Origin of the sequence: Sphingopyxis sp., from assembly GCF_035998905.1 — a bacterium.
Classification (GTDB): Bacteria; Pseudomonadota; Alphaproteobacteria; order Sphingomonadales; family Sphingomonadaceae; genus Sphingopyxis.
Map to the genome: position 1 here is coordinate 1 of NZ_DASYHG010000027.1, position 57,427 is coordinate 57,427.

General features: G+C 62.1%; 53 protein-coding genes and 3 tRNA genes (1 of these 56 cut by a window edge). 41 read left to right on the forward strand and 15 right to left on the reverse strand.

The features are described 5' to 3' along the window. Positions 1-148: 148 nt before the first annotated feature. The 15 genes from VGN62_RS16125 to VGN62_RS16195 all read left to right on the forward strand — a co-directional run bounded on the left by VGN62_RS16125 (position 149) and on the right by VGN62_RS16195 (position 16,661). The gene (locus tag VGN62_RS16125) at positions 149-874 is read left to right on the forward strand and encodes a Crp/Fnr family transcriptional regulator (protein WP_327455724.1); all 726 of its coding nucleotides are present in this window, start codon (positions 149-151) and stop codon (positions 872-874) included. 112 nt (positions 875-986) lie between these two features. After that, a complete protein-coding gene (locus tag VGN62_RS16130; protein ID WP_327455726.1) occupies positions 987-1,718 on the forward strand; it encodes a Crp/Fnr family transcriptional regulator in 732 nt (243 codons plus the stop codon). Between the two features lie 81 nt (positions 1,719-1,799). Further along, positions 1,800-3,476: a cytochrome-c oxidase, cbb3-type subunit I gene (gene ccoN / locus VGN62_RS16135; protein WP_414713292.1), complete on the forward strand. Its 1,677-nt coding sequence runs from the start codon at positions 1,800-1,802 to the stop codon at positions 3,474-3,476. 11 nt (positions 3,477-3,487) lie between these two features. Continuing rightward, a complete protein-coding gene (ccoO, locus tag VGN62_RS16140) occupies positions 3,488-4,240 on the forward strand; it encodes a cytochrome-c oxidase, cbb3-type subunit II (protein WP_327455728.1) in 753 nt (250 codons plus the stop codon). Then, positions 4,237-4,416 carry a cbb3-type cytochrome c oxidase subunit 3 gene (locus VGN62_RS16145; RefSeq protein WP_327455730.1) on the forward strand — a complete coding sequence of 60 codons (180 nt, stop codon included), beginning with the start codon at positions 4,237-4,239 and terminating at the stop codon, positions 4,414-4,416. Before ccoO ends, VGN62_RS16145 begins: the two co-directional genes overlap by 4 nt. Then, positions 4,406-5,317 (forward strand): cytochrome-c oxidase, cbb3-type subunit III, encoded by a 912-nt coding sequence (gene ccoP / locus VGN62_RS16150; RefSeq protein ID WP_327455732.1) that lies wholly within the window; start codon positions 4,406-4,408, stop codon positions 5,315-5,317. The genes VGN62_RS16145 and ccoP overlap by 11 nt, the downstream gene beginning before the upstream one ends. Then, on the forward strand, positions 5,304-6,920 hold the full coding sequence (gene ccoG, locus VGN62_RS16155) for a cytochrome c oxidase accessory protein CcoG (RefSeq protein WP_327455734.1): 1,617 nt from the start codon (positions 5,304-5,306) through the stop codon (positions 6,918-6,920). Before ccoP ends, ccoG begins: the two co-directional genes overlap by 14 nt. Then, on the forward strand, positions 6,910-7,359 hold the full coding sequence (locus VGN62_RS16160; protein ID WP_327455736.1) for a FixH family protein: 450 nt from the start codon (positions 6,910-6,912) through the stop codon (positions 7,357-7,359). The genes ccoG and VGN62_RS16160 overlap by 11 nt, the downstream gene beginning before the upstream one ends. After that, positions 7,359-9,506: a heavy metal translocating P-type ATPase gene (locus tag VGN62_RS16165; protein ID WP_327456093.1), complete on the forward strand. Its 2,148-nt coding sequence runs from the start codon at positions 7,359-7,361 to the stop codon at positions 9,504-9,506. Before VGN62_RS16160 ends, VGN62_RS16165 begins: the two co-directional genes overlap by 1 nt. Continuing rightward, positions 9,503-9,655: a cbb3-type cytochrome oxidase assembly protein CcoS gene (gene ccoS, locus VGN62_RS16170; protein ID WP_327455738.1), complete on the forward strand. Its 153-nt coding sequence runs from the start codon at positions 9,503-9,505 to the stop codon at positions 9,653-9,655. Before VGN62_RS16165 ends, ccoS begins: the two co-directional genes overlap by 4 nt. Positions 9,656-10,049: 394 nt before the next feature. Beyond that, positions 10,050-10,325, forward strand: coding sequence for a hypothetical protein (locus tag VGN62_RS16175; RefSeq protein ID WP_327455740.1), 276 nt, complete (start codon positions 10,050-10,052; stop codon positions 10,323-10,325). Positions 10,326-10,534: 209 nt separating this feature from the next. Further along, positions 10,535-10,879, forward strand: a complete 345-nt coding sequence (locus VGN62_RS16180; RefSeq protein ID WP_327455742.1) for a DUF6471 domain-containing protein — start codon at positions 10,535-10,537, stop codon at positions 10,877-10,879. A 1-nt stretch (position 10,880) separates the two neighbouring features. Continuing rightward, positions 10,881-14,585, forward strand: coding sequence for an Eco57I restriction-modification methylase domain-containing protein (locus VGN62_RS16185; protein WP_327455744.1), 3,705 nt, complete (start codon positions 10,881-10,883; stop codon positions 14,583-14,585). A 496-nt stretch (positions 14,586-15,081) separates the two neighbouring features. Next, positions 15,082-15,375 (forward strand): hypothetical protein, encoded by a 294-nt coding sequence (locus VGN62_RS16190; RefSeq protein ID WP_327455746.1) that lies wholly within the window; start codon positions 15,082-15,084, stop codon positions 15,373-15,375. Continuing rightward, positions 15,372-16,661, forward strand: a complete 1,290-nt coding sequence (locus VGN62_RS16195) for a type II toxin-antitoxin system HipA family toxin (RefSeq protein ID WP_327455748.1) — start codon at positions 15,372-15,374, stop codon at positions 16,659-16,661. The genes VGN62_RS16190 and VGN62_RS16195 overlap by 4 nt, the downstream gene beginning before the upstream one ends. A 213-nt stretch (positions 16,662-16,874) precedes the next feature. On the opposite strand, the gene VGN62_RS16200 is transcribed toward VGN62_RS16195, so the two are convergent. After that, on the reverse strand, positions 16,875-17,081 hold the full coding sequence (locus tag VGN62_RS16200) for a hypothetical protein (protein WP_327455750.1): 207 nt from the start codon (positions 17,079-17,081) through the stop codon (positions 16,875-16,877). Positions 17,082-17,377: 296 nt separating this feature from the next. Between VGN62_RS16200 and VGN62_RS16205 the strand changes: the two genes are divergently transcribed. Then, a complete protein-coding gene (locus tag VGN62_RS16205; protein ID WP_327455752.1) occupies positions 17,378-18,343 on the forward strand; it encodes a hypothetical protein in 966 nt (321 codons plus the stop codon). A gap of 1 nt (position 18,344) precedes the next feature. On the opposite strand, the gene VGN62_RS16210 is transcribed toward VGN62_RS16205, so the two are convergent. Then, entirely contained in the window at positions 18,345-19,493 is a 1,149-nt protein-coding gene (locus VGN62_RS16210; RefSeq protein ID WP_327455754.1) for a hypothetical protein, read from the reverse strand. 207 nt (positions 19,494-19,700) lie between these two features. Here VGN62_RS16210 and VGN62_RS16215 point away from each other — a divergent pair, with 207 nt between their 5' ends. The 5 genes from VGN62_RS16215 to VGN62_RS16235 all read left to right on the forward strand — a co-directional run bounded on the left by VGN62_RS16215 (position 19,701) and on the right by VGN62_RS16235 (position 25,980). Next, positions 19,701-19,958 (forward strand): hypothetical protein, encoded by a 258-nt coding sequence (locus tag VGN62_RS16215; protein WP_327455756.1) that lies wholly within the window; start codon positions 19,701-19,703, stop codon positions 19,956-19,958. 11 nt (positions 19,959-19,969) lie between these two features. Continuing rightward, entirely contained in the window at positions 19,970-20,788 is an 819-nt protein-coding gene (locus VGN62_RS16220) for a hypothetical protein (protein WP_327455759.1), read from the forward strand. A gap of 320 nt (positions 20,789-21,108) precedes the next feature. Continuing rightward, positions 21,109-23,106 carry a hypothetical protein gene (locus VGN62_RS16225; RefSeq protein ID WP_327455761.1) on the forward strand — a complete coding sequence of 666 codons (1,998 nt, stop codon included), beginning with the start codon at positions 21,109-21,111 and terminating at the stop codon, positions 23,104-23,106. A gap of 23 nt (positions 23,107-23,129) precedes the next feature. Further along, complete coding sequence (locus tag VGN62_RS16230; protein ID WP_327455763.1) at positions 23,130-24,167, forward strand: ATP-binding protein; 1,038 nt, start codon at positions 23,130-23,132, stop codon at positions 24,165-24,167. Positions 24,168-24,672: 505 nt separating this feature from the next. Then, complete coding sequence (locus VGN62_RS16235) at positions 24,673-25,980, forward strand: hypothetical protein (RefSeq protein WP_327455765.1); 1,308 nt, start codon at positions 24,673-24,675, stop codon at positions 25,978-25,980. A 98-nt stretch (positions 25,981-26,078) separates the two neighbouring features. Here VGN62_RS16235 and VGN62_RS16240 read toward each other — a convergent pair. Further along, a tRNA-Thr gene (locus VGN62_RS16240) sits at positions 26,079-26,153 on the reverse strand. Between the two features lie 116 nt (positions 26,154-26,269). Between VGN62_RS16240 and VGN62_RS16245 the strand changes: the two genes are divergently transcribed. Next, complete coding sequence (locus VGN62_RS16245; protein ID WP_327455767.1) at positions 26,270-26,398, forward strand: hypothetical protein; 129 nt, start codon at positions 26,270-26,272, stop codon at positions 26,396-26,398. On the opposite strand, the gene VGN62_RS16250 is transcribed toward VGN62_RS16245, so the two are convergent. Continuing rightward, complete coding sequence (locus tag VGN62_RS16250) at positions 26,388-26,702, reverse strand: DUF1905 domain-containing protein (RefSeq protein WP_327455769.1); 315 nt, start codon at positions 26,700-26,702, stop codon at positions 26,388-26,390. The two genes, VGN62_RS16245 and VGN62_RS16250, sit on opposite strands and share 11 nt — an antisense overlap. A gap of 3 nt (positions 26,703-26,705) precedes the next feature. Next, the gene (locus tag VGN62_RS16255) at positions 26,706-27,653 is read right to left on the reverse strand and encodes a peptidylprolyl isomerase (RefSeq protein WP_327455771.1); all 948 of its coding nucleotides are present in this window, start codon (positions 27,651-27,653) and stop codon (positions 26,706-26,708) included. A 74-nt stretch (positions 27,654-27,727) separates the two neighbouring features. Here VGN62_RS16255 and VGN62_RS16260 point away from each other — a divergent pair. The 6 genes from VGN62_RS16260 to VGN62_RS16285 all read left to right on the forward strand — a co-directional run bounded on the left by VGN62_RS16260 (position 27,728) and on the right by VGN62_RS16285 (position 32,969). Beyond that, positions 27,728-27,818 (forward strand) — tRNA-Ser (locus VGN62_RS16260). 139 nt (positions 27,819-27,957) lie between these two features. Next, entirely contained in the window at positions 27,958-28,899 is a 942-nt protein-coding gene (locus tag VGN62_RS16265; protein ID WP_327455773.1) for a hypothetical protein, read from the forward strand. Continuing rightward, positions 28,896-29,768, forward strand: coding sequence for a ThiF family adenylyltransferase (locus VGN62_RS16270; protein WP_327455775.1), 873 nt, complete (start codon positions 28,896-28,898; stop codon positions 29,766-29,768). Before VGN62_RS16265 ends, VGN62_RS16270 begins: the two co-directional genes overlap by 4 nt. Beyond that, positions 29,765-30,904 (forward strand): hypothetical protein, encoded by a 1,140-nt coding sequence (locus VGN62_RS16275; RefSeq protein ID WP_327455777.1) that lies wholly within the window; start codon positions 29,765-29,767, stop codon positions 30,902-30,904. The genes VGN62_RS16270 and VGN62_RS16275 overlap by 4 nt, the downstream gene beginning before the upstream one ends. Continuing rightward, on the forward strand, positions 30,901-31,995 hold the full coding sequence (locus VGN62_RS16280) for a GNAT family N-acetyltransferase (protein WP_327455779.1): 1,095 nt from the start codon (positions 30,901-30,903) through the stop codon (positions 31,993-31,995). Before VGN62_RS16275 ends, VGN62_RS16280 begins: the two co-directional genes overlap by 4 nt. Further along, positions 31,992-32,969, forward strand: coding sequence for a hypothetical protein (locus VGN62_RS16285; RefSeq protein ID WP_327455781.1), 978 nt, complete (start codon positions 31,992-31,994; stop codon positions 32,967-32,969). Before VGN62_RS16280 ends, VGN62_RS16285 begins: the two co-directional genes overlap by 4 nt. Here the strand turns inward: VGN62_RS16285 and VGN62_RS16290 are convergent. Continuing rightward, entirely contained in the window at positions 32,966-34,609 is a 1,644-nt protein-coding gene (locus VGN62_RS16290; RefSeq protein ID WP_327455783.1) for a cytochrome c, read from the reverse strand. The genes VGN62_RS16285 and VGN62_RS16290 overlap by 4 nt on opposite strands. A 257-nt stretch (positions 34,610-34,866) precedes the next feature. Here VGN62_RS16290 and VGN62_RS16295 point away from each other — a divergent pair, with 257 nt between their 5' ends. From VGN62_RS16295 to VGN62_RS16310, 4 genes are all read left to right on the forward strand, one after another. Beyond that, positions 34,867-35,661, forward strand: coding sequence for a hypothetical protein (locus VGN62_RS16295; protein ID WP_327455785.1), 795 nt, complete (start codon positions 34,867-34,869; stop codon positions 35,659-35,661). A 185-nt stretch (positions 35,662-35,846) separates the two neighbouring features. Next, positions 35,847-37,517 (forward strand): MFS transporter, encoded by a 1,671-nt coding sequence (locus VGN62_RS16300; protein ID WP_327455787.1) that lies wholly within the window; start codon positions 35,847-35,849, stop codon positions 37,515-37,517. Position 37,518: 1 nt separating this feature from the next. Continuing rightward, positions 37,519-38,646, forward strand: coding sequence for an HlyD family secretion protein (locus VGN62_RS16305; RefSeq protein WP_327455789.1), 1,128 nt, complete (start codon positions 37,519-37,521; stop codon positions 38,644-38,646). Then, positions 38,643-40,031, forward strand: a complete 1,389-nt coding sequence (locus VGN62_RS16310) for an efflux transporter outer membrane subunit (protein WP_327455791.1) — start codon at positions 38,643-38,645, stop codon at positions 40,029-40,031. The genes VGN62_RS16305 and VGN62_RS16310 overlap by 4 nt, the downstream gene beginning before the upstream one ends. A 91-nt stretch (positions 40,032-40,122) precedes the next feature. Here VGN62_RS16310 and VGN62_RS16315 read toward each other — a convergent pair. The 7 genes from VGN62_RS16315 to VGN62_RS16345 form a co-directional block, all read right to left on the reverse strand. Then, positions 40,123-40,199 (reverse strand) — tRNA-Arg (locus VGN62_RS16315). A gap of 44 nt (positions 40,200-40,243) precedes the next feature. After that, entirely contained in the window at positions 40,244-40,771 is a 528-nt protein-coding gene (locus VGN62_RS16320) for a DUF1254 domain-containing protein (protein WP_327455793.1), read from the reverse strand. Position 40,772: 1 nt separating this feature from the next. Continuing rightward, the gene (locus VGN62_RS16325; protein WP_327455795.1) at positions 40,773-41,348 is read right to left on the reverse strand and encodes a DUF1214 domain-containing protein; all 576 of its coding nucleotides are present in this window, start codon (positions 41,346-41,348) and stop codon (positions 40,773-40,775) included. A 15-nt stretch (positions 41,349-41,363) separates the two neighbouring features. Continuing rightward, positions 41,364-44,027 carry a pyruvate, phosphate dikinase gene (gene ppdK / locus VGN62_RS16330; RefSeq protein ID WP_327455797.1) on the reverse strand — a complete coding sequence of 888 codons (2,664 nt, stop codon included), beginning with the start codon at positions 44,025-44,027 and terminating at the stop codon, positions 41,364-41,366. A gap of 86 nt (positions 44,028-44,113) precedes the next feature. Further along, the gene (locus VGN62_RS16335; RefSeq protein WP_327455799.1) at positions 44,114-44,575 is read right to left on the reverse strand and encodes a hypothetical protein; all 462 of its coding nucleotides are present in this window, start codon (positions 44,573-44,575) and stop codon (positions 44,114-44,116) included. A gap of 15 nt (positions 44,576-44,590) precedes the next feature. Further along, the gene (gene glyS, locus VGN62_RS16340; protein WP_327455801.1) at positions 44,591-46,834 is read right to left on the reverse strand and encodes a glycine--tRNA ligase subunit beta; all 2,244 of its coding nucleotides are present in this window, start codon (positions 46,832-46,834) and stop codon (positions 44,591-44,593) included. After that, positions 46,831-47,712, reverse strand: coding sequence for a glycine--tRNA ligase subunit alpha (locus VGN62_RS16345; protein ID WP_327456095.1), 882 nt, complete (start codon positions 47,710-47,712; stop codon positions 46,831-46,833). Before VGN62_RS16345 ends, glyS begins: the two co-directional genes overlap by 4 nt. Before the next feature lie 275 nt (positions 47,713-47,987). Here VGN62_RS16345 and VGN62_RS16350 point away from each other — a divergent pair, with 275 nt between their 5' ends. From VGN62_RS16350 to VGN62_RS16390, 9 genes are all read left to right on the forward strand, one after another. After that, positions 47,988-48,314: a UrcA family protein gene (locus VGN62_RS16350; protein ID WP_327455803.1), complete on the forward strand. Its 327-nt coding sequence runs from the start codon at positions 47,988-47,990 to the stop codon at positions 48,312-48,314. 242 nt (positions 48,315-48,556) lie between these two features. Beyond that, positions 48,557-48,769, forward strand: a complete 213-nt coding sequence (locus tag VGN62_RS16355; RefSeq protein ID WP_327456097.1) for a helix-turn-helix transcriptional regulator — start codon at positions 48,557-48,559, stop codon at positions 48,767-48,769. Continuing rightward, a complete protein-coding gene (locus VGN62_RS16360; RefSeq protein ID WP_327455805.1) occupies positions 48,762-49,199 on the forward strand; it encodes a hypothetical protein in 438 nt (145 codons plus the stop codon). The genes VGN62_RS16355 and VGN62_RS16360 overlap by 8 nt, the downstream gene beginning before the upstream one ends. Before the next feature lie 54 nt (positions 49,200-49,253). Next, positions 49,254-50,204, forward strand: a complete 951-nt coding sequence (locus VGN62_RS16365; protein ID WP_327455807.1) for a TraB/GumN family protein — start codon at positions 49,254-49,256, stop codon at positions 50,202-50,204. 53 nt (positions 50,205-50,257) lie between these two features. Continuing rightward, positions 50,258-51,100: a TraB/GumN family protein gene (locus VGN62_RS16370; protein WP_327455809.1), complete on the forward strand. Its 843-nt coding sequence runs from the start codon at positions 50,258-50,260 to the stop codon at positions 51,098-51,100. A 110-nt stretch (positions 51,101-51,210) separates the two neighbouring features. Then, entirely contained in the window at positions 51,211-51,846 is a 636-nt protein-coding gene (locus VGN62_RS16375) for a 50S ribosomal protein L25/general stress protein Ctc (protein WP_327455811.1), read from the forward strand. Between the two features lie 66 nt (positions 51,847-51,912). Next, the gene (pth, locus tag VGN62_RS16380; protein WP_327455813.1) at positions 51,913-52,482 is read left to right on the forward strand and encodes an aminoacyl-tRNA hydrolase; all 570 of its coding nucleotides are present in this window, start codon (positions 51,913-51,915) and stop codon (positions 52,480-52,482) included. 62 nt (positions 52,483-52,544) lie between these two features. Further along, positions 52,545-53,537: an SDR family NAD(P)-dependent oxidoreductase gene (locus VGN62_RS16385; protein ID WP_327455815.1), complete on the forward strand. Its 993-nt coding sequence runs from the start codon at positions 52,545-52,547 to the stop codon at positions 53,535-53,537. A gap of 144 nt (positions 53,538-53,681) precedes the next feature. Then, a complete protein-coding gene (locus tag VGN62_RS16390) occupies positions 53,682-55,559 on the forward strand; it encodes a PhoX family protein (RefSeq protein ID WP_327455817.1) in 1,878 nt (625 codons plus the stop codon). Positions 55,560-55,601: 42 nt separating this feature from the next. Here VGN62_RS16390 and VGN62_RS16395 read toward each other — a convergent pair whose 3' ends face one another. Together VGN62_RS16395 and VGN62_RS16400 are read right to left on the reverse strand one after the other, a co-directional pair. Further along, entirely contained in the window at positions 55,602-56,753 is a 1,152-nt protein-coding gene (locus VGN62_RS16395; RefSeq protein WP_327455819.1) for a serine hydrolase domain-containing protein, read from the reverse strand. Between the two features lie 65 nt (positions 56,754-56,818). Then, positions 56,819-57,427, reverse strand: the 3' portion of a protein-coding gene (locus VGN62_RS16400) for a CAP domain-containing protein (RefSeq protein ID WP_327455821.1). 48 nt of this gene lie beyond the right edge of the window; the window shows 609 of its 657 coding nt (coding positions 49-657); its start codon lies off the right edge, out of view; its stop codon occupies positions 56,819-56,821.

The following is a 57,427-nucleotide window of genomic DNA, read 5'->3' on the forward strand; positions in this document are numbered from 1 at the left end:
GAGCAACTCCGGTCGACAAACAGGCTCCCGAGCCACTCCAGTGTAGGTGTCCAGTGCGCTCGCAAGGCTGTCGTCATCCATACAGCCCATCATCTGACGCGATCACCCCACGACGCAAGGTGGCCCGGAAACAGCGCTTACGTGGCGGATGGAAGCGTCCGCCCCTGAAGACGAGCCAAATTTCTGCCAAGCTTGCTCGGTTCGCAACAGAGCGATCTGCGCCGATCTCGCTGACGACGAGATTGCCCTGCTTAATAACATCGCTCGCCGCCGCCGCCTGGAGGCCGGCGAGTCGCTTCTGTGGGAAGGCGACGAAGCGGTTTTCGTAGCCAACGTGGTCTCCGGGGCCCTCAAACTCTCTACCCAGACGAGCGATGGTCGGGAACAAATTCTAGGCTTGGCCTATCCGTCCGATTTCCTCGGACGACCCTTTGGCACTACAACGCCTTACAACGTTGAAGCCCTTTGCGAGACTATAGTCTGCCTATTCAGACGGACGGATTTTGAACGCTTTGCGCTCACTCATCCACGGCTTGAGCATAAGCTCCTGGAGCGCACCTTGGGCGAACTGGACCGGACACGCCGCTGGATGCTCCTTCTCGGACGAATGAACGCCGAGGCACGGCTGGCCACTCTCCTGCTGGAAATAAGCGAACGCTCCGTTGCTGCAGGGGTCGGAAATTTGACTAAGACTGACGTCAACCAATTCGAGTTGCCGATGTCGCGCCAGCAAATCGCGGATCTCCTTGGCTTAACTATCGAAACGGTCAGCCGCCAATTGACCAAATTGCGCGAAGACGGGGTCATCGAAGTGCGTGGTCGGAGACGCGTCACAATCTGCAAACGCAAGGTGCTGGAAAAACTCGCTGCCTAGCTGGACGGGTCGATGCAGTGGCTATGGAGTTTATGCGGGCATCAAGTTCAAACGGAATCAATTTGACCTGAATCAATGACGCCGCCCGCAGCGACTGCAATCGGACGCGGCCATGATGTCGATGTCCCCACGCAACTCGCATGACGAGCCATTCCAACATTTCGCAAATGTGCTTTTGTCTTCCAAACTTTCCCCGCAATCGTTGAGCGTCCTGAAATCGTCTGGCCGCCAAATTCGCGTGGCGCGCGGAGAAATTGCGGAACTGGGTGCGATTGATCGAAGGACTGCCATATTCGTTTTGGAGGGTTCGGCGAAACTGGTCGGACACTTAGGGCCTGAACGCGAGCAGATTGTAGCTTTCGGTTTTAGCGGCGACTTGCTCTTGCTTTCCTCTTCCCCGCAGAATTCTCACGCGCTTTATGTCCTACAGGCTCTCAAAGAATGCTCGCTGCTGGCTTTTGCGGCAAACGATCTCATTGCAAGCTCGCTCGAAAGCCAGGGTGGGAGTAGTGCGATCTTCGAACAAATTTTTCTGGCGTTAGATCGCGCTCGTGACACCTCGGTTCTTCTCGGCCGAAAGACAGCGCAGGAAAAGCTGGCGAGCTTTCTCGTCTCTATGGCGGAAAGAATTGGCTTCGCTGACGGGAGCACCATTTATCTGGACCTACCCATGTCTCGTCGCGAGATCGGCGACTGTCTGGGGCTGACGATCGAGACGATCAGCCGCCAGATGACCGTTTTGCGCAATCAGGACATCATTAAGACGCAAGACAGGTCTAAAATCGCGATCCTCGATTTGCACCGATTGCGCGAATTTGCCGCATTAGTCGCCTGCGTTCCCTGAATAATCTGTCAAATTTGATCTGGGTCAATGCATAGCCCTCGCTAGCCGCATATGACCCTAAAAAGCCATTCGGAGTTACTGATGCAAGTGGAAGCGGCCCTTGGGCGGGCGGGTATTTGGTTCGGCGTCCTCTTAGTTTCGTTGGTCCTTGCGGCTACAGCGCGCGACACCGGCTTCGCAGCGCATGCGACAATCATCGCCATTGTCGCGTTCGTTCTCATGTGGATGTCAGTAGCACGAGTCGACCCGATGGGACGAGCGCGTGGTTTCTTCCGGATGCCCGAGGGCTTGTCCCGATATGACGACGACCCGATCAGATGGGGCGTGTTGGCCACAATGTTTTGGGCGATCGTGGGTATGCTGGCAGGTGTATTCATCGCCTCGCAGCTGGCATTTCCACAGCTTAACATCGAACCGTATTTCAATTTCGGTCGGGTGCGGCCACTTCACACCTCCGGCGTCATCTTCGCCTTTGGCGGCAACATTCTAATCGCAACAAGCTTCTATGTTGTCCAGCGCACTTGCCGGGCGCAGCTTGCATTCCCAACGCTGGCCCGGTTCGTCTTTTGGGGATATCAGCTTTTCATCGTCCTCGCCGCGTCGGGCTATTTGTTTGGGGTGACACAAAGCCGCGAATATGCCGAACCCGAGTGGTATGTCGATCTTTGGCTGACAATCGTCTGGGTCGCCTATCTGATCGTGTTCGTTGGAACGCTGGTGCGCAGAGCCGAGCCGCACATTTATGTCGCGAACTGGTTCTATCTCTCCTTCATCATTACGATTGCAATGCTTCACATCGTCAACAATTTGGCGGTGCCCGTCGCTTGGAATGGTTCGCTGTCCTTCTCAGCCTTTGCCGGAGTGCAGGATGCGCTGACCCAGTGGTGGTATGGCCACAACGCGGTCGCTTTCTTCCTGACCGTCCCGTTCCTGGCTATGATGTATTACTTCGTTCCGAAGCAGGCCGAGAGGCCGGTCTACAGCTACCGGCTTTCAATCATACATTTCTGGTCACTCATCTTTCTCTACATCTGGGCGGGCCCCCATCATCTTCATTACACAGCGTTACCCGATTGGGCGCAGACGCTGGGCATGGTGTTCTCCATAATCCTCTGGATGCCGAGTTGGGGCGGCATGATCAACGGGCTGATGACGCTCAATGGCGCGTGGGATAAGGTCCGAACCGATCCAATCATCCGCATGATGGTTATGGCTCTCGCTTTCTACGGCATGGCGACGTTCGAAGGACCGATGCTGAGCATCAAGGCTGTCAATTCGCTTTCGCATTATACAGACTGGACCGTGGGGCACGTTCATTCCGGCGCGCTCGGCTGGAACGGACTGATTAGTTTCGCCGCGGTCTATTTTCTCGTGCCCCGCCTGTGGAAGCGCGAGCGAATGTATTCGCTGCGGATGATAAACTGGCACTTCTGGCTCGCGACACTGGGGATTGTTTTCTACGCCTCCAGCATGTGGGTCGCCGGCATCACCCAAGGCCTGATGTGGCGCGAATATGGCGCGGACGGCTACCTCGTGAACAGCTTCGCTGAAACCGTCGCGGCGCTCCACGAACTTTATATCATACGCGCTGTGGGGGGCGTGATGTATCTCAGCGGTGCCTTCATCATGGGCTACAATGTATGGATGACCATCGCTGGCAGGCAGCGACTGGAAGTGCCAATGGGCGCGATGCCGCATTACGATGCCGACAAGGATCGCCCCATCACGCGACCTGCAACCGCCGAACCAGCCGAATAGGATAACTCGTCATGGGTCTCGCCTCCCAGCACAAAAAGCTGGAAAAGAATATCAACCTCCTCGCGATCGGATCGTTCATCGCAGTAGCGATAGGTGGCATCGTTGAGATCGCCCCGCTCTTCTGGATCGACAACACGCTCGAGGAAGTAAGCGGCATGCGTCCCTACACGCCACTCGAGCAGGCGGGCCGCAACATCTACGTTCGCGAGGGATGCTATGCCTGTCACAGTCAGATGATCCGGCCATTTCGGGACGAGGTGGAGCGCTATGGTCATTACAGCCTCGCCGCAGAAAGCATGTATGATCACCCGTTTCAGTGGGGATCCAAGCGCACCGGACCCGATTTGGCGCGCGTAGGCGGCCGCTATTCAGACGAATGGCATGTCCAGCACCTAAAGAACCCGCAAAGTGTGGTGCCGGAAAGTGTCATGCCCACATACTCGTTCCTAGGGTCCACGCCGCTCAAAACGGATAACGCGGCCGACATGCTCGTCGCCTTGCGCCGTGTCGGCGTCCCCTATTCGGATCGCGATCTCACCCAAGCGAAGGGTGACATGAACTTGCAAGCGGATCCTGAAAGCGGCGGCGATATCAAAGATTTCCAACAACGCTATCCCAAGGCTCAGGTTCGCGACTTTGACGGTGATCCCAGCAGCCTGACCGAGATGGATGCGCTCGTGGCCTATTTGCAGATGCTCGGCACGCTTGTCGATGTTGATAGCGCCGCAGCGCAGGAGCGGCTGGCGGAGGAAAAGGGTCGATGAGCCTTTACGATCATTTGCGGCATTTTGCAGACAGCTATGGTCTCTTGGCGCTTATGCTCCTCTTCTTCGGTCTATGCTTGTGGGTGTTTCGCCCCGGTGCCAAGCAGCACAACCAAGAAGCGGCCAGATCTATTTTCACAGACGACGAGTTCGACGGACGCGATAATGGTCAATAAACGCATCGACGAGCCGACTGGCACGGAAACCGTGGGCCACGAATGGGATGGCATCGAAGAGCTGGATACACCGATGCCGCGCTGGTGGCTCTGGTCACTCTATCTCACCATCGTGTGGGGCGTGATCTACGTCATCCTCTATCCTGCCTGGCCACTTGTCGACAAAGCTACCGAAGGATTGCTCGGCTGGACCAGTCGCGGCGAGCTTGCCAAGGAAATGAGTGTCGTTGACCAAGGTCGCGTCAAAATACGCGAAGAGTTAGCACGCATCCCGATCGAACGTCTTCCACAAAACAGCAAGTTATTTAAGCAAGCGGTAGCCGGCGGACGGTCTGCGTTTCAGGTTCATTGCTCGCAGTGTCACGGATCCGGGGCGGCGGGAAGTCAGACGTTGGGCTATCCCAATCTCAACGACGACGACTGGCTATGGGGTGGCGATCTCAAAGCAATCGAATATACTCTGGTCAATGGCATAAGGGCGCCCGGCGTCGCGGAAACCCGCAACAGCGTTATGCCCCCATTCGAAGGAGCCTTTGAACCCGCTCAGTTGGAAGCGGTGGTAAGTCACGTCCTTTCTTTGAGTGGGAAAGGAAGGCGTTCGGCGTCGGGTGCAAAAATCTATCAGGATAATTGTTCAGTCTGTCATGGAACGTCCGGAGAAGGAAACCGTGAACTCGGAGCGCCCAATCTGAAAGATGCCATATGGCTATATGGCAGTTCACGTGAACAGCTTCGCGACCAGATCCTGAAGCCAAAGATGGGCCGAATGCCACATTGGAGCGGCCGTCTCGATTCGGTTACCATCAAAATGCTGTCAGCCTATGTTTGGTCGCTTGGGGGCGGCGAGGAATTTGTTGAGGTTGCCGCAAATCCTGCGGTGACGGTCGATGCCGAACCGTGATCCCAGCCGCGCGTCGAGCGCACCGCCTCGTCGCGAGGACGACGATATCGATCCGTCGATCGTCGTTGAGGATGGCCGCGTTAAAACCAACGAGCCCGTATCCAGCGCGGTAGCCGAACCGGAAGCAACAACACTTCGTCACGAGCCGCACGAGCCGCCGCGCCAGCATCTGCCGACCAAGCTGTTCGAGAAGCGCACCAAGGTCCATAACAAGCGCGTCGATGGACCCTTCCGCCGCTTTAAATGGCTCGTGATGTTCGTGACGTTAGCTATCTATTATGGCACGCCATGGATCCGCTGGGACCGCGGACCCTATGCCCCCGATCAGGCAGTGTTGGTCGATCTTGCCAATCGTCGGTTCTACATGTTTGGCATCGAGATATGGCCGCACGAATTCTATTACGTGGCCGGCCTTCTCATCATGGCCGCGCTCGGGCTCTTTCTGGTTACCAGCGCTGTGGGCAGGGCATGGTGCGGATACGCTTGCCCGCAGACAGTATGGACCGATCTCTTCCAGCATGTGGACCGCTTTGTCGATGGCGACCGCAACGCTCGCATCAAGTTGGATGCCGCACCCCTGGGGCCTAGGAAAGTCGCTAAACGGGCGTTCAAATACGCAATATATCTCTTCATCGCGTTCTGGACCGGCGGGGCGTGGATCATGTATTTTGCAGATGCTCCCACGCTTGTGCGTGATTTTTGGGCTGGTGATGCGGCGCCCGCCGCCTACATCACGGTTGGGATTCTTACCCTCACCACCTTCACACTTGGGGGCTTCATGCGCGAACAGGTGTGCATATACATGTGCCCATGGCCGCGAATCCAGACCGCGATGATGGATGAGAAATCGCTGCTCGTCACTTATAAGGACTGGCGCGGAGAACCGCGAGGCAGCGTCAAGAAGTCAAAGAATAATCCCGAACCGTTAGGTGATTGCATCGACTGCTTGCAGTGCGTCGCCGTGTGTCCGACTGGAATCGACATTCGCGAAGGTCCACAAGTCGGTTGCATTACCTGCGCGCTGTGCATTGACGCCTGCGACAAGGTGATGGCTGAAGTTGGGCGACCGCGTGGTTTGATCGACTATGCGACGCTTGAGGATTGCAAGAAGGAGGCGAATGGGGAAGCTACGCGTCCGCCATGGAAAGCCCTACTACGACCGAGAACCATCGCTTATTTTCTGATCTGGGGAAGCATCGGCTTGGCTATGCTATTCGCTCTAGGAGTGCGGAGTCACGTCGGCCTTTCCGTTACACCCGACCGAAATCCGCCCTTCATTCTGATGAGCGATGGGTCGGTCCGCAATTCCTATACGCTCAAGCTCAGGAATATGGAGAGTCGACCGCGCGAAATGGAGATCGCGCTTCAAGGCCTGCCCGATGCGCTCATGTGGACCGATACGACTGGTCGCGATGCGGCCGCCCGAAAGCAAACCAAAATGGTGCCGGCGGACCAGGTGCTCGCGGTTCGCGCTTATGTCATCGCTCCCCCCGGGACGAAGACAAACGAGTTCATTTTCCGCCTGACGTCAAGCGACGAACAGCAGGAGAGCGTTGAAACAAAAGCGCGCTTCGATTCCCCGGGAGACGGTAATGAAGAATGAGTTCACCGGAAAACACATGGCAGTGATCATCGTGTCCGGGTCCGGGATCATTATCGCTGTAAACTTGTATATGGCTACGCTCGCGGTCCGAGGATTTGGCGGGGTGGTGGTAGAAAATTCTTATGTCGCTAGCCAAGAATTCAACGGGTGGCTTGAGGCGGCTCAACGTCAAGCCTCACTTGGTTGGACTGCTGAAATGTCGCGGAGCGATAACGGCCATCTTGTTGTTAAAACCGCGTCCATACCTGATGATTCAACACTTGTTGCGGTTGCTCGTCGGCCGCTCGGGAAGCCCGAAAACACTCGCTTAAGCTTCGTTAAATCGACGTCAGACAACCACGTCTCGCTGAAACCACTGGCCACCGGCCGATGGATTGTCCGGCTGACAATTACTGCGCCCGATGGTCGCACCTGGTCAAGTGAAGAGCAGATACAGTGATGACGCTGTCGGCCGTCGACGCAGTGGACTTCGCCGCAGTGGACCTCGCCGTCTTGGCCCATACCCGCCTAACCGTGCCGGGAATTCGGTGCGCCGGCTGCATTGCTAAAATCGAGCGGGGCCTGCGAAATGTGAAAGGCGTGGATGGGGCACGTGTAAATTTTTCCGCCAAACGCGTCACCGTGACGCACGATCGCGCGCTCGACGCAGAAGCCTTGATTGCGGCTCTCGAAAAATTGGGTTTCGAGGCTCAAACTTCCGAAAATAATTCGCACGATCAAAGCGATATCGAAAGCCGCATTTTACTGCGTTCGGTTGCCGTCGCGGGATTTGGCATGATGAACATCATGCTACTCTCGGTCAGCGTCTGGTCCGGAGCGGGCGGTGTCACCCGCGACCTGTTCCATTGGTTATCAGGGATGATTGCGATTCCGGTCGTCGCCTATGCGGGCCGACCATTTTTCGCTAGCGCCGTCTTGGCGTTGCGTCATCGCAGAACCAATATGGACGTCCCGATTTCGATCGGCGTCCTCCTCGCTACGGGGCTGAGCGTCTACGAGACCCTAACCGGCGGTGAGCATGCCTATTTCGATAGCGCAGTTATGCTTCTGTTCTTCTTGCTCGTCGGTCGCGCTCTCGATTCTGCCATGCGCGGCAGAACGCGGGCAGGCATTGGTTCACTGTTATCGCGAATGGGTAAATCAGCGCGCGTTGTCGCCGCAGACGGGACCACTTATTCGGTCCCGGCCAAAGATCTGGACGTAGGCATGGTGATGCTCGTCGCCGCTGGCGAAGCTCTTGCGGCCGATGGAGTCCTGGAAGATGGTCGGAGCACGATCGACAACTCAATGCTGACTGGCGAAAGCATTCCCCAAGCCATCTCCGCGGACGACTTAGTCTATGCCGGCGCAATCAATGTGAGCGATCCGATCCGAGTGCGCGTTACGGCTGCCTCGTCTGACACAGTAATTGCTGAAATCGCACAATTGATGGACGAGGCCGGACAGTCGCGCAGTCACTACGTGCGTATCGCCGACCGCGCTTCGCGGCTATACGCACCGGTAGTGCACACGCTGGCTCTGTCAGCCTTCGTCGGCTGGATGATCGCCGGCTTAGGATTACATCAGTCACTTGTCATTGCGATTGCCGTTCTCATAATCACCTGTCCCTGTGCCATGGGGCTGGCAGTCCCGGCAGCCCATGTGGTGGCATCAGGCGCTCTTGCGAAACGTGGCTTGCTCGTCAAGGACGGGAGTGCTCTCGAACGTCTCGCGGAGGTGGATATCGCATTGTTCGACAAGACAGGGACATTGACGCTTGGCCAGCCCGTCCCGGAGCTCGACCATCTTTCGAACGAGCAAAAATCCATTGCCTTGACACTGGCGCAGTCAAGCCGTCATCCGCTCAGCAGAGGGCTCGCCCGCGCTCTCGGAGCGGATGGCATCCTACCCGCGACCGTCTCCTCACTTTCCGAAAAAGGCGGAGAGGGAATTAGCGGAAGTTGGGTCGCGACCCGGGTCGCGCTGGAGCGAGCGGACGTTGTCGGCAGCGGACTCTCTACAACTCTCCGGATCGGCGAAGATAGGATCGCGATCCCATTTGCAGATCCAATGCGCCCCGATGCTATCGAAACTATTCACGCTCTTCAGGCCTGCGGCATCGATAGCCGCATTGTATCCGGTGATCGGGCGCTGAGCGTCAGCGCGGTGGCGAGTGAACTCGGCGTGGTGGGTCAAGGGGAGCTACGTCCCGATGCCAAGCTGGCGCTTTTGGATACTCTGAAGGCCCAAGGGCGCCGCCCGCTGATGATCGGCGACGGCATAAACGACGGCCCCGCATTGGCTGCTGCTCATGCCTCGATCTCTCCCAGCAGCGGGAGCGACATTAGTCAGCAAGCCGCCGACGCGGTTTTCATCGGCCGCGGGTTGATGCCGGTCGCCCTTGCGGTGATAATCGCACGCCGGACTATGCGCATCGTGCGACAGAACTTCGGTTTCGCTATCGCGTATAACGTGTTTGCAGTGCCACTCGCGATCGCCGGTTTGTTGACGCCGCTGATTGCCGCAATCGCAATGTCTCTCAGTTCGCTTGTGGTAGTTGGCAACTCGCTCAGACTGGCGCGAAACGAGCGAGCCCGTCCGTCATGAACGTGCTCGTTTACCTGATCCCGGTGGCTCTCGCATTCGGCGGCGCGGGTCTCGCAATGTTTTTCTGGGCCATGCGCAATGGTCAATTCGAAGATTTGGACGGAGCAGCGAACCGCATCCTGATTGATGACGAGGAACCAAAGGAATGAACCTTTCTGGACTGGCCGCGGTCGCGTTGATACCAGTCGCGATAGGCCCATTACCGCCAAGCGCCGCGACCATGCGAATTGTTATTTGCTCCGACTTGAGCAGCCGCACGATCGAAATTCCGATCCCGGGCGAGGAGCCCATCACACCCGATCCCTGTCCAGCGAAAGCTTGCCACGCGCCGTGCACCCGTAAGCAATTTGATCGATCGCAATGACCCGCTCGTCATTGTTCACCAAAGGGTTCGTCATGTGGCCCTATCACCTCGACCTCCTCGCAACGCCCCTTCCGCGTTACACCGGTTTTCCTACAGCCGCCCCCTTGGACCCCTATCGTGCGAAATCCCCTCGCCGCTTCAGCTCGGCTGTCTGAGACCAACCACCGAAAGGACGATTTATGCCCCTCTGGTTCTTCCCGTCCCTCATGGGAATACTCGCAACCTTGAGCTTGTTGGCGGCGATATGGCTGGTAATTCACTTGCGCGATGTCGCAAGTCTTTTCTCATCCGATACCTCAAGTGATATTGTTCGCGGCCCCGGTCGACGGCGAGCATCCCGCGCGCGGGTATGGTTTGTCCTCTTCATTTTCAACACTGGCTGGATCGCATCGCTATTGATCTGGATCTTCGTGATCGGGGGGTATGCGAACGCGGTTACCGACGCCGCAGGCTGATGTAACGCGGTCACCTCACGTAAGGTGAGCGAACAGGACGCGTGAGAGAAGAAGAAATGTAGTGCCACGATATATGATGCTCTGCGTCAGCAGATATGATGATGCGTGAACAGAGCCAAGTGATATTCATCATAAATAATGATGCGCCTCATTATCAGCGATGGCGCGGCGCTTTGCAATTTGAGAGGCCAAACCTATAACTGCCTCACATGACCGACGATCAATCCAAGTCCGCTAAGTCCCTCGTCAATGACAAGGCATGGGAAGAACTCGTAAAAAACATGCTGCGCGCTGAGATGATGCGCCGCGGCGTTTCCTATGCTGCGCTGGCCGACAGGCTCGCAGACTTGGGCATCATCGATAATGAGCTCAACCTTCGCAACAAGGTGAGTCGCGGTCGCTTCACCTCAGTGTTCCTGATGCAGTGCCTGAAGGCGCTCGAGGTTGAATGGATCTACATTCCCAAGACGCTCGAGGAAGCGAGCGGAAAGCCCGGAGCACAAGCTCGGGCGAGAAAGCGCCGCGGCTACACCGAAGAACCTGAGGCTCGCTGAGATGGCTGGCGGGAAGAAGGGCTTCGATCCGGCTGCACAACGCAAGGAACTGATTCGTCAGATCACGGACAATCAGCGAGTAGCGGCCGACAAGATGGCGGAAGCGCAAAGCTACGCACCAGCACGCGAACTGCTCACCGATGGGAGACTAGGACTCGGAGTCGGCGTCAATCAGGTCGTCGTCGATTCACCTGTTCCGTTCGGTCGTGAACGGCCCGACATACAGGTATGGCTTGAAGGTGTGCCAGCCAATCTACGGAACGAGAGCGAACACCTCTATACCATCTTGGAACTCAAGAGCGGAACCAAGGTCCAGGATTCTGGGCGCTCAATCGCCAAGGACGAACTGCAAACCTATTCCTATCGGAAGCTCAGGCATTTTTATCTTGCCGACAGTGTTGTCATCCAACGCTACGATCTTATCGACGAAACCCTCCCTGAACCCGATCAGAAGCTCTGGACGGAATTGGAGAATCAAGAGGTCTTCGAGACGTTCTTTGCTCCACTTACGGCCGACAGGCGCACGCTGCGAGCCCAACTCGCGAGCTTTACGGAACGCAAGCTGCCGCCCGGCAGAAAGATTGAAAACGCCAAAGATCGCAAGCGGTTCGTCGACGCTATCGTGACCACGGCCCGCATCCTCTCGGCATCGGTCGACTCTCTTGTCACCGCGAAACTTGTGCCCGACCTCGAACTTGCGAGCGCCACGATCACCAAGTTATCCGAAACCTATGGAACGGCAGAATTCGATTTCAGTGGCGGCGACCCGATTATCTTTGCGGACGAGCCAGATGTCGACGATCTCGATGAGCATGCCCGGTTTAACGTCGCTTACACCGAGCTGCTCGGTGATATTGAAGAGCGCCTCTATGCGCTTCGGGCGGAGGTCCAAGATCTTCCCGCCTATGCGCTGCGATCCGGCCTCAAGCCAGAGCACGCCTCATTCCTCAAAACGAAGGGCGGGAAAAAGGAGGTTCGCGACGTCGCCATCAGCGCGCGCGCCAGCTACGTCCAAGAAACCGCGACGCTGCTGTTTTCACGGCTGCTGATGATCCGTTTTTCGGAAGATCATAGCCTGCTGCCGAGGATTCTGTCGAACGGGGGCCTTACGTCATATGCAACCTTCGCGCAGCATTCCTCGGGCACCTTCCAATCACTCGTGAGCACTGCCTACAGGAAAGCCCGTCCGATCTACCGTCATCTGTTTGAGCCCAAGCCGTTGGACTGGCTTCTCGAAAGCGACGACCCCAATCTTTCGGAAGCCCTGCTCCATGCAATGTGGATTATGGCTGGATGGGACTTCACTACCGTTCGGGGCGACCTCCTCTCTGGTATCTATGATCGAAACCTCGATCGAGCACAAAGACAAGCGCTAGGCGAGGTTTACACCCGCCCCGAGCTCGCGGCGTATATGCTGAATGCCTGCGGCTATGATGGATCTCAGACGGTCCTCGATCCTGCCTGTGGGTCAGGCACCTTCCTTGTAGAAGCCTTCGAGACTGCACGCAGAAGGAAGGACGCAGCGGGTGTCGATTTCAACGAGGACGACATCGTGGAGACGTTGTCGAAGCTGCATGGGATGGACGTCAATGGTTTCTCCGCCACTCTCGCTCAGATCCAGTTACTCTGGCACGTGCTATCGATTGGAAGCTCCGACCGCGTCTCGCTGATGCGCCGAGCCATATCGGCTCTGTCAGTTGAAGGTGGCCACAGCAGCCTGGAGACCTGGGGCGCCTCTATGCAGGAGAACGATCTGTTTGCAGGCGTAGCTGGCCGCGTCAGCGAAGAGATTAAGGCGGCGAGGAAGGCCACGGACAGGAGATTGCGCACTGCGGACCGACGATTCCGAGATATGTCCGTCAGAAAACATGGGTTTGAGATAGTCGCAGGTAATCCACCGTTCGTTCGGGTGCAGCGCGTCCGATTGAGTGAAGCGCAGAAAACCGAATACGCGACGGTTAGGACCAAGCAGAGCGATCTTTCGGTCCTATTTGCCTACCGCGCGTTGAAATGGTGGATCGCTCCGGGTGGGAAGTTGGGTTTCTACCTGCCCCTAGCGATATCCGAGGCGGCATATGCAGAGCCGCTCCGTCGCATGGTCGACGAGAACAAAATCATCGAGATTGTTGACCTGGAAGAAATCGGCGACGTCGCATTCCATGGTGCAAACATCGTCACGATGGGACTGGTGGCCGAAAAGACGCCCCCGAGCGATACCGACCTGATTCGTATGACGCGAGTAACACCCGAATGCCTAAACAGAGACACCGGACTGATCGAGATGGACAAGGCCATGTCAGAAATGGTGCCACGCTCCACGATCGATCTGGCTCGTTATCTCCCGGGAACGATCGTATCTCCGGCAGCCTCTGACGGAGAAGATTTGGAAGATGAAGATGGTGACGCGGAGGAGGCCGAAGAATCCGGCGGAGGGATCTCCGATAGCGCATGGCTGACCAAAATACGCGTCGGTGACGTTCCCGTCCTCGAAACGATTGCAAGCAATCGGCGCCTTGACGACATCATTCTCATCGGGTGGAAGAAGCTTGGGAAAGGTGGCGCGCAGTTCGCGGCCGAGCCACCGTCCAATGGCCAGGCGATCGGTTGGAAGCCTGCAAGGGTCATGGGATACGGTGTCAAGATCGGTGGCACTCTCGATCCGTCCGCGCCGGGCTTGCCGGTCTATAAAGCGAAGCATCTTCCGCCCGATGGAACCATCGATGGCGATCCCATGGGCAAATGGAATGGGGATGCTTCACTCGTGGATACAGTCCGCTTTTATGCTTGGGACGGGATTGGCGAACAGGCAAATACCTATGTGATTAGGAACATCGCGACGCAGCCCGTCTTCGCGCCCCATCCGCCCGACGTCTATTTCACCAACACCGTCTACTGCTACAGGCTGGCCGAGCCGTTTCCGTTGAACGTATGGTCAGTTTCGCGTGTCGTCGCCTGGTTCATGGCCATGACATCGCGGACGTCGATCGTGCAGGGCTTCTTTCACACAGTCTATCAGCGCCACACGCGCCGCATGCCTATCCCTGCCCAATGGGATGGGCAGTTCATCAAATTGATGGACGACCTAGGCAAGCGGATTTTCGCTGCCGACGCGGAGATTGCCCGTGGCCAGGAGGAGCTGGACACGCTCGTCGGTGGCGAGGGAAGTAGGAAACTTCGAAATCGGCTCGACCTTATCGAAGAAGGTAAAGTAAGCAGCCCGAAAGCTGTTTCCCTTCCTGCTGCAGAAGCGAAATGGGAAAATGTCAGGGTCCGTATCGATGAGGAAACAGTGTCCTTTGTCACCGAAGACGAGGATGGGCAGACTGTGCCGGCCCCTACACAAAACGGAGCCCTTTGCGAGATAAAGATCGTTGATGACAAACTGCGCAGGTGGATAGGTTGGCTTGCTGGTGAGCGGCTCGCTTCGGAAAGACTACCGGATCAAGACTGGTTGCAGAATCTTCCGATTCCCGACGACCTGGATCGGATGGCCGACTTGCTGACGCGACACGAACAGGATGCAGCAAAGGACGAGTTCGATAAGGCACTCGAGGAACTGGATCAGATGGTAGCGACGGCACTGGGACTCAGCGAGGAACAACTGCAGCACATCTTGACTGCGTTTCAGACCGATATGATGCTCCGACATGTTTCGCCGCAGTGGAGGCACGGCGGAATTAACGACCAGCCGGTGGACATCGCATGACCCAAGGGGCGCACACCGACACGTCGCTGAGGAACATAGGCAAGCAGAGGTCGTATTCGCTTCAGAAGGTGACCACCTCAGCAGCTATGTTGAGCCGCCGATGGAAGGTATAACAACCATAATACGCTCCGCCAGTGATATCGACTTCGAGCGAGAGACGATGGCGAAGTATATTATGATTCTCCCTAAGATCTGCCGACTCTGATAGGTGACCGGATAGAAGGAAAAAATGGTGGCACCTAAGCGTGAACCGGAAAACCTCGCTCGATTGACCGCCCCAGTTGGCGGCGGCCGCCAAGCGATCGAGGGAAACCCTCTAATGCATGATGAAATCCAGATGTTCGTAATGTTCGAGCAGAAAGGATGGGCTCTGGAACGGCGACGCGCGCACATTTTGTCAATCTGCCCAAAGGCACCATCGCAATCGCGAGCGAAGATACATATGTAAATCCAAAAACCGCCTTCGCCCTGCAGCTTTTCAATTGGGATGAATATTATGGTCAGTTACAGCATCCCGTTGCCAAGCGATCCAACGGAAATTGGAAAACGAGCCCAGCGTCTTCGCAGCCTCCTCGGTATGTCTGTTAGCGATGTTGCAAGCGAAGCCGGAGTAAATGATGGCGATGTCATCAGGCTCGAGCAAGGTTCAGACGTTTCCTTGGTCGCAGCTCTTGCAATCCACCGCGTTCTCAGCGGAGAACTCGTATCTGAAGTCATGTTTACCCGCCCAAGGTTGAAAACGATCGACGAAGTCGAAGCCTTCGAAGCAAGAAGGCTCGCAAATCGATGAAGCGCTGGGAAAATCAATCCAGGATAACGGTAGGGCTGGATTTTGGAAAATCCTATTCGATCCGCAAGTTAGGCGAAACTGCCATCTTGGAAAATCGCGCTTATCTGCAATTTGATGATAATTTTGTCGCAAACTATGCAAATCCGTCACCAATCAGGCTGCGTTTCGACACTAGCCTTCAGGAAGGAACTTCCGATCTGGAGGGTCTGCATGGCTTGCTACATGATTCGCTCCCCGACGGGTGGTCCCGACTCATTCTTGATCGCGCGATCCGTCAGGCCGGCTTCGACCATACCAGTCTGAACGCCTTGGACAGGTTGGCGCTCGTTGGCACGAATGGATCTGGCGCTCTCACCTATAGCGGGGCAACTCTGCCGTCTTTCAAGCCGCCATCGCTTGGCTTTGACATCGTTGCGGCTCTCGTAAGTGGGGCGCCTGACGAGGTGGACGGCGACAAAATACAGATGGCGCTAAATCTTGCCGGGTCACTGGGCGGCGCCCGTCCCAAGGCAAACATATGGCGTAACGGTGACAGCTTTACCACCGTTGAGGCTACAGACTCATCGCTTTGGATGGCAAAGTTTCCATCCAAAGCCGACGGACCGGACGTAGGAGCGGTCGAATACGCCTACTCGCTCATGGCTAAAGCGGCAGGCGTAGAAATGCCTGACACAACGCTTTTGCCATCGACGCAGACCGCTGGCTATTTTGCAGTCGAACGTTTCGACAGAACCCGTGAAGGCGGGCGACTTCATATGCACTCGCTAGGAGGACTGTTAAACGCGTCAATGGCAAACACCGCGCTTGGGTATCGAGAACTAATGAAAGTCACGGGGGCTCTTACACAAGCGAATGGGAATGATATCGCCAGCATAGAGCAGCAGATCGCCCGTATGGCGTTTAACGTGTTTGCCCGAAATCGTGACGATCATGTAAAGAATCACGCTTTCTTGATGGATGCACGGGGAGCATGGAGGTCTGCGCCGGCATTCGACCTCACTTATTCCAATCTTCAGGAGCATGCGCTCCTTGTTGGAACAGCGGGTCGAAATCCTGCATCTTCAGATATGCTCGAAGTGTCCCGCGCTGTTCGCATTTCAGACGACCGCACAAATGCGATTATGAAACAGGTGCGAGACGTCATCGGAGAATGGAAGAAATTCGCCAAGGACGCCAATGTCTCTCCGGCATTGAGCCGCGACATTGAAGCAAGCATAAATCCACCCAATAAAGGAGGCGGTGAGCGAGCTGCCTTTGTCGCTTTTCAAGCGGGACGTGGGCGCTGATTGTGGGCACAGACTTATACCGCGTTAATTTTTCGAATAGCGGAGTGCGACTGCACAATGTAGAAAACGCGAGGGCGAAGTTGTCGTGCGACGCCTTATTCTTCGCGGCTGCGTAGAAGTCATAAACGCTATGTAACAATTCGATTCGCATCTTATCGCGATCGGTGTCAGATCAATTTGGCGCAGCAGCTTGCGCGCAGATGCTTCCCATCCCTACCTTCGTCCAATCATGCCGAGCATCGACCCGCGGCAATGCACGTAGTCTTGGCCGCGGCGCTTGCGGTTCAACGCTTTCGCAGCGGAGAACGGGTTGCCGAAGCGATGTTTAAGGGTGATCTCTTCGACCGCGAGACGAAGACGCCAGTTGAGCCCGGAATGATAAATCCCGCCGAACCTGGTCATGCGGTGGTTGAGAGGCATGCTGATGCGTATTTTGGCTCCTCGGTGTGGTGGGTCCGCAGACTGCCCCCCGGTGCGCTCTGAGTTGCCCAAGCGACATAAGACCTGAGGACGAAGTCTAAACGGGCCCGTATCAAAAATCAGCCACAAAAAATCGATGTGCGGCTCACGGTCACAATCCTGCCCACGGCTTTCCCGCTCGTATGCGGCTCCAGGTGGCACCGGCAGGCAACGACAGACTCTCGCGCCACAAAGCGGGCGCGAACCCGAACCCGAACTAATTTCTAGCTGTAACATACTTTAATAGGAGAAAAATAATGACGGACGATGGTTCCGGCGACGATTTGTCGCGTCCTGGGGAGATCGACCTTAGCGGAGTCGCGCCACTGCGCCGTGCAGAAACGCGACGCAGAATCGAGGCAATACGCGCGTATCTCAACATTTCCTCACCGAGCCGCGCCGATCGCGTGGTCCATGCTCAAAGCTTGGGAATTGGCACCCAGCAATTCATGTTGCTGGTAAAAGCGTGGAAGGCGCATGGCGCGGCGGTGGCGATCGGAAAGGCCGGTGCAAATGCCGGTGCCGCTCGTGGTGTTCGACGTCGGGGGTTGCCGCCAGCGACGCGCGCCGCCGCGGAGAGCGCTTTGCGCGCACTCCCGACTTCCGCGGGTCACCGCGAGGCGATCGCAGCGGTGCAGGCAGCTTGCCGCAGACTGAAGACCAGGCCGCCATCCAACAGCATGGTTTCCTACCTCCGTATGGGACTACGGGGCGCCGCGGATGGTGGGCCCAGACTGCTTGTGGGCCGCGCGACCGCATTAATGCCTGTCATTACCGGCGATGCGCTGTCGCTCCCGGAAGTCGCATTGGCGGTGGAAGAACGTAGCGGGACTATTCATGCGGCCGCGATCATCGATTGCACGACCGGCTGCCCTCCAGAATGGTTTGAAGCGGAGGTAAAGCGCGCTGCTAGGAAGGTTGATGGCCCCGTCACCATAGGAATTGATGACGACCTCATCGTCGGCGCCGTCAAGGACCCCCGCGTGGTATCGCGCTTCAAGGCGGGGCGGATGCTGGCCAAGGCGATCGGCCGCGGCGTCGGCGGCGTTCGCTTGACATACGGGCCCCTTGCTTCGCGCGATCCGAAGCGCGCCCTGCGTGCGAAGGATGACGAGCCGCTTGATTTGGTTGAGGCGGCAACAGTGCTGTCAGCGGAAGTCGCGGCCCATAATGCTTCCCGAACCAGCTTTGCCGTTACAGGCGACACGAGCAAGCAGTGCTGACCTAGTTCGCCAATACCTTCAAAAGATGTTCCAGCTCTGGTGGCGGAAGACTTTCGCCGGTCGGATGAAGTCCCTCGAGCAAACTAGAATTGTAATCCTCTACGGCAATCGCGATCCTGGCGCGAGCTCGCTCCAAGTCGAGAATGGGCACCCGTTCTGACGCCCATGGTGGGAGGGTGGTGGCGCCAACGCGCGCGGGCCAGATAGGCAGGACGCCTATGGCACGGCCAGCCAAGCGCTCCAGATACCTTCCCGCCTTCCGCTCGGCGGTCAGGTTCAGACCAACGCCGATTGACCTGGCCTCGGTGGCGATGGGATCGAACACGTCATTTACCTCGGTGCCCGGAACCAACTGAACCCTTGCCACGCGTTCTGCCCAGTTCACCTTTGAGAAACTGGGATCGCCGATCCTGCGGGCAGCGTCGCTAGCGGCATCGGCGTAGCCGCGCCGGACAGCCTCAGCCCGGCCTGGCGCGGCACCTAAAATCAGCTGCGCCGCTGAGTCGGCAATTACAAATACGATCCACGGTGCGCCATCTTCCCGCAAAATTCCGCACGCCGCTTGGTCCAGAAGCAGCTCGTTTCCAACCTCAAGCCGACGTCGCCGATCTCGACGAGCACGCTCCACCACGCTGCGCAACGTGTTGTGACCGGGAATTTGATCATCTGGCAGTCCGCGCGCCCGCGCGATGTCAGCCAGGCGCAAGGCGAGTGCTCGCACTGATGCCTTCTCGTCTCGGACAAGATCGGCCACGGCTGATTGCAAAACGGCGTTGACCTCGGGTGCAAACTGGCTTTTCCGGCCGCGTTCGGGCTGTGCGCCGACGCCGAGTGCACCGAGCGATTGTTCTTCACGCCAACGTGCATTCATCTGGTAGAACCGAACGAGCGTAACGCCGGCGTCGGCGGCCGCCGAGCGGGCTGGGACGCCCCCCTGCCCGTCTCCATACCGAACCAGCGCATTGGCGCGCTGCAGCGCGCGCGCCCGCTGGGCCGCGTCCATCAGCGACCACATCGCTATCTCGCGCTTGGGCAGCGGGTCGCCAAACAGCTTTTCCAACCGCTCTGGTGGCATCGACGTATTTGTCGCTCCTGGCGAGCAGCCGCCCCCGCTCCCTTGCTTATCTTCAACGTCTATCGGCTTCGTCATGCCGACCATTAACCAGAAATGAGATGATCCGGCAAGTCTCCAAACAGTCGTTATTGACATTGCCCATTGGCCACCCTAAATCCGTATAGCTACTGTTTGGAGATTTCAATGTTTGATTCTACGTCCTCGCGCGCCGCCCGGATCCGCCGTGTCACATGGCAACGTCGTCATGACCGCAGAAGAATCGGAAACGGGAGCTATCCCCTGATGGCGTCCAAGCCGCCGGCAATGCTCCCGGAAGCGTTCGTCACGCGGGCGTGCGATGACATTTGCATGGAAGCTATCCGCGACAACGCGAAACTTTCCAAGTTGAACACCTCCACCATCACGATGGTCTTCACCGGCAAAACCCCCGTGACGGAAAGCTGGTCCATAACAATCGGCGAGCCGTCGCCTGAAGGCGGCGCGCACGCCGCCACCACTCCCGCCTCGAACAGCCGGCGCACAGCCCGCTTCGACAAGTAGCGCCACGGCAAATGAATACGATCGCGCAATCACGGACTGACGGATTTTATCAACCGTCGCCGACCCTTGTCGAAGGCCAAGCGCTCAGACTTGTTCATTCCGACAGTGTCGAAGCGGAGGGCGTCCGCTTCGCCGCGATCATGCATGTCGCTTCCGACGGCGGTCCTATCCGGACAATTGTAGGAGGGGGGCACGCGCACTTCATTGGTGAGGAGCCATCGCAGAAGACAGGTCTCTCCAATCCCTACGAGGGCCCAACCGAGCATGCTCTAATCGTCGAAAGCGAGATCAGCGCTGCGGTGCTCGACTTCCGCACACAAGCCTTCCGCATGCGCCTGCTCGCCGGCGGCGCGATACGTGAATGGATCTGCGATCACCTCCGTTTCTTGCGCATCGATGGTGTCGATGTCGTTGAGGCAATCGAATGTAAGCCGAACCTGTCTTTTCTCGACGCCGAGGCGCGCATCGTCCAGCGTGCCGTTCGCACTGTGCTGGAAGGCATGGGCTGGCGGCACCGCATCCTCTATCTGCGCGACATTATCGGTGGGGGGGAGCGCCAGCTGAACTTCGGCGAGATTTTCGCGCGCAGAACGAAGCACGTGCCAAATGACGCACTCGATCGCTTTGAGCGTATGTGCGCCAGCACGCCGGTTGCAACCTTTCGTGATCTCAGGCTCGCGCTCCATGACGACCGCCTAGAAGGGACCGCACTTGCGCAAGCCATGATTTGCGCCGGTCGCGTTGAGGTCAATCTCGATCGCTACCTTTTCGATCCTATGCCGGTGCGGCTCCTGCCCCCCGCAGACTTTCATTCGCCGATCCGGTTCTAATCGCGGTGAGCTGCGAACTCCCCTTTGCCGTTGGCTCCAAGATGTCCTTCAACGGGCGTGAGTGCAATTATCGCGGTCTAGCCGTCAACGGCAGGTGCCAGATCTCGGACGACAGCGGATGGATACTCGAGATACCTGACGAGAACGGCTTTCCTATTTGGCCATCACCTGAGGAAACGCTCAACCTCATGGCGGACAGACGGCTCGTTTTGCGCGCAGACCCCCTTTCCGACCCCACGCGATGCCGGGCCCGCCGTCAAGAGCCGACCCGATCGGAACTTGCGGACGCGAAGTGTAAAAGCAAAGGCAAGACCGATCAGTTGCGCGACCCATGGTATTATTTGCGAGAGATGACGCTCAAAACGTGGGATGATCCCGACGTCGAACGTTGTTCGCTCACTAAAGCTGGTGTTTCGGCCTGGTATGCCGATAATTTCGATATCGACGATCTGATCGCTCGTTTCGGTCGCCTGCCAAGCGAGACGACCTTTCGCAAGTGGATCCAGACGCGCGGCACTGAGAACGATCGTCGCCCTGCCGATTGCGCTTCCTACAAGAGCATCGGCGCCCGCCGCCGCAAGATTGATACCGTCGTCCTCCAGATCATAAAGGTCTGGGTCAATCGGTTCCACGCCAAGGACCGGCAATCGGTCCACAGTTTTTGGAAAAAGGCATCGAGAGACGTCGAACGCTACATCCGCGGTGACAAGCTCGAAATATTGGACTTCGAGCGGGCGCTGGAAGTTCCTAAGAATCCGGACGACGTTAAGATGTGCTCGCGGCGCATCTTCGCGAAGGAGATTGAGCGCGCTCGTGGCGGTAAGGCCCTCAGCATTGCATTCGGAATGCGTGCTCGCAAGCAGCGCTATGGCGGTGGCGGCGTCGCGCAGGAGCCTGTGCGCTTTTTGCAATACGTTCAGGTGGACGACACACCGTGGCCCATGGTCTTCGTCATCGATGCGGTGCGCGGCGTTCCGGTCGGTATCCCGACAGTGACGATCGCGATCGATGTCTTCACCCGCGTCATTCTCGGGTGGGATATCACCTTCGAGCCGCCCAGCTATGCGAGTTACATGCGCACAATGCTTCACACGGCATTGCCAAAACGAGTGCCTAAGGAGTTGGTCTGCGCGCCTGAGATCGCAAGAGCGCTAATGGAAACGTGCGGACACGTGGTTGGCCACGTTGTAGTCGATAATGCCAAGCCCCTCACAGGTCGGTCGCCGCAGGACGCTGGCGGCGATGTCGGCTATGGCCTGCGCTGGGCCGGCGATCGGGAACCTACTCATAAAGGACATGTCGAGAGCTGCATCGGCAAGCTTCAAGAAATTATCAAAAACGAACTCCCTGCAGCAACCTGGGACATTCCGTTGATGCGGGAGTTCAACTACGACCCATCGACGCAGGCGATTGTCACGATCGAGCGGTTCCGCGAGATATTTGCCATTGTCGTTGCTCGCTATCATACCAGTAAGCATTCAGGTCTGCTCGACCGTTATCCCATCGATGTATGGATCGAACAGCGCGCCCAGCATGGGCTCGACATGGTCCGAGACGTCGACCACCTCCGCCGTGCTATTGGTCAACTCGTCTATGCCGAGTTCCGGGGCGAGGGTGCGATCATAGAAGGTCTGCGCTATGGTTCTGATGGCTCTGATGATCGATATCCGGTCACCAACGAAGATTTGTTATTCAATATTGGGATGGCGCGCGGCGTCGCAGCCGACACCAAGAAGCGCACCTTCCACAAGGTGAAGTTCAAATATGATCCAAACGACTTGAGTATCGCTTGGGTGTTCGATGAACTTCGCGGTGAATATGTCGAGATTCCATGCGCTATGCGCCGGTATTCCGAAAACCTGCCACTCTGGTTGCACAGGCGTCTCAAGGACTACGCATCCGACAAAAGAATGAAGTTCGAGTCCGAACATGATATGCTTGAAGTCCACACTGCCTACAGCCAAGCGATGCGGCGCGTAATCCCTGACGCCTTCGTCGCCGAACGTCGCGCAGCAGCCCGCCTAGCCGACTCCTCGCAGGGTCGCGCATATCTCGGCGACGCCATAAAGCTGCTGCCCGTTGATAGTTCGCCCACCGGCATGGAAAATGTAATCGCACACGACACGCGAGTCGAAACGCGTGGCGATCCCAACCGCATCGCACCCCGCAGTTCCAATCGCAAGAACAGTAAGCGGCGGCGTGACCGGCGTGACGCTCCGAGCGTCACGAAGTCCGCCTCGGCCGAAATGGCACAGCAGGACATGGCGCAGACCGCCCGCCGCCTCGACATCGCGTCGGACACGGGAAGCTACATCTAACATCCCGAACGTGGAGTAAACGCATGCTGAAGCCAAAACCGACCTCGAAAACTGACGCCGTTGGACCAACGCCCCGCGCAACGCCGCGGCGCCAAAATCGCGAATCCACCATCTCCTCGCATCCGCCAGCAATGATTGCGCCGATCACTCCTGTCGCGCTGAAGCCATCCGATCTCGCGGATCACGTTGGTGAAGGTCTTGCATCCTTCGAGGGCATCGTCATGCCTACCCGAGCACAGCTCACCGCAGTTCGACAGATGCATTCCTTGCTCAAGATGGGTGAGAAGCAGCCAGAGGGACAGCAACGCCGGGCGTTTCGTTACCTTAACCAATCCGGCGCAGGAAAGAGCACCTGTGGGAAAATTCTGCAGGCTTTCGTGGAAGGCGAGCCGGGACATGATCCTGCGAACAAACCGGTGCTGCACGTTACCCTTTCAACCACAGGCACTCCTAAAAGCCTCGCGAGTTCGATCCTCTCCGCGATGGGAGATAATTACTCCACCCGGGGCGAGGCCGAACTGCTCCTCCGCCGAGTCCAGCAGGGCATCAAGGATTTCCAAGTCAAGTTGCTCATCATCGACGAGCTCAACCATTTCAGGCAGAAGAGCCTCGCCACCGACGCGGCCAATACCATCAAGAATATTCTCTCGCTCGGCTGGGTCCCGATAGTGCTGATGGGCACTAGCGACGCGCAGTCACTCTTCGCCAACAATCGCGAACTTAAGAACCGTTGTGCGCCGCAGGTCGTCCTTGCCCCCTACGGGGACAACCCCGACGATAAACTGCAATGGGCCGATCTCCTGCGGCGGATCGATAGCGAAATAGTCGCCCGCGGAATTCTGAGTCGTCACTCGGGTTTGTGCCAGCCCGAGATCGCCGAGAAACTTCGCCTCTGTAGCAACGGTCTCATTGGCGAGTTGCACAATATTCTGCTGGCCGCGCTCGAAACCACCCTGCTCGCTGGCGACGACTTCATCAGCCTCGTAAGCCTGATCGACGCAGTCGACGCCTGGTGCATCGCCGATGGGACCATCGACCGCAACTTCCTTAGAGACGCTTAACATGGGACCGGTGCTTTGGGGCGTGCCCGCAGTCCACACCGAAGGGTTGATGAGCCTTGTGACCCGCACGGTGACCAGGAACATATTACCATCGTCCCACGTCATCTTGAGCCAAGTGGGAGCACCACACGCGCATAATCCGACTGCATCCGTTATCCTGGATCTGGACGAGGCGGGGCTAGCGGAGATTCTTCGCCAGCCCGTTGCTGAGATACAACGGCGTAGACATCTACCTCGCACGGATGTGGGCTACGTTGACTTCTTCGGTTGCGCGGTTCGGTCAGACGAGATTTTGTTTCGACGCAGGCGCTTCGCCCCAACTGCCGTTGCACTATCCGCCCATGCACGCGCCCTATGGTCACTCAAGATGATCCCGTGCTGCACCGAGACCTGGGAATATCTCGTAGACACTTGCGCGTGCGGGGCGGTGCAAAGGTGGCAGGCGGCCGATCGGCTCGACCGATGCGACCAATGCAATGCTGCACTTGCCGATACTCCAACCACAATGGTCGATGTGGAACACCGCGAAGGCATCTCATTTATCATCGGCCTAATCGATCCCGACGAAGGCCGCCGTGCAGCTGCGCGCTCGCAACTGCCGTCTACCCTGGCGACGTGGGACGGTGGGATGGTCTTCAATCTAGCCCTGATCGTCATGCCGCTGACAGCCGCTGGCTTCACTCATTCGAGAAGGGCTGAACCCGCCACTGCCGATCTGAGACAATACACAGCATCGCTCGCGCAAGCTGCAAACATCGTGCGTCGCTGGCCGGAGGGGCTCATTGATGCGCTGGCCGATGCGGTTCGGAGCCGATCTATTTCCAAACATAATGTTCGTCACAAGGGGGCTGGTCACTATCTCGCCGGCATCAAGAGTGAGTTGCTACCATCCGTTGTCCGTTCTGCGATTACCGACGCAATGGCATCAATCACTTCGACGGCGGATGCCGTGCCTACGGATCAGATCGGCATGCGCCAAGCCGCATTACTCACCGGGCAACACGAGCATAAGCTCGCCCAGGCTCGTCGTAATGGACATCTTATCACGCGGATATGCTTTCGCGCCAACCGCGTTTTCCCAACTCTTGACCGCGACGAGATGGAGACTCTCAAAGACTTCTTAGCCAACCGCCTTGGCCCAGAAAGATTCACACATCTCCTTGGCCTTCCGCAATATGCGATGGCGCAATTGGCGGATGAAAATCTCGTCGCCAGTTGCACTCATCCCTACATTATCGCTAATTATGGCCCGCTTCAGGCGCACAATGCCGAGCTCTTGGCGTTCCGTCTTGCGCTCATGCGCGCCGCGGCCCCCATCGCATCCATTGCCGATCCCATACCGCTTCACCGAGCCGCGAGAGGAATGGGTGGCGGAGCCAAACCCTGGGGTGAAATAATGCGTGATTTGCTTAGCGGAAAGATCCCCTACTCCTTCGCGGGTGAATCAATTAATCACATTCTCATCTCGTCAGCTGACGCCGCGAGGCTACAGGCGCGGAACCTAGCAGCCATGTCGATCGGTGTAGGGTCCCGATTCGTGTCCCAGCGTGATGCGGCCGAAATCTTAAACTTGCGGCTCAAACATGCGCATGTCCTCCCAGCAATTGGTAAGCGGGGCGGCGGCGCGCATCGGATTGCATGGAGTCGGTTGCGCCGAATGGCACGCGACCGCATTACGCTAGGCGAACTTAGCGCGCGAAGCGGAATACATGGCACTCGACTGGAATGGATGCTCGAGCGCGACGGATGCCCACGCCATGACACGCTCGGCTGGATCCGTCGCAAGGCTCTGGCGACGATCGCCAAATACTAGAAATTGAAAAGCTGCCTAGGTGCTTGCGTGTTGCGCGAGCCTCGAAAAGTTCGCCAAAGTAGCAATCGCGAACGTCGTAAGTGCCAATGGCAGGAAAATGGTGCTGCTGGACAGGATTGAACTGTCGACCTCGTCATTACCAATGACGCGCTCTACCACTGAGCTACAGCAGCAACCGGATCACCCGCAAACGCAAGTTCGCCGGGCAGGCGCGGCCTATGGCGGGACGTCCTTCGCCTGTCAAGGTGCGAGGCTTGACGGCGAACCGATTTCGCGAGATTGGCCGCTTGTGAGCAAAGCCCCCTCCCCGGCCGACATCGAGCGCGAGCGCCGCCTCGCCGAGGCGCTGCGCGCCAATTTGCGCAAACGCAAGGCGCAAGCACGCGATACCAAGGCCGAAAACCCGCCTAAAGACTGACGGTCACCGTCACCGCGTCGCCTTCGACGAGGCCTTCGGCCTTGCGGACAGCAGCTTTCACGGGGAGCAGCCAGCCGCCGCTTTCCCTGTGCGGGAAGACCGAGGTCTGCCAGCGCGTATCGCCGATCTGCACGTCGACGCGCGCCGAGCCGAATCCCTTGCGGCCGTCGAGCCATTGCCCCGAGATGGCGGCAAGGCGAATCCCATCCGCCGTCTCGCCCGCGATCGTCACGAAGAACCATGCGGCGGGCGCGGTCGCCGACTGCCAGCGCCAGAGCGGCGTCGTGGTCGTGAAGGCTTCCACCCCCTATTTCGCGGCGACGGGCCGCACAGGCACCGGGATGTTACAGATATCGGCCCCGCCCGCGGGTTTGATGAAGAAGGGATCCCGACGATTCGCCCGCGCGTCGGCGTAACGCGCGAAGCTGTCGCTTTCGGTCGAATGATATTCGAACTTCGGCTGCTGACCCGCAGGCAAGCTGTCAGCGAGCCGGATCGAGGCGATGGGTACACGCTTCTTTTCGTCCTCATAAAAGCCCAGCGCCCCCGTTCCGCGCGGCAGGCTCGACAGATGCTCGATCCCGCTGATCACGCGGCCAACAACCGCGATATTGCGATCGAGATGGCGCGGCGCATGACCGATGACGGCGTAGAGTTCGGCCCCCGCCCCCGTGTCCGGAGACATATTCCGCCCGACGCCAACGGCACCGTAACAATGGAGCGGCCATTCACGTGCATGATCAAAGGCAACCGGCCAGCCGCCGGAGAATCGGGTAAATTCGGCATAGCCGTCACCGCGCGGCGCATGCGGCGACGGCTTAGTACCACGAGCCGGCGTTTCGTGGATGACCAGCTGGCCCACAGGGACGGTGTAGTCCTGCTCCGGAACCGTCGCCAAGCCCGTCGGCAACGCTTTCTTCTCGGTCGCATCGCCCCATTGGGCGACATAATTGTCCTGCACCCGGTTGACGCTCGTCCCGTCCCACCAGTGGGCCGCCGCCAGCTTACGGATATTACCGATCCAGCCCTGGCTGAACGGCGCGGGCATCAGCTGGATCACGACGCGGCGTGGTTTGCCCGTCGCGTCCGGGGTGAGGTCCATCACCAGCAAATCCGAAGCCGCAATGGCGACCCAGTCGCTTGCCGGCGCTGATGCCGCAATTTCGCCCGGCGACGGCACCGGCGCCGGTTCTGCGGCATAAGCGGGAAGGACGAACGATGCGGCCGCCGCGGCCGTCAGAAGCAGGTGTCTCATGACCGATGTCTGCCACGCCCAATCGGCTTGCGAAACCCCCGCCAAGCGATTAGGGCGCGCGTTCCAGTGCATGCGGAGCGGTGGCCGAGTGGTCGAAGGCGCTCGCCTGGAAAGTGAGTATACGTCAAAAGCGTATCGAGGGTTCGAATCCCTCCCGCTCCGCCACCGGAAATAATTGAACGAAATGAAGCCCGGCCTGCCTCCTTCGGCGCGCACGACCCGTTTCGACCACCCAGAAAGTCCATCACGTATTAACCAACCCACGCTACAGTAGTAGTCGAACGCGGTTCGGGGCGGATTGTCGATGATCAACTTTATCAGAGCGCTTCGGCGCCGACGACTGCTCCTCCGGTTTCGCGCCTCGTCAGAACATGTCGTCCATATTTACGAGCGCCCCGGCGAGTGCCTGCCGCCGGACGATCTCGAACGGCTGATCGGCCAGTGCCGCATCGTCGTGCGTGCGTGTCTCGACGGACGCGATCTCGATTATGGCCTGTTCGCCCCGGACAGCAGCGCCTGGGCGCGCAGCGTCATCACGCTCGTCTGCCGGAGCGGCGACGGCGCGCCCGTCGCGTTCAACGCCATGCCCCAGCTTGCGGTCACGCGCGCAGGGCGCGAGGAGCATGTGTTGCATCTCGGGCTGGTGATGGTCGACCCGGCCGAGCGCAGCGGCGGACTGTCGTGGATTCTCTATGGCCTGACCTGCTTCGCTCTCTTCCTGCGCGGGGGGCTTCGTCCGCTGTGGGTCAGCAGCGTGACGCAGGTCCCGGCGGTCGTCGGCATGGTCGCCGAGACGTTCAACAATATCTATCCGGCGCAGCAGGGCACGCCCCAGAGTTTTGCGCACCGCCATCTCGCGCACCAGATCATGCAGCGCCACCGCGCCACCTTTGGCGTCGGCGAGGATGCGGGTTTCGACGCCGAACGCCAGGTGATCACCAACGCCTATACCGGCGGGTCGGACAATCTGAAGAAGAGCTTCGATATCGCGGCAAAGCACCGGATCGAAAGCTATAATGAATATTGCGCCGCTGCGCTCGACTATGGCCGCGGCGACGATGTGCTGCAGATCGGTACGATCGACCTTCGCGCCGGGCAGCGCTTCCTGTCGCGCAGCGTTCCGCGTAGCGCGCTGCCCCAGCTCGCGGTGCAGGCACTTGTCCTTGCAACCGGCGCGGTGATCGCGCCGCTGATCCAGTGGCTCGACGCGAGCACGCCCTTTGGACGATTGAGACCGGCCCGATGACCGACTTTGCCTATGCCGAGATGACCACCCGCAACCGTGGCTTCGTGACCGAAGCGGAGCAGGACAGGTTGCGCGCGGCCACCGTTTTCATTCCCGGCGTCGGCGGCATGGGCGGCGCGGCTTTCATGGCGCTCGTGCGCGCGGGCGTCGGGCGCTTCGTCATCGCCGACATCGACGTATTCGAGGTGTCGAATCTCAACCGCCAGCTATTCAGCCGCGCCGACACGATCGGCCGTCCCAAGGTGGAAGCCGCGCGCGATCTTGCGCTCGAGATCAACCCCGACCTCGTCATCGAGGCGCTGGGCGGCGAATGGACCGACGCGCTCGACCGCATCCTGCCCACCGCCGCGGTCGTCATCAACGGCACCGACGATGCCGCCGCGGGGGCGGAGCTTTATCGCAAGGCGCGGGCGCACGGGCGGACGTTGATCGACGCCTATGCCTCCCCCCTGCCCTCGGTCACGGTCGTGCGCCCGCACGATCCCCGGATCGAGGAGCGGCTGGGCTATCCGACCCGCGGCGTCGACTGGCGCGCCATCGACCGCGACATGGCGGTCGAGTGCCTGATGCGCGAGATCGAATATGTGCTGACGCACAGTTCGAGTCACAAATATGTCGACCTCGACGTCGCCGCCGAGGTTGCGGCAGGAAAAAGGTCGCGCTTCTCCTTTTCGACCATGGTCACCGAAGCGGGAACGATGATGGCCGAGGAAGCGATCCGCGTTATCCTCGCCCGCCCCGGCGGCACCGACTATCGCGGCTATTTCTTCAACCCGCATGCGGTGAAGATCGAAAAGCCGCTGCCCGCACCGGTGGCGGCGATGAAAGGCTGGCTGGTTCGCCGCTTCATGAAGAAGCTGATGGGATGACGCTGCCCGCCGCAACCTTGCTGACGCTGATCGCGCTTGCGGCAACGCTCGTCGCGCGGCGCGGGATCGCGGCCGCCGCACGGCGCTCGCCGGTCGCCGCGCGGCTGCGTCTGGTTTATGGGCTGACCGGGGTATTGTTGGCGCTGCGCCTGCTCTACACCGTCTGGCCCGTCGTGCCGGTCGCCGCCACCGTCATGATCGCCGCCGCCTGGTTGCCCGTGGCGGTACTCAAGCTCGCCGAGGAACTGGTGCGGCGTCACGCACCGCGCCTCGTCAAATTCGCCGCGCTCGGCGGCGCGCTTGCCTTCACCTTTCTTGCGGTCACGCTCGGGCTGGTCTGGAACGAAGCGGCGATCATCGCCCTCGCGGCTTTCCAGTCGCTCGCGATCGTCGCGGTGATCTCGCTGCTGCTCGGCGGACGGCATGATGTTTCGCTCGCCGAAAAGCAGGCGGCGGATCTGTTCACGGTCGCCCTGCTGCTCGCGATTCCGCTCGTCCTCACCGACTTCCAGCGCATCTTCCCCGATTTGCCGGTGCGCGGCGGCAGTTTCGCCGTGCTGATCCTCATAGTCGCGACGTCGCGGCTCGTCGCCGGCGAAGGACGGCCGCGGCAATTGTTCGCCGATATCGCGCTCGCGCTCGGCGGCGGCGGGATCGCCGCGCTCGCGCTGGCGGCGTTGCCGCTGGCGGGGGCGCAAGCGCTGCCTGTCGTTGCCTGCGCTATCGCCGGCGCCGCGCTGCTCCTGTTGATCGAGCGCTTCGCGCGCGACGACGCCTCCGCACCCGACCTGCTTTCGGCGCTCGCAGCATCGCCGCACCACCGCAGTGCGATGCTCGCGGCGCACCCGCTCCTCGATCGCGGCGTGGTGGTCGAAGGCGACGGGCTTGCCGATTATCCGCCCGCGCTCGTCGAACGGCTGGCCGAGCACCGGCTGGTGAGCGGCGCCATGGCGCGTCATGACCCGATGCTCGGCGAGGCCGCGCTAGACCTGCTTGGCCGCCACGCCGCGAGCCACCTCGTTCGGCTATCGCAGGACCCGCCGCGCTTTCTCGCGATCTCGGCCGGGGGCCTTGCCGAAACCGCGCTCGACGAGGAGCTGGAAATCGCCGCACGGCTGATCGAGGGGGCGGCATGAGCATCGAATTGCGCGCGGGCGATGTCGACGCCTTTTTCGAGGCACCCTTTCACGCCTATGATGCGTCGGTCGGTTACGTCTCACCACTCAAGAGCGACATCGTCCATATGCTGGACCGCGACAAGAACCCGCTATGGACCGTGGGCAATCCCTTTCGCTTCTGGACGGCGCATCGCGGCGGGCGCCCGATCGGACGCATCGTCGCACATGTCCATGGCCAGTCGAATAGGGCGCATGGCTGGAACCGCGCGCAATTCGGTTTCTTCGACTGTGCCGACGACACGGAAGCCGCTGCGGCATTGCTCGGCGCGGCGGAGGATTTCGCACGCGCGCAGGGCCTTTCCGAGCTGGCGGGCAATTTCAACCTCACCGCGATGCAGCAATGCGGGGTCATGACGGGCGGCTTCGGGCGCCGCGCCTATACCGACATGGTCGTCGGCGCGCCGCATGTCCCGCGCCTGCTCGAAGCCAATGGCTTCGAGGCGATATTCCCGATGACGACCTTTGAGCTCGATCTTGCGCGTGCCGCATTGCCCGACGAGGCCGCGGCGACGGGCGCCGCTTTCGGTTTCGCGCCGATCGAGAAGCGGAGCTTTCCCGAGCGGATGGAGGAAGCACGCGCGGTACTCAACGACGGCTTCGCCGATAATCCGATGTTCGTCCCGCTGACAGAAGCCGAGTTCCTGTTCCAAGCGGGCGAGATGAGCAGCATTCTCGACCCGCGGCTGTCGTCGGTGCTGGTCGAGGACGGACGCCCGGTCGGCACGATCATCTGCATTCCCGATCTCAACGGCTTCCTCGCAGCGACCCGCTCGCGCATCGGCCTTTCGACCCCCTGGCATTATCTGCGTTTTCGCCTGCGCCGTCGGCGCGCGGTGATCATTTTCTATTCGGTCGTGCGCGACCGCCACGGGCGCGGACTGATGGGCGCGATGCTCGCGCGCACGATCCGCCGCCTCCGCGAAGCGGGCTATGAACAGCTCGGCATCACCTGGATCGCCGACGCGAACAAGGCGAGCCTGCGGCAGATGGAAAAGCTCGGCGCCGAGCCGCTTCATCATCTGAATCTGTTCCGGAAGACATGGGCATGACCGAAGTTCCGCTTCGCCGTCTCGTCGAAGCCGCGATCGCGGCGCCCAGCGTCCATAACGTCCAGCCCGCGCGCTGGCGGATCGAAGGCGATGCGCTGCTCTTGCTTGAGGATATGTCGCGCCGGCTGGCGGTCGGCGATCCGACGGGCAATGACGCCGCGATCAGTCTCGGCGCCGCAGCAGAGGGGCTGCGCCTCGCGGCGTCGCGTGCGGGGCTGGCCGCAATCGAAAGCCGTTCGGAATTGCCCGCCGCCACCGGCGCGCTTCGCCCGGTCGCACGCTTTCGCTTCGAGCCGGGCGCAGCGAACGATCCGCTCGCCGAATGGCTCGAACAACGCGCATCGTGGCGGGGCAATTTCCTGCCCCCGACCGAAGCCGACCGGACCGCGGCGGCCACACTCGAAGCCGATGACGCGCGCGTCGCCACCGAGCCCGCCGCGTTAGCCGCGCTCGCGCGCGACTTCGACCGCGCGAGCTATGGCTTCACGCGCCGGAGCGACTTTCGCGGCGAGTTGCGCAGCTGGATGCGGCTTGGGCGCAGCCATCCGCTTTGGTCGCACGACGGCCTCAATGCCGACGCGATGGCGCTGTCGCGGGTCGAGGCACTGGGGGCCGGACTCGTCCTCGGCCCGCTGTTCGTATCGCTCGACAAGCTCGGACTCGCCCGCACCCTGCTTGCCGAGGGCGGCAAGGTCGAGCGTGGTGCGGCGGTCGTGCTCTTCCATCGGCCGGTGGATGAAGACCCCTATGAAAGCGGCCGTCATTTCCACCGCCTGTGGCTTGCGATCGAACGCGCGGGGTTCGGCGCCGCCGTGCTCGCGGCGCTCGCCGACGACCGCGAAGCCGCGCGCGAAATCATCGCCGCATACGGCATTCCGCCCGGGCGCCGGCTGGTCAGCGCCTTTCGCATCGGACGGCGTGCCGGTCCCGGCTATCCCCGCGCGCGCCTGCCGCTGTCCTCGGTACTCGTCTAAAGCAGCTTCAGATATTCGATGAGTGCCGCGCGTTCCGCGGGCGAGAGTTCGGCCCCGAACAGATGCCCGCCATTGCCGCGCCCGGGCTGGGTCGTTTCGGTCCAGCGCGGCACCGAATAGGGCCGGTAACCCGCCGGGTATCCGCCCCCCGGTGCAAGGCGCAGCCCCATCACGCCGAAGTCGAGCGCATGGCCACCGGCAAGGAAGCGCGGCGGCCGCTGCGCGGGATCGAGCAACGCCGCAAGGCTCGGCACCGAACCATTGTGCAGATAAGGCGCCGACGACCAGAGCCCGGCGAGCGGCGGGGCCGCGTAACCGCGCCCGGCGCGGACGTCGATCAGCGTGCGATATCCGGTCGCGTCGACCGCCTTGACGAGCCCCGCGTCGAACAGGCGCGCGCGCAGCGGGTCGGTGCCGACGTCGCCGACCCAGTTGGGGAAAGCGGCGAGCCGGGGTTTCTCGCCCTCGCGCCACTGATAGTCGCCGTGGCACGACGCGCAGCGCGCGGCATAGACGGCGGCCCCGCGCCGCGCGGCCGCATGATCGACCGAGCCCGGAAAGGGCTGCGGCTCATAACCGCGCAGCCATGCGAAGATCGCCTCGGTATCGCCAAGCCGATGCTGTGCCTTGTCGGGGTGAACCCCCATGCTCGGCACGGTGAAGAAGCTCGTGATCGCGGCGAGCGCGCGCAGCCGCTCAGGCGTCAGGTCGGCCTCGACGGTCGCACCGGGTTTCGTGCCGGGCACCGCATAGGCGCCGTCGGTGAGCAAGGCGTTTCGCCATTCGCGGCGGCCAAGCTCGGGAACAGACACCACCCCGTCGTCGCCCGGCCCGCCACCCGCGAGCGGCGCCCCGAGCGCATATTTCAGCGCCGCAACACCATTGGTGCTACCCGGAGCCCCGTTCGGAAAGGGCAGCGGACGTGGCTGCCCCCGAAGCGCGGCAAGCCGGCGCTTCGCAAGCGGCATGACGAGCCAGCGCAGGCTCTGCCGTTCACGCCAGCCCATCTCCGGATAGAGCGTCTCCGCCATCTCGAGCAAGGCGCCGGACCCCATATGGCGCCGCATCGCGTCATAGACCGCCTGCGTATAGGCTTCGAGATCGAGTGCGCCGTTCGGCGTGCCGAGCCAGGCGCGATCGGGCCGCGCAGCGCCCGCGACGTCATAGGTCACCCCGGCGTGGCAAGCAGCGCAGCCCAGATTGGCGACTTCGACCGTCGTGCCGCCGACGGGGGCGATCGAGCCGTGCGTGATCCCCAGCGGCTTGTCGCCGCCCCGCCAGACTATTCCCGGCGGCAGGTTGGCGATCCGGTCCGGAAAAAGAAAACCGAAACGCCGCAGCACGCGGCGCACGGTCGCCTGATCGGCGGCGGCCGACGGGTCTCGCTGCCGCTCGTCGAGCACGAGCGCTGCGGTGGCAAGCTTCCACGGGATCGCACTGCTGTCGAGCGATTCGACCGAAATGCCCCCGAATCCGGCGCCGAGAAAGGCGGCCGCCCCCCGCGTCGCGGCATCCGCGTCGGCGGCGAGAGCCGGACGCGAAACGGCTTCGCTTTCAGCGCTCGCCGTCAACCAGCCGGCCGCTGCGATGAGCAGGATTACGGCGAGCAGCCCCAGAAAGTAGCGAATGATATGTTTCATCATGTTCCCGGACTGCCCTGCAGCGTAGCGGTCCTGTAATGGACGATGCTTTGGAAATTTCTCGCTAATATTTCATATCAATTCAACGCAGCGCAAAGCAGATGCGCGTGCGCTGCCGACGCTCGGCCGACATGCGTTACCGGAAACGGTCGGACGGTTTCCGGGTCACGGCGCCCTTGTCAAAGGTCTGGCACCCCATTACGCCCTCGCGAACGCACCCTCCGGGACCCCCGACCAGCGGACGCCGCCACAAAAGATTGCTTCAGCTGAGCCCTGTTCCAGCCACTCCCTATGTCGACCAGCTCAGTATCGGGGCAGGACGCCGCGCGCTTGCGATCACCCTGGCTATCCTGATCCCCGCGCTCCTGCTGGTCATGCTGCTGTCTTTTGGCCCCGGAAAGCCGCCCAGCGTGCGCGATGAGCCCATCAGCGTGGTGAGCCTCTCGGCTACCGAGATTTCGGAAGAAGCGACCGAACCCGACAGCGCAGAGCAAAAGCAGGCCGACGACAAGCCCGTGTTACCGCAACCGGCGCCCGACCAGCCCCGGCCGCCGCAACCGCTGCCCCCGCCCCCGGTCGTCTCGAAGGCCGCGCCGCCCGTGGCACCGCCAAGCGAACAGCCGCCATCGCCCGCGGTCCCCAAGATCCTCCCGCGCCCGCCCGGCGGCGCCGTCTATGGACCGCCCGATACCAAACGCTCCTCCTCCTCGTCGTCCGGGGATACGGAACGGGTTGGTACGGCACCCAATGGCGAGCCGCTCTATGCCGCCTCCTGGTATCGCGAGCCGCGGGACGATGAGCTTCGCGGATATTTGTCCACCGCCAATGGACCCGGCTGGGGGCTGATCGCCTGCCGGACGGCGCCCGATTACCGGGTCGAGGATTGCGTCGGACTCGACGAATATCCGAACGGATCGCAGATCAATCGCGCGGTGCTCGCCGCTGCGTGGTCGTTCCAAGTGCGCCCTCCGCGGCGCGGTGGGCAGCCAATGGTGGGCGCCTGGGTCCGGATCCGGATCGATTATGGCACCAAGCGGCGACAGGGCCGGTGAAGACGGGCCGGATCGTGCGCGACTTTGGCGGCAGCATGATCGCCTAGGCGCGATTGCGCAGCGAAGTGGCTGCACCGACGCCTTTGATGCGGTAAGGAACCTGCATGTTGCTCGATCCGACTCGCCGCGACCGCCGCGTACCCGGCGACCGGGTGTCCATGACAGCCGGGCGGGTCTAGCGCCCGATGGCGGAATATGTCTTCAAGCCGCACGAACGCCCGACAATGCCGGGATCGCCGGCCAACCCCGAACACCCCACGCGGCGCATGGTGGTTTATTTCCTGATCGGCTGCCTGATCGGGATCACCGCCGGGCTCGGGAACGCGCTGATCGCGGTGAACCTCAATTTCGCGCAAGGAACGCTGGGGCTCAATAGCGACGAAAGCGCCTGGCTGACCGCCGCCTATTTCATGACCAACATCTCGGCGAACCTGCTGCTGATCAAATATCGCCAGCAATTCGGGCTCCAGCCGTTCATCCGCTATACGCTCGGCGCCTATGCCGTGACCGCATTGCTGCACCTGTTCGTCCATGATTTCTGGACGTCGGTAGCGGTCCGGGCGATGAGCGGGATCGCGACGAGCGGGCTGACCACGCTCACCATCCTCTATTTCTTCCAGGCACTCCCGGCGCCAAAGCGCCTCGCCGCGGTGATGATCGGGATCGGCATCCCCCAACTCGCGACGCCGCTCGCGCGCGTCCTGTCGCCGGGCCTGCTCGAATGGGGCGACTGGCACAATCTCTACTGGTTTGAATTCGGGCTGGCGCTCGCGACGCTGGCGGCCGTGATGGCGCAGCCGCTGCCGCCCAGCGAGCGGGAGAAGGTTTTCGAACCCGCCGACTTCCTGACCTTCGGCCTGCTCGCGCCGGGGCTGTGGCTGCTCATCGCGGTGCTATCCGAAGGGCGCATCCAATGGTGGACCGAACGCCCGTGGATCGGCTGGTCGCTGGCCGCAAGCGTCGCGCTGATCACCGCCGCGGTTCTCGTCGAACATCATCGCAAGAATCCGCTGATCAACACGCGCTGGCTCGGCACGCGCGAGATGCTGCGGCTGATGGCGATCGCGGCATCGGTGCGCATCCTCTTGTCCGAACAGGCGTTTGGATCGGTCGGGCTGCTCAGCGTCGTCGGCATGCTCAACGACCAGATGGTGACGCTGAACCTGATCATCATCCTCGCCTCGATCGCCGGCCTTGCGACGGCCGTGCTGACCTTTCGCCCCGCGCATCTGTCGCAGCCGATCATCATCGCCGTCGTGCTGATCGTGATCGCATCCTTCATGGATGCCAGCGCGACCAACCTCACCCGGCCCAGCCATTTCTATCTCAGCCAGGCACTGATCGGCTTTGCGTCGCTGCTGTTCCTCGCGCAGGCAATGGTCATCGGCATCGCGCGGACCCTGCTCGCCGGGGGCAAGAATTTCGTCAGCTTCATCGTGCTGTTCAGCCTCAGCCAGAGTATCGGCGGCCTCGTCGGCGGGACGCTGCTCGGGACGTTCCAGACGGTCCGTGAGAAAGTTCATTCACACGAGCTTGTGCAGAATATCGTCGCGTCCGATCCGCTGGTCGCCGCCCGGCTCGGTGCGGGGAGCCGCGCGGTCGCGGGGACGGTCGGCGACCCGGTGCTGCGCAATGCGGAAGGCGTAGCGCTGCTCAGCCAGCAGGTCACGCGCGAGGCGCATATCCTCGCGTATAACGACGTATTCCTGCTCGTCGGCGTGCTCGCGATCCTGGCCACGATCTGGGGTTTCATGATCAGCCGGTCGATCCGTCGACGGAACGAACCGTCACCGGTGATATTATTGGTCCAGCGCCTGCAATCACAGGCCCAACCGCAAGCTCAGCAGGGGCAATGACATGAGCGACAAAAAAACCGGCGCACCAGAACCCGCGCCGGAACCCGATCCCCAGGTCGATCCGTCACCCTCGTCATGGCACCCCCCCGCCAAGTCGCGCGCGACCGTGGTCGTCATCGTTACAGTTGCGGTGCTCGCGATCCTCGCGATCCTCTACGCCTGGAACCTTCCCCCTTTCTCGGGCTGGTCGGAAAAGACCGACAACGCTTATGTCCGCGGCCGCGTGACGATCATCAGCCCGCAGGTCAGCGGTTATGTCACCAGCGTCGCCGTGCAGGACTTCGCCGAGGTGAAGGCGGGGCATGTGCTCGCGACGATCGACGACCGCATCTACCGCGCACGCGTCGCGCAGGCCGAGGCCAATGTCGCGGCGCAGGAAGCCTCGCTCGCCAATTCGGCGCAGGCGCAGCGATCGCGCGAGGTCGCGACCGAAAGCCAGAATGCCGGGATCGCCAACGCGCAGGCGCAGCTCGCCAAGGCCGAAGCCGACATGCGCCGCGCCCGCGCACTCGTCGCCGACGGATCGATCTCGACCCGCGAATATGACCAGACGCGCGCGGCGCTGCTCGCGGCGCAGGCGGGACTCCAGCAGGCCCGCGCCAGCCGGGCGATCGGCACGCAGGATGTCCGCACCGTCGTCGTCGGGCGCGCGGGGCTCGAAGCCGCGGTCGCCTCGGCGAAAGCGCAGCTCCGCCTCGCACAGATCGACCTCGACAACACCGTCATCCGCGCGCCGGCCGACGGGCAATTGTCCGAAATCGGTGTGCGTCAGGGCGCCTATGTCACCGCAGGCACGCAATTGCTGTCGATCGTCCCGCACAAGGTCTGGGTCATCGCCAATTTCAAGGAAGCGCAGACGCGCGATATGGCGGTGGGCCAGCCGGTGCGGTTCCGCGTCGACGCGCTCGGCGGCGCCGAACTGACCGGGCGCGTCGAAAATCTGTCGCCCGCTGCCGGGTCCGAATTTGCGGTGCTGAAGGCCGACAATGCCACCGGCAATTTCGTCAAGGTGGCGCAGCGGATCGCGGTGCGTATCGCGATCGATCGCGATCAAACGCTGGCCAAGCGGCTGCGGCCCGGCATGTCGGTCGAGGTGCGCGTCGATACGCGCGGCGGGTCGCGGCGATGAAGGCGTCGCCTCTCGCGCTGGCGCTCCTCGCGACGGCGCTATCCGCTTGCGCCGGTCCCAAGGTCTCGACAGTTGACGTGCCGCCGGTCGCCCCCCCGGTCGCATGGCGAACCGATGCGAGCACCGGAACGCTGCTGCAACGCGACTGGTGGCGATCCTTCGGCGACCCGGCACTCGCCGCACTTGTCGACAAGGCGCTCGCGAACAACAGCGACATTGCGATCGCCGCGGCGCGCGTGCGCGAGGCGCGCGCCAATCTCGCGCTCGCACGCGCGCAGACGCTGCCGAGCATCGACGCAACCCTCAGCGGCGGGCGATCGCGGTCGGTCAATGCCTTCGGCCAGCCCTCCGAACAGAATTTTGCGCAGCCGCAGCTCCAGGTTGCCTATGAAGTCGACCTGTTCGGCCGCCTCGCCGACCAGCAATCCGCGGCGCGCGATTCCTATTTTGCCAGCGAGGCGGCGCATGACGCGGCGCAGCTCTCGGTCGCCGCTGCCGTCGCCGCCAACTATGTCACCTTGCGCGGTCTCGACGCCCGGCTGGCGGTCGCGCGCGCGACGGTGCAAGCGCGGTCCGAATCGCTGCGGATCGCGAAATCGCGCGTCGGGGCGGGTTATTCGCCCAAGCTCGAACTCCAGCAGGCGCAGGCCGAATATGACGCAACCGCGCAGATCGTGCCGCAGATCGAACTGGCGATCGCGCGGGTCGAGGACGGGTTGAGCCTGCTGGTCGGCGATACACCGCAGGCGATCGGGCGCGGTGCCGAACTCGGCGGGATGATCGTTCCCGCGGTGCCGGGCGACCTGCCGTCAGACCTGCTCCGCCGCCGGCCCGACGTCGCGCAGGCCGAATATCAGCTCGCGGCAACCGACAAGAATCTGGCCGCGGCGCGCAAACGCTTCCTGCCGCAACTCCGCCTGAACGCGACCGCAGGCGCGGCCTTTTCGACCCTGCTCGCCGACCCGATCTCGATCTGGTCGATCGGCGGCAGCATTTTGGCACCAATCTTCCAGGGCGGCCGGTTGACCGCGCAGGCCGACGCTGCGGGCGCGCAGCGCGATCAGGCGGCTTTCGCCTATCGCCGTACCGCGCTGACCGCGTTTCGCGAGGTCGAGGATGCGCTCGCGGCGGTCCGCCGGATCGACGAGCAGCTCCTGTTCGCACAGTCACAACGCGATGCGCTCGCGGAAGGCCTTCGCCTCGCCACCAATCGCTACCGCGAAGGCTATTCGCCCTATCTCGAACAACTCGACGCCCAGCGCGGCCTGCTCGGCGCCGAATTGTCGTTGATCCAGCTTCGCGCCGACGCGCTTACCGCCCGCGTCCAGCTTTTCCAGGCGATGGGCGGCGGATGGACGATGTCCCAAACCGGCGCGCCGGACTGATCGGCGCGCGACGCGTTCGCGGCGATTTTCCTGTTCGGAGGAAGGAATAAAATCCGGGGTTTCCGGCCCTGCGAAACGCGTCGGAGGGAAATGGCGCACCCGGAACGATTCGAACGTCCGACCCTCAGATTCGTAGTCTGATGCTCTATCCAGCTGAGCTACGGGTGCGTGGAGAGGCGCCTTTAAGACTCACTGCGCGGGGGCGCAACCCCCTATTTCAGCTTTGTGACCGTTCCGCACGACGATTGGCGGCGGATCGCGTCGAGCGCGCCGATTTCTGCGGGGTCTTTCAGCAAAATCCGGACGAGCGCGATGCCATGATCATGGTTGGTGCGGACGATTTCGGCGCCTTTCGGTACCGCCTGCCCCGGCCGGGCGACGATGATTCGGAACGGCTTGCCTCCCGCTTCGACATCATTGCGCACAAAAATCACGTCGGTCGCGGCGTCGAAGATGCTGAGCGAGCTGTAACGGCCGGGCACCGGGGTGACGTCAATCGCGATCGGGCCGTCTGAGATATTATAGGGACAGCTCGAATAGGCGAGATCGGGGCTTGGCCGCACGACCGGCTGTCGCGCGGGCGTCGCGAGATTGCCATAGGACATGGTGTTGACGCCCCCCTGCCCCAGCCGCTCGATCGCGACATTCATCAGGCCATAGGGAATCGCCCGGATCGCCGCATAGGCGGTGAATCCGGCGACGATCAGGCCGAAGGCGAGCGGGCCGAGCCAGTTTCGCATCTCAGCAGCCCTCCTTCACAATTTTCGGGAGTACCGCCTTCGCGGGGGCGGCGCGGAACGCCTTGCCGGGATTGTACATGCGCAAAGTCAGGTGGAACGGCTGGCCCTTGGTTCCGGGCAACCACGCGCCCTCGGCAGGCCTTGTCGGCGCGATGGTCACGCGCCATTCGCCTTTGGCATCGAGCGCGACATTGGCGCCGTTCACCGACCAGCTGTTCGCGGGATTGGCGACGAGATAGCCCGCCTCGTCATAGATGGTGACGCTCCACCAGCGCGCGTCGAGCGGCGTGCCCGAGAGGCTGTAGCGGCAATTGCCGTCGAGCGCCGCACCCGCAGCATCGCTCTTCGCCGACCAATAGACGGTTTCCTTCGCCGGGAGCGCGAGCAGCCCCGCACGCGCCACCGCGGCGCGGGTTACCGGATCGGTAGCCTTGGTGCCGTAGCCGAGCGACGTCGTCCACGGTCCATTGGCGATCTGGCCATCCTGCAACCCACCGCGGGTGAGCGCCCAGGCAGCGCCGAGCCCCACCGCCAATCCGCCCACCAAGGTGATCGTATAGCGGTGCCAGCCCTTCATGCGCGTTCCCCCCGGTTATTTGCCCTTTTTCAGCGCAGCCTGAGCGGCCGCGAGCCGGGCGATGGGGACACGGTAGGGCGACGCGCTGACATAGTCGAGGCCCGTCTGTTCGCAGAAGTGGATGCTCGGCGCGTCGCCGCCATGCTCGCCGCAAATGCCCAGCTTGACGTTGGAACGCGTCTTGCGGCCGCGATCCGCCGCGATCTCGATGAGTTGCCCCACGCCCTCGACATCAAGGCTCACGAACGGATCGGTCAGGAAGATGCCCTTGTCGACATATTGCGTCAGGAAACGCCCCGCGTCGTCGCGGCTGATGCCGATCGTCGTCTGGGTGAGGTCGTTGGTACCGAAACTGAAGAACTCCGCCGATTCTGCGATCTCGCCCGCCATCAGCGCGGCGCGCGGCAGTTCGATCATCGTACCGACCAGATACGCGATCTCGCGGCCCTTTTCGGCGAAGACCGCCTTCGCCTGTGCGTCGACGACCGCCTTCATCAGGTCGAACTCGCGGCGCGTCGCAACGAGCGGGATCATCACTTCGGGGATCGGCGCAGCGCCCGTTTCGGCGGCGACGTCGCACGCCGCCTCGAAGATCGCGCGCGCCTGCATCTCGTAGATTTCGGGATAGGTGACGCCGAGGCGGCAGCCACGATGGCCGAGCATCGGGTTGAATTCGTGCAGCTCGTTCGCGCGCGCCTTCAGCGCCTCGATGCCGACACCCGCGGCCGCGGCGACATCGGCAAAATCTTCTTCGCGCGTCGGCAAAAACTCGTGGAGCGGCGGGTCGAGCAGGCGGATGGTGACCGGCAGCCCTGCCATCACCCCGAAGATCGCGGCAAAATCGCCGCGCTGTTCGGGCAGCAGCTTGGCGAGCGCGGCACGGCGCCCGGCTTCGCTGTCGGCGAGGATCATCTCGCGCACCGCGGTGATGCGTGCAGCGTCGAAGAACATATGCTCGGTGCGGCAAAGCCCGATGCCCTCGGCGCCGAAATCGCGCGCGACCTGCGCGTCCTGGGGGGTTTCGGCGTTGGCGCGCACCTTCATGCGGCGGACCTTGTCGGCCCACGCCATCAGCGTGCCGAAATCGCCGACGAGTTCGGGGAGCAAGGTCTTGACCTCACCCGCCATCACTTCGCCGGTCGACCCGTCGAGGGTCAGGATATCGCCTTCGCGCAGTTCGCGCCCGCCGACGCGCAGCACGCGCGCAGCACCGTCGATCGACAGCCCGCCCGCGCCCGAGACGCAGGGGCGGCCCATGCCGCGCGCGACGACCGCTGCGTGGCTGGTCATCCCGCCACGCGCGGTCAAAATGCCCTTGGCGGCGTGCATCCCGTGAATGTCTTCGGGCGAGGTCTCGACGCGGACGAGGATCACCGCCTCACCCATTTCGGCCGCTTTTTCAGCGTCATCGGCGGTGAACATGATCTTGCCCGACGCCGCGCCGGGGCTGGCGGGAAGCCCCTTGGTCAGCACATCGCGCGGTGCATTCGGGTCGAGCGTCGGGTGGAGCAGCTGGTCGAGCGCGCCCGGATCGACGCGGCCGACGGCTTCCTCTTCGGTGATCAGCCCTTCGGCCGCCATTTCGACCGCGATCCGCAGCGCCGCCTTCGCGGTGCGCTTGCCCGAACGCGTCTGCAGCATCCAGAGCGTCCCGCGTTCGACGGTGAATTCGATGTCCTGCATGTCGCGATAGTGCGTTTCGAGCGTGTCGAAGACGCGGCCGAGCTCGATGAAGGTCTCGGGCATCGCCTCTTCCATCGACGCCGGCTTGGCACCTGCCTTTTCGCGCGCGATCTTGGTGAGATATTGCGGCGTGCGGATGCCCGCAACGACATCCTCGCCCTGCGCGTTGATCAGCCATTCGCCGTACCATGCGCGTTCGCCGGTCGCGGGATCGCGCGTGAAGGCGACGCCGGTCGCCGAGGTGTCGCCCATATTGCCGAACACCATCGCCTGGATGTTGACCGCGGTACCCCATTCGGCGGGGATCGAATTCAGGCGGCGATAGACCTTCGCGCGGTCGCTTTCCCAGCTCGCGAACACCGCGCCGACCGCACCCCACAGCTGGTCGTTCGGCTCCTGCGGGAAGGGCGCGCCGGTCTCGCGCTCGACGATCGCCTGATATTCCTTGACCAGCGCCTGCCAGTCTTCAGCCGACATCTCGGTGTCGAGGTAGAAGCCCCTGTCTTCCTTGGCAATTTCCAGTGCCTCCTCGAACTCGGCATGGTCGAGACCCATCACGACGTCGGCGTACATCTGGACGAAGCGGCGATAGCTGTCCCACGCGAAGCGCGGGTCGCCCGACGCGTCGGACAGGCCGACGACGGTCTTGTCGTTGAGCCCGAGGTTGAGGACGGTGTCCATCATCCCCGGCATCGACACACGCGCACCCGACCGGACAGAGACCAGCAGCGGGTCCGCCGCATCGCCGAACTTCTTGCCCGTGATGCCTTCGATATGCGCGATACCCGCCGCGACTTCCTCGATCAGGCCCGCGGGAAATTGTTCGCCATTGGCGTAATAAGCGGTGCAGACGTCGGTGGTGATCGTAAAGCCCGGGGGCACCGGCAGGCCGATCGAGGCCATTTCGGCGAGGTTGGAACCCTTGCCGCCCAGCAATTCCTTCGAACGCTCGGCCGTCGTGGCCGCGCCGCCGAACAAATGCACCATCTTCGTCATCATATGCTCCTGCTGCCCCGGGGAGGAGGTTGCGGCTGGATAGTGGCGGTTGCCCGCCGGGTCGATTCAGTTTTCCTTTAGCGGCATCAGGCAGCGTTGCCTGCGCCAAATGCTTGCCATCGTTCGGCGACCGCGCGCGCGGACCGTCCACGCATCGCGACCGTCGGCACATCGGCACGAAATGTCAGCCGCGTGCCGCCTTTCAGAAATCCCTCGCGAACATCCGCCTTCGCGATCTGGTCCCAGCGGATATGCACCAGCGGATGAAACAGCCGGAAGAACAGTTGCGGACGCATGTAGAAACCGCGCGGGTCGATCCAGACGTTCACGCAATTGCCGTAGTTCGCGATCGTGAAGAAGGAATCGCCGATCGACATCGACTGCGAGCCATAGCGCGTGACGTCGGGCGGCAGATCGCGATCGAACGCAAAGCGCGCCGCAAGCGCCGACCAGCCCATCCACGAGATGACGCGCATCACGAACACCCACAGCGCGACAAAGAAGACCGGGAACAGAAAGGCCAGCCAGACAGGAAAATCCTGCTTCATCGCCCGGGCCTCTCCCTAGCCCTCGATCTTCGAGAAATCGGCGACGCCATGCACCGCACCGGTGAAGCGCGACAGCAGGCCGAGCCGATAGGCGCGGACCGCTTCGTCGGGGTCGTTGACCATCACGCCCTCGAAAAAGGCATCGATCGGGGCGCGAAGCGACGCGAGCGCGGCCATCGCGTCGGTGAAGCATTCGTCAGCGACCGCAGCGGAGGCCGCGGGTTCGGCGGCGTCGAGCGCGGCGAGCAGCGCGGCGTCGGCGTCGGTCGGCGGCGTCGCGGCGGCGGTGCCGCTCACCTCGCCCGCCTGCTTCAGGATATTCGCCGCGCGCTTGTAGCCCGCGAGCAGGTTGGTGCCGTCCTCGGTCGTCATGAACGCCTGAAGCGCCTTCACGCGGGCGAGCAGGCGGACAAGATCATCCTCGCCGCCGAGCGCAAACACCGCGTCGATCAGGTCGTGGCGGACACCCGCTTCGCGCTGCTGGACCTTGAGACGGTCGGCGAAGAAAGAAAGCAACTCACTGGGTAACGTCTCAGAAAAATCGTCGTCCAGCTCTGCAAACACCTCCACTCGCTTGAATATAAATTTGACGCCTGCTGACCGCAATGCTTGCTGTGTCATAGCGATCGACATCGCCGCTTCAGGGTCTTTTTCAACGGTTTGAATGATCGAGTTAAGCGCGTCATTCTCGGCCGTTTGGAGTTGGATCTCAGCTTTAACCAATGGCACTATTTGATCGACGTGAATTTTGATCGATTGGGAAAGGAGCAATCGCCAATCCGCACGGACTCCATTTCCAAAAATCTGGCTGAGAATTGAAATTGCTGAGCGCCGAAGTGCGAATGGATCCTTTGAACCGGAGGGCTGAGATTTGATCAAAAAGAAACCGGTAAGAGTATCAAACTTATCAGCCAAACTCACAGCCACCGTCACCGGCGCCGTCGGCACATCATCACCCTGTCCGACCGGCTTGTAATGGTCGCGGATCGCGTCGGCGACCGCATCGGGCAAGCCTTCGGCGCGGGCGTAATAGCCGCCCATCAGGCCCTGCAGCTCTGGGAACTCGCCAACCATTTCGGTAACGAGATCGGCCTTGGCCAGCTCGGCCGCCTGCCGCGCGAGCGCGGGGTCGCAGTTCGGAACGATGCCTTCGCTCGCCAGCCATTCGGCGAGCTTCGCGACGCGCTCGACCTTGTCGGCGACGGTACCCAGCTTTTCGTGGAAGGTGATGTTCGCGAGCTTGTCGGCGTGCTGCGCGAGCGTCTTTTTCTGGTCCTGTTCCCAGAAGAAGCGCGCATCGGACAGGCGCGCCGCCAGCACCTTGCGGTTGCCCGCGACGATCTCCGCGCCGCCGTCCTTCGCGTCGATGTTTGCGGTGCAGACGAAGCCGTTCGCGAGCTTTCCATCCGCGCCGTTCACGACGAAATATTTCTGGTTCACGCGTGCGGTGAGCTGAATGACCTCGGGCGGGACCTCCAGAAACGCTTCGTCGAAGCGACCGAGCAAGGGCACCGGCCATTCGGTGAGGCCCGCATTCTCGATCACCAGCCCCTCGTCCTCGACGAGCGTCAGCCCAGCGTCGGCCGCGGCCTTCGCGGCGCCGTCGCGGATGATCGCCTGCCGTTCCTCATGGTCGACGATGACATGGCAGGCCCGGAGCTTTTCGGCATAGTCCGATGCCGAACCGATCGTGATCTCGCCCGGACAGTGGAAGCGGTGACCGCGCGTCGCGAAACCCGCCTCGATCCCGCCAATCTTGCACGGCACCAGCTCTTCGCCAAAAATGGCAACGATGCCCGACAGTGGACGGACCCAGCGCAGGCTTTCGCTGCTCGCGCTTTCCTTGCCCCAGCGCATCGACTTGGGCCACGGCATATGTCGAACGATATGCGCGATCGTATCGGTAAGAACGCGAGACGTAGGACGGCCCGGCTTGTCGATCACCGCGAAATACACGCCGTCGCGGTCTTCGAGCTGGTCTTGGCGAAGGCCGGTCTTGCGAAGGAAGCCTTCGAGCGCTTGCGGCGGCGCGCTGCTGCGCGGGCCCTTGAGTTCTTCACTGACCGCGGTGGTTGCTTCGGGTAGCCCCTTCGCGATCAACGCAAGGCGGCGCGGGGTCGACCAGATGGTGAGGTCGCCCGCTTCGAGGCCCGCGGCGCCCAGTTGCGCGCGGAACAGCTTTTCCAGCTCGGCGCGCGCGCCGGCCTGCATCCGCGCCGGAATTTCCTCGCTGCGCAGTTCGAGAAGAAAGTCGGTCACAGCGTCCACCCCGGATATTGTGCGGTCCAGCGTTCCGACTGGCTGTCGATCCACGCCTTGCAGCTGCCCTTCGCGAGGTCGCGGACGCGCGCCATATAATTGGCGCGTTCCTGCACGCTGATCACGCCGCGCGCCTGGAGCAGGTTGAACAAATGGCTCGCCTCGATCGCCTGGTCGTAAGCGGCGAGCGGGACGTTCGCCGCGATCGCGCGCTTGCACTCCTCCTCGGCGGCCTTGAACCCGGCGAACAGCGTGTCGGTGTCGGCGACCTCGAAATTCCATTTCGAGAACTGGCGCTCATTCTCGAGGAACACGTCGCCATAGCTGACTGCCGCAACATCGCCGACCGCGTCGGAAAAGCGCAGGTCGTACACATTGTCGACATTCTGGATATACATGGCGAGGCGTTCGAGCCCGTAGGTGAGCTCGCCCGCGACGGGCTTGCAGTCGAAGCCGCCCATCTGCTGGAAATAGGTGAACTGGGTGACTTCCATCCCGTCGCACCAGACTTCCCAGCCCAGCCCCCACGCGCCGAGCGTCGGCGATTCCCAGTCGTCCTCGACAAAGCGGATGTCGTGGAGCAGCGGATCAATGCCGATTGCCGCAAGGCTGCCCAGATATTGTTCCTGCAGGTCGGCGGGCGACGGCTTCAGGATGACCTGATATTGGTAATAATGCTGGAGCCGGTTCGGGTTCTCGCCATAGCGGCCGTCGGTCGGGCGGCGGCTCGGCTGGACATAGGCGACGTTCCACGGCTCGGGGCCGAGGCTGCGCAAGGTCGTCGACGGGTGAAACGTCCCTGCCCCAACGCGCATGTCATAAGGCTGCAGGATCGCGCAACCGCGCGCCGCCCAATAGGCGTGCAGCGTCAGGATCATGTCCTGAAAGCTGAGTGGTGTCTTGTCCGCCCCGTCGGCCACGGCCGCAATATCCTTCGCAGGTGCAAAAATCGCCGCCGCATTGGCCCAGCGGCGGCGCACGGTCAAGGCTCCCGTCCCTTCGTCGCGGCGCGAAAATGCGCGCCTTAGTCAGGTCTCCAAAACTTTTTGTAAGGCGTTGTTGACATGGTCAGCGAATCGCGACATATAGTCATGCATACCTGACATGAAGACAGGCTAACGTGACGAACCCAACGAACAAGGAGACCCTAGACATGATGACCCGCACCCTGATCCTCGCCCTCTCGCTCACCGTCGCTACGGCTCCCGCCGCCGCGCAGACCGAAGGCGCCACCGCTGCCGTCAGCACCGCCGGCCTCGACCTGACCCGGGCAGCCGACCGCGAACGCCTCGACACCCGCGTAAAGAGCACGGCGCGCCGCCTGTGCCGCTCGGGCCTCCGCGGCACCGCCGAAAACGCCCGCCAGTCGGCGTGTGTCGCGGCGGCGCTCGCCAATGCCGCGCCGCAGGCCGAACGCGCGATCGCGCAGGCGCAGGGCGGTACGCAGCTCGCGCTGCTGATGGTCGAGGCCGCACGCTAAGCGGCAGGACAGGACGGCTTCGTTCCGGCCGGGCCTCCCCGGTGACGGCCGGCGACTTGGACTGGAGCGCTCTCTCCTCCCCGGTGGCAGCGCTCCAGTCTCTTGGCAGGCCGATCGCCGTTCAGGCCTGCCGCCACCAACCCGACCATATCGAACGGATGGACAAAATTTCGCTTCCCCGACATTTCGATGCTCTATGGGAAGCGTGTGACCATCCCGACGGACATGCTGGCGAGGCGCCGATGAACAATAAATTGAAAGTGCTGCGCGCGATGCGGAACTGGAGCCAGGCGGAACTCGCCGACCGGCTCGATGTTTCGCGGCAGGCGGTGAATGCGATCGAGACGGGAAAATACGACCCGTCGCTGCCGCTCGCCTTCAAGCTGGCGCGGCTGTTCGAAATGCCGATCGAAGAAATTTTCGATGACGGCCATGAAGGAAGCAACAATGACTGACGCCGAGACTTCGAAACCGCGCCGCCGCATGTCCCCGCGGCAAAAGCGTTATTGGACCTCGCTCGGCCTCGCCGGCGTGATCGGCGGCATCGTCGGCGGCTGGATGGTTGCCGATCAAGCCAACGCACCGCGCTCCGCGGCCGAACTCTTCAGCGGCGCGCTGACGCCGGGCTTCGCCATCGGCGCGTCGGCGGCGTGGGCGATCGGTCTCGCGATCTGCATGATCATCTATCACCGCGCGATCGACGATCATGAGGAACATGCCTGGCTCTGGGCCAGCACGGCCGGATGGTACGCGTTCATCTTTCCGGCACCCGTCTGGTGGGTGCTCCACCGCGCGGACATGGCACCGCCCGCCGACGCCATGATTTTGTTCGTCTTTTCGCTGGTCGTGAACTGCATCGTCTATCTATGGCTGAAGTTTCGCTGACCCTTTCCGCTTTTCCCGCAATTCTTTAAGCCGACCCAAGAAAGGCCGACTTCGATGAAAAACTGGTTCCGGACGCTTGCCGCCACATGTGCGGTCATCCCCTTTGCCCAATGCGCGATGATCCCGGGCGGCCAATCGGCGCGCGCGGCCGAGCCCGTGGCGGCGGCCGCCCCACCGGCAATCGTCGCGACGACCGACGCCGACCCCGCGCTGTGGGTGGTGAAGGACGAGGACACGACCATCTATCTTTTCGGCACCGTCCATGTGCTGAAACCCGGCCTCAGCTGGTTCGACGAAGCGGTCAAAACCGCTTTCGACAAATCCGACCAGCTGATGCTCGAGATGGTGCTGCCCGATGACCCGTCGCAGGTCGCGAAGGAAATGATGCCGCTGGCACTCGACCAGAGCGGCAAGACGCTGTCGTCGCGGCTCGACCCTCACCAGCTCGCGGCGTATCAGGCAGCGATGGCGAGCGTCGGCCTGCCCGCCGCGCAGTTCGACGCGTTCGAGCCCTGGTTCCCCGCGATCACCCTGTCGATGCTGCCCCTGACCAAGCTCGGCTATGACCCCGAACAGGGCGCCGAAAAGCAGCTCACCAGCAAGGCCAAGGCCAGCGGCAAGCCGGTCGCCGGGTTCGAAACCTTTACCGAGCAGCTCGGCTTCTTCGATACGCTGCCCGAAACGCAGCAGGTCGCTTTCCTGAACTCGGTGGTCAAGGACCTCGACAAGCTGGGACCGCAGCTCGACAAGATGGTCCTGCTGTGGGCGAAGGGCGACCCCGACGGGCTCGCCACGGCGATGAACGAAAGCATGGCCGCGACGCCCGAGCTTGCGAAAACCTTGCTGTGGGATCGCAACGCGCGCTGGGCCGAGCAGATCAAGGCGCGGATGAACAAGCCCGGCACCGTCTTTGTCGCGGTCGGCGCGGGCCACCTCGCCGGCGACAAGAGCGTGCAGGATTATCTGAAGGCACACGGATTGACCGTGAAGCGGGTAAAATATTGATCGGCGACGCCGCCGGTATCGAACAAGGGGGGCGCCGCCTTGCGGCGGCCCTTTTGGCGTTGCTGCTGGCGGGATGCGGCACCGCCGAACCCGGGCAACAGGCACGGCCGGCGATGTGGCTGGTCGAGGATGAAGACACCCGCATCTATATCCTCGGCACCATGCACGCGCTGCCGCGCGGGACCGATTGGAACGATGGCAAGGTCGCCGCTGCGATCGGCGCAGCGGACGAGCTGGTGCTCGAACTGCCGCCCGCCGAACTCGCCGCCGCGGGCGAAGTCTTTCAGGAACTCGCCCCGCGCCAGACCCCGCTCGCGATCGAAGCGCGCCTCGCGGGCAAGGCGCTGATCGGTTACCGCGCGCTGGAAGCGAGCGGACGCAGCTTCAGCGGCGACGGGTTCGATGACTGGGCGGTGATGGTGCTGATGGGCCAGCGCGTCGCGCAAAACGCCGAACTGTCGCCCGCCGACGGGGTCGAAACGCGGCTGACCGAAACATTCAAGGCCGCGGGCAAACCCGTCGGCGGCCTCGAAACCGCGCGCGAGCAGCTGATGCTGTTCGAAACGTTGGACGCCGCGACGCAGCGCGCGCTGCTGGTCCGTACGGCGGAGGAAGCGGACATCGCCGTAAAGGAAGTCGGCGCGCTGACCGCGGCATGGGGCCGCGGCGATATCGCAACGCTGGAAAAGGTAATCAACGAAGACATCGACGCTGTTCCCGCCGCGCGCAAGGCAATCCTAACGGACCGCAACCGGCGCTGGAGCGCGTGGGTGAAACGGCGAATGGGCCAGCCCGGAACGGTGCTGATGGCGGTCGGCGCGGGCCACCTGGTCGGCAGCGACGGCGTGCCGACGATGCTCGAAGCCGAAGGATTGACGGTCACCCGGGTGCAATAGGCGCGCCGGTGCTTGCATTTCCGCCGCTTCCCCGCTAAGCGCCGCGGCTTCCGTCATGGTCATCCCTGGAGGCGTGGCGGAACTGTGTAACCGAATCTCGGAGAAATATGATGAGCGATCAGCTGACGCTGACGGCCGAGACGCGCGAACGCGGAGGCAAGGGAGCCTCGCGTGAACTGCGTCGTGAAGGTCGTGTCCCCGCCGTTGTCTATGGCGGCAAGGAAGAACCCCTGATGATCCACGTCGAAGAAAAGCTGCTGATGAAGCAGCTGATGACGGGTCACTTCATGAACTCGGTCGTGATGATCGAAGTGGGTGGCAAGACCATCCGCACCCTGCCGAAGGACGTCGCGTTCCATCCGGTCAAGGATCGCCCGATCCACGCCGACTTCCTGCGCATCGCCAAGGGCGCCACCGTCCAGGTCGCCGTGCCGGTCGTGTTCGCGAACGAAGATGCCTCGCCGGGCCTGAAGCGCGGCGGCGTGCTGAACATCGTGCGTCACGAGCTGGAACTCGTTTGCGACGCGGACAAGATCCCCGACGAGATCGCGATCGACGTCACCGGCTTTGACGTCGGCGATTCGATCCACATCAGCAACGTCACCCTGCCCAAGGGTGTCGAAAGCGCGATCACCGACCGCGACTTCACCATCGCGACCATCGTTGCCCCGTCGGCGCTCAAGTCGAGCGACGGCGACACGACGAAGGACGAAGGCGAAGCTGCCGAAGGCGGCGACGAAGCCTAAGCATTTCGGACCGCCCCTCCCCGATGCGGGAGGGGCGTTTCCGCTGGACCCGGGAAAAACAGTATCATGCAGCTCTGGGTCGGCCTCGGAAATCCCGGGCCCCAATATGCGATGCACCGTCACAATGTCGGCTTCATGGCCGCCGACGTCATTGCCGATTTCTACGACTTTCCGGCACCCGCGAAGAAATTCCAGGGCTGGGTCCAGGAAGGCCGCATCGGATCGCAGCGCATCCTTCTGCTCAAACCCGGCACCTTCATGAACGAAAGCGGCCGCAGCGTGCGCGCCGCGCTCGATTTCTATAAACTGGAGCCGCAGGACGTTACCGCCTTTTACGACGAGCTCGACCTTGCGCCGATGAAGGTCAAGGTGAAGCAGGGCGGCGGCGCGGCGGGCCATAATGGCATCCGCTCGATGATCCAGCATATCGGCGAAGATTTCCGCCGCGTGCGCATCGGCATCGGCCATCCGGGGCACAAGGACCGCGTTACCGGTCACGTCCTCGGCAATTATCACAAGAGCGAAATGGAACCGCTGATCGACCTGCTGGGTGCGATCGCGGCCGAAGCAAGATGGCTCGCCGACGGCGACGATGTGCGCTTCCAGAGCGACCTCGCGCTGCGTTTGCAGGGCTGACGCAACGAAGTTGGCGCTTTGCGCCGGCTGAGGCATGATGGTTCCCGAAGGGAGCCCTCAATATGTCCGATCGCCACACCCCCAGCCGCCGCGAGCTTATAGCGGGCGCCGCCGTGCTCGCCGCCGCGGCACCCGGCGTGCTTCACGCAGCACCCCCCGCCTCCCCTTCACTCAAAGGCCGCACGGTGCTGATCACAGGTGCATCGAGCGGTTTCGGCCGGATCGGCGCGCTCCACTATGCAAAGCTCGGTGCGAAGGTCATCGCGACGATGCGGAACGTCCCAAGCCCGGAGGCAGCGAGCCTCGCGGCCAAAGCCGCGAAGGACAAGCTCGACCTCCATATCGTCGAGATCGACGTCACCGAAGATGCGTCGGTCGCGGCGGGGACCGCCAAGGCGCTCGAACTCACGGGCGGGCGCATCGACACGCTGGTCAACAATGCCGGCATCGGCATCACTGGACCGGTCGAGGTTCAGGACATGGAGGCCACCCGGCTGATTTTCGAAACCAATGTCCTCGGCATCCAGCGGATGCTCGGCGCACTGCTTCCCCAGATGCGCGCGGTGAAGGGCGGCCAAATCTTCAATATCTCGTCGCAGCTCGGGCGCGTGATCGTGCCCGGCGGCGGTCATTATTCGGCGACCAAATTCGCGGTCGAGGCGCTGTCCGAACAGCTCGCCTATGAACTGGTGCCGCACGGGATCGACGTGACGATCATCCAGCCCGGCGGCTATCCGACCAAGGTGTGGGTCAACCGCAATGCCTATACGGGTGCGCTGCGCGATCGCAGCGATGCGGCGCTGCTCGCGGCCTATGCACCCTTCACACGCGGCATGGGAACCGAGGACGGCAGTGGCCGCAGCGCCGATCCTGCCGATGTACCGTGCGCGATCGCCGAGATCATGGCAATGCCCGCCGGCAAGCGGCCGCTGCGCCAGGCGGTGCATCCCGGCAACAAGCCGCAGGAAGCGATCAACCGCGTTTCGGCCGAAGTCCAGCTCGCATGGCTCGGCGGCGGGCAGCTGGGTCCGTTGGTCAAGGCGGTGCACGACTGACGCCTGTCACAAGTCCGTCATATAAGTCATTGCAATTCGACGCGTTCGAGCAACGCGGCTGACATCAACCTCTGCAATCGGTGCGCCACCTCCAAACCGGGATGTTCGAGTCCCGGGGCTCAACCGAAAAACAGGGGAAACTGCATGTCACATCTTACCGATGACGCCCGCGCGCCGTATCGCGGCGAAACCGATAGCCTTCCGGGACCTGGTAGTCTGGAGGCGATCGTCGCCGAAAACCCGTCGCGCCGCACGTTGCTGAGGAACGGGCTGTTCGGGCTGTCGGTCATTCCGGCCGCCGTACTCGCGGGCTGTGACAGCGATGGCGCCACCCCGCCCGTCACGGTTCCGCCGACGCCCACCCCGACGCCCACGCCGACCCCGACACCCCCGCCGGTGAGCTACGCGGTCAATTTCGCTGCGGTCGCCGCGAACCAGGACGACAAGGTCACCGTGCCCGCGGGTTACACCGTCGACGTGCTGCTGAAGGCCGGCGATTCGGTCGAAACCGGCACCGCCTATTCGGGCAGCTTCCCGACCCCCGCGGTCGCCGAGAAATGGGCCGGCGGCAATCATGACGGGATGGAATATTTCGCCCTTCCCGGTGTCGACGCCAACAATGGCGGGCTGCTCGCGATGAATTACGAATATCCCGATTTCAACATCCTGATGGCGGGCAGCTATAACGCCGCGACCGCGACCGCCGACCAGAAAGCGCTCGCGCTGTCGGCGGTCGGCATCGGCGTCGTCGAAATCGCCAAGGGCACCGACGGCAAATGGGCGGTGAAGGCCGGGTCGACTTATAACCGCCGCTATACCGGCAACAGCAGCTATCGCGCGGGCGGCCCCGCCGCGGGCCTCCTTTCGGGCAGCATCAAGGGCATGCTCAACAATTGTTCGAGCGGCCGCACCCCGTGGGATACCTATCTGACCTGCGAAGAGACGACCGACAATTATCTCGACCCGACGCAGCCTGCGACCAACTATGGCTGGGTGGTCGAGATCGATCCGCTGCGCGAACTCGCGCAGCCGACGAAGCGCACCGCGATGGGCCGTTTCAGCCACGAGAATGTCGCCTATATGGCGAACGCCGACCGCCGCGTCGCATTCTATATGGGGGACGATTCGACCCCGGGCTGCATCTATAAATTCGTCCCCGATCGTGCGTACAGCGCGTCGAACCGTGCGGCGAACACCGACCTGCTCGACTATGGCACGCTCTATGTCGCACGCTTCAACGGCGACGGCACCGGCGAATGGCGCGCGCTCGTCGTCGGTCAGAACGGCCTGACCGCGGGCGCCTCCGACCCCGGCAACACCAGCCAGAGCACGACCCCGCCGGCGCCGACGATCGTCAATTTCAACAATCAGGCCGATGTGTTGATCAACACGCCTTCGGCGGCGCGCGTCGCCGGCGGCACCGTGATGGACCGCCCCGAATGGGTCACCGTCGCGCCCGACAACAAGGCCGTGTTCGTCACGCTGACGAACAACAGCGGCCGCCGCGTCACCGACCCGATGAATCCGCGCGTCAGCAACCTGCACGGGCACATCATCAAGTTCCGCGAAGAAGGCGATTCGCCGCTGGCGACCAAGTTCAGCTGGGAAATCTTCCTGACCGCGGGCGACCCGTCGCTCGCATCGGGGGGCAGCAACCTTGTCGGCAATATCAACGGCGACACCTTCTCAAGCCCCGATGGCCTCCGCATCGACCCGCAGGGCCGCATGTGGGTGCAGACCGACCACAGCGTTCCGGGCAATTCGGGTGTCGCGGGCCGGACGATCGATCAGGCTTTCGGTCATAACGCGATGTTCTATGTCGACCAGACGAGCAAGCAGTCGAAGCGTTTCCTCGTCGGCCCGCTCGGCTGCGAGATCACGGGCCTCGCCTACACGCCCGATCTCAAGACCTTCTTCGTCAACATCCAGCACCCGACGGGCAACTGGCCGGTCGCGGGCGAACAGCCGCGCTCGTCAACCGTCGTCGTGCGCCGCACCGACAACCAGCCGGTCGGCAATTGATCGCGCGCCGCCCGCTCTCGCAACGGGAGCGGGCGGCGAGCCTCAGACGAACTTCATATCGCCGAAGATCCAGCGCCAAGGCGTGCCGGTTTCGCCGAGGATGTCGCGCACGATCATCGGGAACGCGGCTTCGGCGCGGACATCGTTCGACATGATAAGCACGCAGCGCTGCCCCTTTTCGAGGCAGACGAGTGTGTTACCGGTCGAATCATTGTGTCCGCCGCGGAAGAAGGCGGCGCCCTGGGGTCCGCTGAAAGTGATCAGGCCGACGCTCGCGGCGAGCCCCTCGTGCTGCTGCGCTGCGGGCACGTCGCCCGCCAGCGTCGGAAACTGCGCGGCCGAACGGATGGTCAAGCCCGGTCGCAGCAATTCGCCGCGCGCTTTTTTCGAAAGCCCCCTGCCCGACACAAGGGCGGCCGCGAAGTTGGCGAGATCGGTGATCGTCGTGTCCATCGATCCGGCCATGCGTACGCGGCCGCGCTCGTCATGTGCCTCGACGCTGCCGTCGAGCGTCCAGCCGTCGGCATAGTTCGCGGCGAAATCGGGACGCCAGACGACGCTTGTATTCCGCATGTCGAGCGGATCGAAAACGAGCCGCTGGACCTCTCGGCCCGTGTCGAGCCCAAGTCCCTTGTCGAGCCCGAACTGGAGCAGCATGATCCCCTCACCCGAATAGCCGTAGCGGCTGCCCGGATCGAAATGGATGCGTAGCTTGCCGTCGGGCTCGAGGAAGTGGAAATTCGCAAAACCGGTGCTGTGACCCAGCACCATGCGCGGGGTGATCGTTCGCCAGCGCTCGTCGCCGGCGAGGTCGCCCCAATTGCCATAGGCGTCGAGGTTGCCATAGTCGGGCAAAGGCTTCGCGAGCATCGCGGCGATCGGCTTGTCGAGATCGACCTTGCCCTCGTCGACCAGCCGCAGCACCGAATAGGCAAACACAGCCTTCGTGAGCGACGCGCCATACATGATCGTTTGCGGGGTCAGTGGCTCGCCCTTGGCATTGCGTTCGCCGAACGCCTGCACCGACACGACCTTGCCCTTGTCGATCGTTGCGATCGCCAGACCGCGCGCGCCCGTTGCGGCCATCGCCTTTTTTGCGGTCTGTGCGATCGCTGCCTTGCCGGGCATCGGTTTGGCCGCGGCAGGCGCCGTGATCAGCAAAGGGAATAGCCAGCCGAGTTTTGCCGCGCGCATTGCAATCTCCCGATATCCCAATCCCAACTGCTATAGCACGGCAATACAGCTGGCAAGACGTCGGCTCAGGGCGCTTTTCTTTGCGGCGGAGGCGGCGGCGAGCCGTCGCGCGTCTGCGACATCAGGATCACGCACATCGTCCGATGTACCGGATGCGAACCGCATGCGACGCCGGCATAGCGATGCGTCGAACGTAGCAGGCTGTGGCGATGCCCGCGATCGGGCACGCCATCGTCGATGAGCAGCTGATCGACGACGCCCGCAGGCGTGTGATGGCCATAGGTGATGACCTCGTTGACATAGGGACCGCCGCCACGGGCGCGCATCCGTTCGCCGGGGCCGCTTCCCCTGGTATAATGGCCGACTGCGCCCGAGCGTGACTGGACCGCGACATGGTCGGCGGCAGCACGCGCGAGCGCACCGCTCCATTCCAGCGTCGGCAGCGGCTTCTCGCGGCGCAGGTCGCGGATCGCCTCGTCGACGGCAACGACGCCCTCGCGCGTCATGATATCGATCTCGCTGTCGTCGTCGGCGACCAGCAACTTGCCCTCGAAGCGCGGGCGATAGTCGCGCAGATATTCGGTGTAGGCTGCAGGATCGCTGCGAAAGCGATTGAGTTCGGTAAAAACGCCCTCCTCAAACCGGCTCTGCGCGGTCACGGCGACGGTCGCACC

Bases quoted from the DNA above. Each gene is read 5' to 3' on its own strand.
- VGN62_RS16270 (WP_327455775.1), top strand. From the start codon at position 28,896: ATGACCGACTTTGCCTATGCCGAGATGACCACCCGCAACCGTGGCTTC.
- VGN62_RS16215 (WP_327455756.1), top strand. From the start codon at position 19,701: ATGGCGTCCAAGCCGCCGGCAATGCTCCCGGAAGCGTTCGTCACGCGG.
- VGN62_RS16320 (WP_327455793.1), bottom strand. From the start codon at position 40,771: ATGCGAAACTGGCTCGGCCCGCTCGCCTTCGGCCTGATCGTCGCCGGA.
- VGN62_RS16390 (WP_327455817.1), top strand. From the start codon at position 53,682: ATGTCACATCTTACCGATGACGCCCGCGCGCCGTATCGCGGCGAAACC.
- VGN62_RS16290 (WP_327455783.1), bottom strand. From the start codon at position 34,609: ATGAAACATATCATTCGCTACTTTCTGGGGCTGCTCGCCGTAATCCTG.
- VGN62_RS16310 (WP_327455791.1), top strand. From the start codon at position 38,643: ATGAAGGCGTCGCCTCTCGCGCTGGCGCTCCTCGCGACGGCGCTATCC.
- ccoS (WP_327455738.1), top strand. From the start codon at position 9,503: ATGAACGTGCTCGTTTACCTGATCCCGGTGGCTCTCGCATTCGGCGGC.
- VGN62_RS16130 (WP_327455726.1), top strand. From the start codon at position 987: ATGATGTCGATGTCCCCACGCAACTCGCATGACGAGCCATTCCAACAT.
- VGN62_RS16205 (WP_327455752.1), top strand. From the start codon at position 17,378: ATGACGGACGATGGTTCCGGCGACGATTTGTCGCGTCCTGGGGAGATC.
- VGN62_RS16350 (WP_327455803.1), top strand. From the start codon at position 47,988: ATGATGACCCGCACCCTGATCCTCGCCCTCTCGCTCACCGTCGCTACG.
- VGN62_RS16385 (WP_327455815.1), top strand. From the start codon at position 52,545: ATGTCCGATCGCCACACCCCCAGCCGCCGCGAGCTTATAGCGGGCGCC.
- ppdK (WP_327455797.1), bottom strand. From the start codon at position 44,027: ATGACGAAGATGGTGCATTTGTTCGGCGGCGCGGCCACGACGGCCGAG.
- VGN62_RS16255 (WP_327455771.1), bottom strand. From the start codon at position 27,653: ATGAGACACCTGCTTCTGACGGCCGCGGCGGCCGCATCGTTCGTCCTT.
- VGN62_RS16185 (WP_327455744.1), top strand. From the start codon at position 10,881: ATGGCTGGCGGGAAGAAGGGCTTCGATCCGGCTGCACAACGCAAGGAA.
- VGN62_RS16145 (WP_327455730.1), top strand. From the start codon at position 4,237: ATGAGCCTTTACGATCATTTGCGGCATTTTGCAGACAGCTATGGTCTC.
- VGN62_RS16220 (WP_327455759.1), top strand. From the start codon at position 19,970: ATGAATACGATCGCGCAATCACGGACTGACGGATTTTATCAACCGTCG.
- VGN62_RS16210 (WP_327455754.1), bottom strand. From the start codon at position 19,493: ATGACGAAGCCGATAGACGTTGAAGATAAGCAAGGGAGCGGGGGCGGC.
- VGN62_RS16190 (WP_327455746.1), top strand. From the start codon at position 15,082: ATGGTCAGTTACAGCATCCCGTTGCCAAGCGATCCAACGGAAATTGGA.
- ccoP (WP_327455732.1), top strand. From the start codon at position 4,406: ATGGTCAATAAACGCATCGACGAGCCGACTGGCACGGAAACCGTGGGC.
- VGN62_RS16360 (WP_327455805.1), top strand. From the start codon at position 48,762: ATGACTGACGCCGAGACTTCGAAACCGCGCCGCCGCATGTCCCCGCGG.
- VGN62_RS16325 (WP_327455795.1), bottom strand. From the start codon at position 41,348: ATGAAGGGCTGGCACCGCTATACGATCACCTTGGTGGGCGGATTGGCG.
- VGN62_RS16160 (WP_327455736.1), top strand. From the start codon at position 6,910: ATGAAGAATGAGTTCACCGGAAAACACATGGCAGTGATCATCGTGTCC.
- ccoG (WP_327455734.1), top strand. From the start codon at position 5,304: ATGCCGAACCGTGATCCCAGCCGCGCGTCGAGCGCACCGCCTCGTCGC.
- VGN62_RS16285 (WP_327455781.1), top strand. From the start codon at position 31,992: ATGACCGAAGTTCCGCTTCGCCGTCTCGTCGAAGCCGCGATCGCGGCG.
- VGN62_RS16355 (WP_327456097.1), top strand. From the start codon at position 48,557: ATGAACAATAAATTGAAAGTGCTGCGCGCGATGCGGAACTGGAGCCAG.
- VGN62_RS16280 (WP_327455779.1), top strand. From the start codon at position 30,901: ATGAGCATCGAATTGCGCGCGGGCGATGTCGACGCCTTTTTCGAGGCA.
- VGN62_RS16300 (WP_327455787.1), top strand. From the start codon at position 35,847: ATGGCGGAATATGTCTTCAAGCCGCACGAACGCCCGACAATGCCGGGA.
- ccoN (WP_414713292.1), top strand. From the start codon at position 1,800: ATGCAAGTGGAAGCGGCCCTTGGGCGGGCGGGTATTTGGTTCGGCGTC.
- VGN62_RS16305 (WP_327455789.1), top strand. From the start codon at position 37,519: ATGAGCGACAAAAAAACCGGCGCACCAGAACCCGCGCCGGAACCCGAT.
- VGN62_RS16195 (WP_327455748.1), top strand. From the start codon at position 15,372: ATGAAGCGCTGGGAAAATCAATCCAGGATAACGGTAGGGCTGGATTTT.
- pth (WP_327455813.1), top strand. From the start codon at position 51,913: ATGCAGCTCTGGGTCGGCCTCGGAAATCCCGGGCCCCAATATGCGATG.
- VGN62_RS16175 (WP_327455740.1), top strand. From the start codon at position 10,050: ATGCCCCTCTGGTTCTTCCCGTCCCTCATGGGAATACTCGCAACCTTG.
- VGN62_RS16235 (WP_327455765.1), top strand. From the start codon at position 24,673: ATGGTCGATGTGGAACACCGCGAAGGCATCTCATTTATCATCGGCCTA.
- VGN62_RS16335 (WP_327455799.1), bottom strand. From the start codon at position 44,575: ATGAAGCAGGATTTTCCTGTCTGGCTGGCCTTTCTGTTCCCGGTCTTC.
- VGN62_RS16180 (WP_327455742.1), top strand. From the start codon at position 10,535: ATGACCGACGATCAATCCAAGTCCGCTAAGTCCCTCGTCAATGACAAG.
- VGN62_RS16375 (WP_327455811.1), top strand. From the start codon at position 51,211: ATGAGCGATCAGCTGACGCTGACGGCCGAGACGCGCGAACGCGGAGGC.
- VGN62_RS16125 (WP_327455724.1), top strand. From the start codon at position 149: ATGGAAGCGTCCGCCCCTGAAGACGAGCCAAATTTCTGCCAAGCTTGC.
- VGN62_RS16230 (WP_327455763.1), top strand. From the start codon at position 23,130: ATGCTGAAGCCAAAACCGACCTCGAAAACTGACGCCGTTGGACCAACG.
- ccoO (WP_327455728.1), top strand. From the start codon at position 3,488: ATGGGTCTCGCCTCCCAGCACAAAAAGCTGGAAAAGAATATCAACCTC.
- VGN62_RS16345 (WP_327456095.1), bottom strand. From the start codon at position 47,712: ATGATCCTGACGCTGCACGCCTATTGGGCGGCGCGCGGTTGCGCGATC.
- VGN62_RS16365 (WP_327455807.1), top strand. From the start codon at position 49,254: ATGAAAAACTGGTTCCGGACGCTTGCCGCCACATGTGCGGTCATCCCC.
- VGN62_RS16275 (WP_327455777.1), top strand. From the start codon at position 29,765: ATGACGCTGCCCGCCGCAACCTTGCTGACGCTGATCGCGCTTGCGGCA.
- VGN62_RS16265 (WP_327455773.1), top strand. From the start codon at position 27,958: ATGATCAACTTTATCAGAGCGCTTCGGCGCCGACGACTGCTCCTCCGG.
- VGN62_RS16200 (WP_327455750.1), bottom strand. From the start codon at position 17,081: ATGCCTCTCAACCACCGCATGACCAGGTTCGGCGGGATTTATCATTCC.
- VGN62_RS16165 (WP_327456093.1), top strand. From the start codon at position 7,359: ATGACGCTGTCGGCCGTCGACGCAGTGGACTTCGCCGCAGTGGACCTC.
- VGN62_RS16395 (WP_327455819.1), bottom strand. From the start codon at position 56,753: ATGCGCGCGGCAAAACTCGGCTGGCTATTCCCTTTGCTGATCACGGCG.